Origin of the sequence: Flavivirga amylovorans, from assembly GCF_030540875.1 — a bacterium.
Classification (GTDB): Bacteria; Bacteroidota; Bacteroidia; order Flavobacteriales; family Flavobacteriaceae; genus Flavivirga; species Flavivirga amylovorans.
Map to the genome: position 1 here is coordinate 505,282 of NZ_JAUOEM010000002.1, position 57,671 is coordinate 562,952.

General features: G+C 32.3%; 52 protein-coding genes (2 of these 52 only partly in view). 42 read left to right on the forward strand and 10 right to left on the reverse strand.

Annotation, left to right across the window (positions count from 1 at the left end; all coding sequences use genetic code 11):
• A protein-coding gene (thiL, locus tag Q4Q39_RS07455) for a thiamine-phosphate kinase (RefSeq protein WP_303281776.1) crosses the window boundary here: on the reverse strand, positions 1 to 851 show its 5' portion. 196 nt of this gene lie to the left of the window's left edge; only the first 851 of its 1,047 coding nucleotides appear in the window; it begins with the start codon at positions 849 to 851; its stop codon lies off the left edge, out of view.
• 281 nt (positions 852 to 1,132) lie between these two features.
• Between thiL and Q4Q39_RS07460 the strand changes: the two genes are divergently transcribed.
• The 22 genes from Q4Q39_RS07460 (at position 1,133) to Q4Q39_RS07565 (ending at position 23,802) form a co-directional block, all read left to right on the forward strand.
• The gene (locus Q4Q39_RS07460; protein WP_303281777.1) at positions 1,133 to 2,410 is read left to right on the forward strand and encodes a choice-of-anchor B family protein; all 1,278 of its coding nucleotides are present in this window, start codon (positions 1,133 to 1,135) and stop codon (positions 2,408 to 2,410) included.
• Between the two features lie 12 nt (positions 2,411 to 2,422).
• Positions 2,423 to 3,769, forward strand: coding sequence for a hypothetical protein (locus Q4Q39_RS07465; protein WP_303281778.1), 1,347 nt, complete (start codon positions 2,423 to 2,425; stop codon positions 3,767 to 3,769).
• Between the two features lie 4 nt (positions 3,770 to 3,773).
• Positions 3,774 to 4,544: an MbnP family protein gene (locus Q4Q39_RS07470; protein WP_303281779.1), complete on the forward strand. Its 771-nt coding sequence runs from the start codon at positions 3,774 to 3,776 to the stop codon at positions 4,542 to 4,544.
• A 46-nt stretch (positions 4,545 to 4,590) separates the two neighbouring features.
• Entirely contained in the window at positions 4,591 to 5,610 is a 1,020-nt protein-coding gene (locus Q4Q39_RS07475) for a cytochrome-c peroxidase (protein ID WP_303281780.1), read from the forward strand.
• Between the two features lie 836 nt (positions 5,611 to 6,446).
• Positions 6,447 to 6,776 (forward strand): HesB/IscA family protein, encoded by a 330-nt coding sequence (locus Q4Q39_RS07480; RefSeq protein WP_303281781.1) that lies wholly within the window; start codon positions 6,447 to 6,449, stop codon positions 6,774 to 6,776.
• A 48-nt stretch (positions 6,777 to 6,824) separates the two neighbouring features.
• Positions 6,825 to 8,276, forward strand: coding sequence for a Fe-S cluster assembly protein SufB (gene sufB, locus Q4Q39_RS07485; protein ID WP_303281782.1), 1,452 nt, complete (start codon positions 6,825 to 6,827; stop codon positions 8,274 to 8,276).
• 170 nt (positions 8,277 to 8,446) lie between these two features.
• Complete coding sequence (locus Q4Q39_RS07490; RefSeq protein ID WP_303281783.1) at positions 8,447 to 8,791, forward strand: hypothetical protein; 345 nt, start codon at positions 8,447 to 8,449, stop codon at positions 8,789 to 8,791.
• A gap of 9 nt (positions 8,792 to 8,800) precedes the next feature.
• Positions 8,801 to 9,553 (forward strand): Fe-S cluster assembly ATPase SufC, encoded by a 753-nt coding sequence (gene sufC, locus Q4Q39_RS07495; protein WP_303281784.1) that lies wholly within the window; start codon positions 8,801 to 8,803, stop codon positions 9,551 to 9,553.
• A 154-nt stretch (positions 9,554 to 9,707) separates the two neighbouring features.
• Positions 9,708 to 11,021, forward strand: coding sequence for a Fe-S cluster assembly protein SufD (gene sufD, locus Q4Q39_RS07500; protein WP_303281785.1), 1,314 nt, complete (start codon positions 9,708 to 9,710; stop codon positions 11,019 to 11,021).
• Positions 11,022 to 11,103: 82 nt separating this feature from the next.
• Positions 11,104 to 12,318: an aminotransferase class V-fold PLP-dependent enzyme gene (locus Q4Q39_RS07505; RefSeq protein ID WP_303281786.1), complete on the forward strand. Its 1,215-nt coding sequence runs from the start codon at positions 11,104 to 11,106 to the stop codon at positions 12,316 to 12,318.
• Between the two features lie 43 nt (positions 12,319 to 12,361).
• Entirely contained in the window at positions 12,362 to 12,790 is a 429-nt protein-coding gene (locus tag Q4Q39_RS07510; RefSeq protein WP_303281787.1) for a hypothetical protein, read from the forward strand.
• Positions 12,791 to 12,828: 38 nt separating this feature from the next.
• Complete coding sequence (locus tag Q4Q39_RS07515) at positions 12,829 to 13,251, forward strand: SufE family protein (protein ID WP_303281788.1); 423 nt, start codon at positions 12,829 to 12,831, stop codon at positions 13,249 to 13,251.
• 99 nt (positions 13,252 to 13,350) lie between these two features.
• A complete protein-coding gene (locus Q4Q39_RS07520) occupies positions 13,351 to 13,677 on the forward strand; it encodes an SUF system Fe-S cluster assembly protein (protein WP_102756453.1) in 327 nt (108 codons plus the stop codon).
• A gap of 80 nt (positions 13,678 to 13,757) precedes the next feature.
• Positions 13,758 to 14,264: a DUF2480 family protein gene (locus Q4Q39_RS07525; protein ID WP_303281789.1), complete on the forward strand. Its 507-nt coding sequence runs from the start codon at positions 13,758 to 13,760 to the stop codon at positions 14,262 to 14,264.
• Between the two features lie 64 nt (positions 14,265 to 14,328).
• A complete protein-coding gene (locus Q4Q39_RS07530) occupies positions 14,329 to 15,258 on the forward strand; it encodes a DUF3078 domain-containing protein (protein WP_303281790.1) in 930 nt (309 codons plus the stop codon).
• A gap of 787 nt (positions 15,259 to 16,045) precedes the next feature.
• Entirely contained in the window at positions 16,046 to 16,411 is a 366-nt protein-coding gene (locus tag Q4Q39_RS07535) for an Hpt domain-containing protein (RefSeq protein ID WP_303281791.1), read from the forward strand.
• Positions 16,408 to 16,773: a response regulator transcription factor gene (locus tag Q4Q39_RS07540; RefSeq protein WP_303281792.1), complete on the forward strand. Its 366-nt coding sequence runs from the start codon at positions 16,408 to 16,410 to the stop codon at positions 16,771 to 16,773. The genes Q4Q39_RS07535 and Q4Q39_RS07540 overlap by 4 nt, the downstream gene beginning before the upstream one ends.
• A 16-nt stretch (positions 16,774 to 16,789) precedes the next feature.
• Complete coding sequence (locus tag Q4Q39_RS07545) at positions 16,790 to 17,893, forward strand: HEAT repeat domain-containing protein (protein WP_303281793.1); 1,104 nt, start codon at positions 16,790 to 16,792, stop codon at positions 17,891 to 17,893.
• A gap of 2 nt (positions 17,894 to 17,895) precedes the next feature.
• Positions 17,896 to 19,326 carry a glycosyltransferase family 2 protein gene (locus Q4Q39_RS07550; RefSeq protein ID WP_303281794.1) on the forward strand — a complete coding sequence of 477 codons (1,431 nt, stop codon included), beginning with the start codon at positions 17,896 to 17,898 and terminating at the stop codon, positions 19,324 to 19,326.
• Positions 19,327 to 19,346: 20 nt separating this feature from the next.
• Positions 19,347 to 21,776 carry a sulfatase-like hydrolase/transferase gene (locus Q4Q39_RS07555; protein WP_303281795.1) on the forward strand — a complete coding sequence of 810 codons (2,430 nt, stop codon included), beginning with the start codon at positions 19,347 to 19,349 and terminating at the stop codon, positions 21,774 to 21,776.
• Positions 21,777 to 21,968: 192 nt separating this feature from the next.
• Positions 21,969 to 23,219: a YaiO family outer membrane beta-barrel protein gene (locus Q4Q39_RS07560; RefSeq protein WP_303281796.1), complete on the forward strand. Its 1,251-nt coding sequence runs from the start codon at positions 21,969 to 21,971 to the stop codon at positions 23,217 to 23,219.
• A gap of 31 nt (positions 23,220 to 23,250) precedes the next feature.
• Entirely contained in the window at positions 23,251 to 23,802 is a 552-nt protein-coding gene (locus Q4Q39_RS07565) for a class I SAM-dependent methyltransferase (RefSeq protein ID WP_303281797.1), read from the forward strand.
• A 189-nt stretch (positions 23,803 to 23,991) separates the two neighbouring features.
• Here the strand turns inward: Q4Q39_RS07565 and nadB are convergent, their stop codons facing one another.
• The 3 genes from nadB to Q4Q39_RS07580 all read right to left on the reverse strand — a co-directional run bounded on the left by nadB (position 23,992) and on the right by Q4Q39_RS07580 (position 28,533).
• Positions 23,992 to 25,563, reverse strand: coding sequence for an L-aspartate oxidase (nadB, locus tag Q4Q39_RS07570; protein ID WP_303281798.1), 1,572 nt, complete (start codon positions 25,561 to 25,563; stop codon positions 23,992 to 23,994).
• 2 nt (positions 25,564 to 25,565) lie between these two features.
• Positions 25,566 to 26,492, reverse strand: coding sequence for a quinolinate synthase NadA (gene nadA, locus Q4Q39_RS07575; protein WP_303281800.1), 927 nt, complete (start codon positions 26,490 to 26,492; stop codon positions 25,566 to 25,568).
• Between the two features lie 217 nt (positions 26,493 to 26,709).
• Entirely contained in the window at positions 26,710 to 28,533 is a 1,824-nt protein-coding gene (locus Q4Q39_RS07580) for a hypothetical protein (RefSeq protein WP_303281801.1), read from the reverse strand.
• 413 nt (positions 28,534 to 28,946) lie between these two features.
• Between Q4Q39_RS07580 and Q4Q39_RS07585 the strand changes: the two genes are divergently transcribed.
• Positions 28,947 to 31,535 carry a phosphoenolpyruvate carboxylase gene (locus Q4Q39_RS07585; protein ID WP_303281802.1) on the forward strand — a complete coding sequence of 863 codons (2,589 nt, stop codon included), beginning with the start codon at positions 28,947 to 28,949 and terminating at the stop codon, positions 31,533 to 31,535.
• A 315-nt stretch (positions 31,536 to 31,850) separates the two neighbouring features.
• A complete protein-coding gene (locus Q4Q39_RS07590; protein ID WP_303281803.1) occupies positions 31,851 to 32,804 on the forward strand; it encodes a carboxylesterase family protein in 954 nt (317 codons plus the stop codon).
• Between the two features lie 562 nt (positions 32,805 to 33,366).
• On the opposite strand, the gene ahcY is transcribed toward Q4Q39_RS07590, so the two are convergent.
• Positions 33,367 to 34,683, reverse strand: coding sequence for an adenosylhomocysteinase (gene ahcY / locus Q4Q39_RS07595; RefSeq protein WP_303281804.1), 1,317 nt, complete (start codon positions 34,681 to 34,683; stop codon positions 33,367 to 33,369).
• Between the two features lie 136 nt (positions 34,684 to 34,819).
• Between ahcY and Q4Q39_RS07600 the strand changes: the two genes are divergently transcribed.
• The 8 genes from Q4Q39_RS07600 to Q4Q39_RS07635 all read left to right on the forward strand — a co-directional run bounded on the left by Q4Q39_RS07600 (position 34,820) and on the right by Q4Q39_RS07635 (position 42,276).
• The gene (locus Q4Q39_RS07600) at positions 34,820 to 35,446 is read left to right on the forward strand and encodes a 4'-phosphopantetheinyl transferase family protein (RefSeq protein WP_303281805.1); all 627 of its coding nucleotides are present in this window, start codon (positions 34,820 to 34,822) and stop codon (positions 35,444 to 35,446) included.
• Positions 35,447 to 36,208 carry a geranylgeranylglyceryl/heptaprenylglyceryl phosphate synthase gene (locus Q4Q39_RS07605; RefSeq protein WP_303281806.1) on the forward strand — a complete coding sequence of 254 codons (762 nt, stop codon included), beginning with the start codon at positions 35,447 to 35,449 and terminating at the stop codon, positions 36,206 to 36,208.
• Positions 36,209 to 36,280: 72 nt separating this feature from the next.
• Positions 36,281 to 36,541 (forward strand): thiamine-binding protein, encoded by a 261-nt coding sequence (locus tag Q4Q39_RS07610; RefSeq protein ID WP_303281807.1) that lies wholly within the window; start codon positions 36,281 to 36,283, stop codon positions 36,539 to 36,541.
• A complete protein-coding gene (pnuC, locus tag Q4Q39_RS07615) occupies positions 36,525 to 37,157 on the forward strand; it encodes a nicotinamide riboside transporter PnuC (RefSeq protein WP_303281808.1) in 633 nt (210 codons plus the stop codon). The genes Q4Q39_RS07610 and pnuC overlap by 17 nt, the downstream gene beginning before the upstream one ends.
• Positions 37,118 to 37,681, forward strand: a complete 564-nt coding sequence (locus Q4Q39_RS07620; RefSeq protein ID WP_303281809.1) for an AAA family ATPase — start codon at positions 37,118 to 37,120, stop codon at positions 37,679 to 37,681. Before pnuC ends, Q4Q39_RS07620 begins: the two co-directional genes overlap by 40 nt.
• A 3-nt stretch (positions 37,682 to 37,684) precedes the next feature.
• Positions 37,685 to 39,232 (forward strand): DUF4301 family protein, encoded by a 1,548-nt coding sequence (locus tag Q4Q39_RS07625; protein ID WP_303281810.1) that lies wholly within the window; start codon positions 37,685 to 37,687, stop codon positions 39,230 to 39,232.
• A 2-nt stretch (positions 39,233 to 39,234) separates the two neighbouring features.
• Positions 39,235 to 39,642 (forward strand): alternative ribosome rescue aminoacyl-tRNA hydrolase ArfB, encoded by a 408-nt coding sequence (arfB, locus tag Q4Q39_RS07630; protein WP_303281811.1) that lies wholly within the window; start codon positions 39,235 to 39,237, stop codon positions 39,640 to 39,642.
• 282 nt (positions 39,643 to 39,924) lie between these two features.
• Positions 39,925 to 42,276, forward strand: a complete 2,352-nt coding sequence (locus tag Q4Q39_RS07635) for a TonB-dependent receptor (protein WP_303281812.1) — start codon at positions 39,925 to 39,927, stop codon at positions 42,274 to 42,276.
• Between the two features lie 183 nt (positions 42,277 to 42,459).
• Here the strand turns inward: Q4Q39_RS07635 and Q4Q39_RS07640 are convergent, their stop codons facing one another.
• A complete protein-coding gene (locus tag Q4Q39_RS07640; RefSeq protein WP_303281813.1) occupies positions 42,460 to 42,888 on the reverse strand; it encodes a Rieske (2Fe-2S) protein in 429 nt (142 codons plus the stop codon).
• 150 nt (positions 42,889 to 43,038) lie between these two features.
• On the opposite strand from Q4Q39_RS07640, the gene greA reads away from it, so the two are divergent.
• Positions 43,039 to 43,512, forward strand: coding sequence for a transcription elongation factor GreA (gene greA / locus Q4Q39_RS07645; RefSeq protein WP_303281814.1), 474 nt, complete (start codon positions 43,039 to 43,041; stop codon positions 43,510 to 43,512).
• 89 nt (positions 43,513 to 43,601) lie between these two features.
• Positions 43,602 to 43,991 (forward strand): HIT family protein, encoded by a 390-nt coding sequence (locus Q4Q39_RS07650; RefSeq protein ID WP_303281815.1) that lies wholly within the window; start codon positions 43,602 to 43,604, stop codon positions 43,989 to 43,991.
• On the opposite strand, the gene Q4Q39_RS07655 is transcribed toward Q4Q39_RS07650, so the two are convergent.
• Both Q4Q39_RS07655 and Q4Q39_RS07660 read right to left on the reverse strand, forming a co-directional pair.
• Positions 43,986 to 44,336 (reverse strand): hypothetical protein, encoded by a 351-nt coding sequence (locus Q4Q39_RS07655; protein WP_303281816.1) that lies wholly within the window; start codon positions 44,334 to 44,336, stop codon positions 43,986 to 43,988. The two genes, Q4Q39_RS07650 and Q4Q39_RS07655, sit on opposite strands and share 6 nt — an antisense overlap.
• On the reverse strand, positions 44,311 to 45,489 hold the full coding sequence (locus tag Q4Q39_RS07660) for a sensor histidine kinase (protein ID WP_303281817.1): 1,179 nt from the start codon (positions 45,487 to 45,489) through the stop codon (positions 44,311 to 44,313). The genes Q4Q39_RS07655 and Q4Q39_RS07660 overlap by 26 nt, the downstream gene beginning before the upstream one ends.
• A gap of 120 nt (positions 45,490 to 45,609) precedes the next feature.
• On the opposite strand from Q4Q39_RS07660, the gene Q4Q39_RS07665 reads away from it, so the two are divergent.
• From Q4Q39_RS07665 to Q4Q39_RS07700, 8 genes are all read left to right on the forward strand, one after another.
• Positions 45,610 to 46,479, forward strand: a complete 870-nt coding sequence (locus tag Q4Q39_RS07665; RefSeq protein ID WP_303281818.1) for a flavin reductase family protein — start codon at positions 45,610 to 45,612, stop codon at positions 46,477 to 46,479.
• A gap of 21 nt (positions 46,480 to 46,500) precedes the next feature.
• A complete protein-coding gene (locus Q4Q39_RS07670) occupies positions 46,501 to 46,878 on the forward strand; it encodes a DUF3127 domain-containing protein (RefSeq protein WP_303281819.1) in 378 nt (125 codons plus the stop codon).
• Between the two features lie 126 nt (positions 46,879 to 47,004).
• Positions 47,005 to 47,628 carry a leucyl/phenylalanyl-tRNA--protein transferase gene (gene aat / locus Q4Q39_RS07675; RefSeq protein WP_303281820.1) on the forward strand — a complete coding sequence of 208 codons (624 nt, stop codon included), beginning with the start codon at positions 47,005 to 47,007 and terminating at the stop codon, positions 47,626 to 47,628.
• A gap of 255 nt (positions 47,629 to 47,883) precedes the next feature.
• Positions 47,884 to 48,429, forward strand: a complete 546-nt coding sequence (locus tag Q4Q39_RS07680) for an MOSC domain-containing protein (protein ID WP_303281821.1) — start codon at positions 47,884 to 47,886, stop codon at positions 48,427 to 48,429.
• Between the two features lie 136 nt (positions 48,430 to 48,565).
• Positions 48,566 to 48,793 carry a CBU_0592 family membrane protein gene (locus Q4Q39_RS07685; protein WP_303281822.1) on the forward strand — a complete coding sequence of 76 codons (228 nt, stop codon included), beginning with the start codon at positions 48,566 to 48,568 and terminating at the stop codon, positions 48,791 to 48,793.
• Positions 48,794 to 48,799: 6 nt separating this feature from the next.
• Positions 48,800 to 48,985: an ACT domain-containing protein gene (locus Q4Q39_RS07690; protein ID WP_303281824.1), complete on the forward strand. Its 186-nt coding sequence runs from the start codon at positions 48,800 to 48,802 to the stop codon at positions 48,983 to 48,985.
• A 383-nt stretch (positions 48,986 to 49,368) separates the two neighbouring features.
• Complete coding sequence (locus Q4Q39_RS07695; RefSeq protein WP_303281825.1) at positions 49,369 to 50,613, forward strand: glycosyltransferase; 1,245 nt, start codon at positions 49,369 to 49,371, stop codon at positions 50,611 to 50,613.
• A gap of 11 nt (positions 50,614 to 50,624) precedes the next feature.
• On the forward strand, positions 50,625 to 54,809 hold the full coding sequence (locus Q4Q39_RS07700) for a phosphodiester glycosidase family protein (RefSeq protein WP_303281826.1): 4,185 nt from the start codon (positions 50,625 to 50,627) through the stop codon (positions 54,807 to 54,809).
• A gap of 287 nt (positions 54,810 to 55,096) precedes the next feature.
• Here Q4Q39_RS07700 and Q4Q39_RS07705 read toward each other — a convergent pair whose 3' ends face one another.
• Both Q4Q39_RS07705 and Q4Q39_RS07710 read right to left on the reverse strand, forming a co-directional pair.
• Complete coding sequence (locus Q4Q39_RS07705; protein ID WP_303281827.1) at positions 55,097 to 55,663, reverse strand: DNA-3-methyladenine glycosylase I; 567 nt, start codon at positions 55,661 to 55,663, stop codon at positions 55,097 to 55,099.
• Positions 55,663 to 57,671, reverse strand: partial view of a PQQ-dependent sugar dehydrogenase gene (locus tag Q4Q39_RS07710; protein ID WP_303281828.1) — the 3' portion only. Its footprint extends 517 nt past the window's final position; only the last 2,009 of its 2,526 coding nucleotides appear in the window; its start codon lies off the right edge, out of view; it ends in the stop codon at positions 55,663 to 55,665. Before Q4Q39_RS07710 ends, Q4Q39_RS07705 begins: the two co-directional genes overlap by 1 nt.

Below are 57,671 nucleotides of genomic sequence, written 5' to 3' on the forward strand. Positions count from 1 at the left end.
GTCGTACTATCAATATTGAACTCCTCACATGTAGAAATTACTTGAGGGTCTAAAGGAATCTTGTCTTCATATAAATCACAACCCACTTTACTATGTTTACATAAATGTATAATTTCTGAAGACAAGCCATCACTAATATCAATCATTGAAGATGGTTTTACTTCTAAGTCCTTCAATAATTTAATAATATCTTTTCGCGCTTCAGGTTTTAATTGGCGTTCTATAATATAAGAATAAGTCTCTAAATCTGGTTGATTATTAGGGTTTACTTTATACACTTCCTTTTCGCGTTCTAGAACTTGTAAGCCCATATAAGCAGCGCCAAGATCTCCAGTAACTACTAGTAAATCACTAGATTTAGCACCTTCTCTATACACTTCATCATCATCTTCAACTTCTCCAATGGCTGTTACAGAAATCAACAAACCTTTATTAGAAGATGTAGTATCACCACCAACTACATCAATATTATAAATCTTTGCAGCAGTTTCTATTCCAGCATATAAATCTTCAAGAGCCTCTAATGGAAACCTATTTGATACCGCTATTGAAACTGTAATTTGTGTAGCCTTTGCATTCATAGCATACACATCGGACAAATTAACGATAACCGACTTGTATCCCAAATGCTTTAAAGGCATGTAACTTAAATCGAAATGGACCCCTTCTACAAGTAAATCGGTTGTAACTACAATTTTTTTATTTTTAAAATTTAAAACAGCTGCATCATCTCCAATACTTTTAACGGTCGATTTATGGTTAATTTTAAAATTCTTAGTTAGGTGATCTATAAGTCCAAACTCCCCTAAATCACTTAATTGAGTTCTCTGTTGATTTTTATCTTCTATCATAATGCAAAAATAAGAAGCTTAAATATATAAACAGATAAACTTTAATATTAAATAACCTCAAATTAATCGACTAATATTTTTTTTTAACCTAAAACCCAGAAGCCAGAACACTTTTTGATCGTTAATTAAACTAAATTTATTACTTTACACTGCTAACCATATTGTAATACATGCAAATACAGTAAACAATATGTTCATTATAGAATTCGTTTTAATTTAAAGACTATGAAATCCTTACAAATTCTATACTTCGAAAAAGATTAATTAAAAAAATTGCAAATATGAACTACTTAAAAAAAAGTATTCGTTTTATTAAGCTATTTGGTTTTGGTTTTCTATTATTTTTAGCTTCACAATCTTGTGAAAGAGATAATAATGTACCTATTGGAAATGAAACAGAAACACCAAATACAAATACACCTAATGAAAATACATCTGTTCCATGTGAAAATGGTTTTGCAGGGATATATCCTTGTAGTGACTATGATTTAATGGCACAAATGCCTATAAGTACTTTTGGAGCCAAAGAAGGAAATGACTCTTGGGGCTGGGTAGATCCTGTTACCGATAAGGAATATGCATTAATGGCCACAGATACAAATGTGTCTTTTGTTGATATCTCTGATACAAATAATCCAATATACTTAGGAAATGTTCCAACCGCTACGGTAAGTAGTCCGTGGCGCGATGTAAAAGTTTATAATGACCATGCCTTTATTGTAGCAGATAATGCAGGAAACCATGGCATGCAGGTATTTGATTTAACACGTTTGAGAAACGTTGCCAATCCACCTGAAACATTTACTCCCGATACTCATTTTACCGAATTTGGAAGTGCGCATAATATCGTAATTAATGATGTTAGTGGGTACGCCTATATCGTAGGTACTAATAGAAGTGGGACATTTGCTGGAGGCCCATTATTTATAAATATTCAAAATCCTACGTCTCCAGTTTCTGAAGATGGTTTTGGTGAAGGAGGCTATTCTCATGATGCTCAAGTTATCACCTATAATGGACCAGACACAGATTATACGGGACGCGAAATATTAATAGGTAGTAATGAAAATGAAGTTGTTATTGCCGATGTAACCGACAAATCCAATCCAATAAAAATTTCTGATATAAGTTACTCAAACGTAGGATACACACATCAAGGCTGGTTTACAGAAGACTTAAATTATTTCATTTTGGGAGATGAAACAGACGAAAGGGATATTGGCACCAACACACGTACCATTGTTTTTAACTTCTCTGATTTAGATGCACCAAGCTACCACATGGATTATCTAGGTGCATCAACAGCAATCGATCATAACGGATACGTAAAAGGCAATACATTCTATCAAGCTAGCTATAGAGCTGGCGTGCGCATGATAGATATTTCGGGAATTGCAAGCAGTACTATGACAGAAATAGGATTCTTTGACACCCATCCAGAAAATGATAATACAGGTTTTAATGGAGCGTGGAATGTTTACCCGTATTTACCAAGCGGCAATATTATTGTAAGTGATATTGAAAGAGGTTTATTTATTATTAAAAAAAGTGGCTCTTAATAAAAGATCTCTATGCAAGCTTCAAAAACAAACGCGCTACTAGTAATTGCTATTGCTTTTTTTTGCAGCTGTTCTAATAATGATGACTCATCTAATGAAACAGACAATGCGACAAAAAAGGAACTAGCTTTTGTAAAAACTATTGGAGGCTCAAAAAACGAAAGTGCACAATCCATAACCAAAACCTCAGATGGTGGTTATGCCATTTTAGGATACGTACAAAGTTCCGATGGTGATGTTTCAAATAAACTGAATGACTCTTTTGATTATTGGTTGTTAAAATATGATCAAAACAACACGTTACAATGGCAAAAAACCTATGGCGGTAGTGATGATGACCGAGGTAGTGATATTATTCAAACATTAGATGGTGGATTTGCCGTTTTGGGATATAGTAAAAGTAATGATGGTGATGTTATCGAAAATAGTGGTTTTAATGATTTTTGGGTTTCAAAACTAGATGCTTCTGGATCTGTTTCCTGGGAAAAATCTTTTGGCTTTTCGGGAGCGGATAATGGTATTTCAATCATTCAAACTAATGATGGCGGTTATCTTTTAACTGGTGTCTTAGATGTTTCGGCTTCAAATGGAGAAGGAAACAGTAAATCTATTTCATCAAGTAAACATGACGGTGGTGATTACTGGGCAATTAAGTTAAATACTTCTGGCGAAAAGCAATGGAGTCAATTTTTTGGAGGCTCGTTTACAGATACACCTTACGATGCTATCCAAACAGACGATAATGGCTATATTATTGTAGGTTCATCAGACAGTGACGACGTTGATATAAATGGAAACAAAGGATCATACGATTTTTGGGTTATTAAAATATCCAATACGGGCAGTTTAGTTTGGGAAAAGTCTTTTGGAGGATCTCAAACCGATGAAGCCAGAGCCATCACAAAATCATCTGATGGTAATTATATTATTGTTGGAGATACCAGAAGTGATGATACTGACATTTCAACTAATAGAGGCGGCGCCGATTTATGGGTTATTAAAATATCACCAACAGGAAATTTAATCTGGGAGAAAACGTTTGGTGGTAGCAATTTTGATGTTGGTCGTTCCATTTCTAAAACTCAAGACAATGGGTTTATAATTTCTGGTAGCTCTAGAAGTTCTAACGGAGACCTTTCAAATAATAATGGACAAAATGATGCCTGGATTGCAAAAATTGATGATAATGCAAATTTAAAATGGCAAAAGACTGTTGGAGGTTCCGACATTGATCTTGCTAATGATGCTATAGAGTTTAACGACGGAAGCGTTATCGTTGTTGGAGAATCTAATAGCGCAAACATCGACATTCCAAACAATAAAGGGTTCACAGATTTATTAATTTTCAAAATAAAATAAAAAGATGAGAAAAACACGCTTCATATTCATTTTAAGTTTAATCACATTATCGTCCTGTGGTAAAGACAATGATGATGAAGTGTCTCAAGCAAATGTTACATTCAATTTCAGTCATAATTGGGATGCAACAGATGTTACTAATACTAATTTTAATACCATTCAATACACCAATGCTAATGGTGAGGAATTAAGTATAACAAAGCTACGATACATTATTTCAAACATAACATTTCAAAAATCTGATGGAGAAATAGTCGTTCTTGACGGTTATAATTTAGTAGATGTTACTAATAGCACAAACCTTTCTTTTTCACCAGTTACAACTATTCCAACGGGAGATTATAGCAACGTATTTTTTACTTTTGGTTTTAATAATGAGGCTAATTATAATAACAATTATCCTGATTTAAACTCTGCAACCTGGAACGTTCCAGCTATGTTAGGAGGCGGCTATCATTACATGCAATTAGAAGGTAAATTTATTGACAATACAACTACAGAAACAGGCTATGCATATCATGCTATAAGAGCTGTAGACAATAGTGGCGCAACACAAGTTTTTGAAAATACTTTTTTTGAAGTTGATTTGGGAGAAGTTACAATCAATAACAATGCAATTTTTGAAATCGATATGAATATTGCTGAATGGTTTAAAACTCCAAACACTTGGGATTTGAATGTTTTAAACAATATGCTGATGCCTAATTTTAATGCGCAAGTGATGATGTTTCAAAACGGACAAAATGTATTTAGCTTAAACACTGTTAATCAATAAAATGTTTAAATGGATTTTATATTATATTCTGCTTTTTTTCATTTGTATGTCATGTTCAAATGAAAGCGTAAATGAATATGTACCCGTCCCAAGTCCATTAGAAATCCCTCCGTTTTTTCAAGACAATATACTTGCACCTGTTATTCCCACTGACAATCCTCAAACTGTTGAAGGAATCGCTCTGGGTAAAAAACTATTTTTCGACCCCATATTATCAGCAGATAATACACAGGCATGTGCAGACTGCCACGCCCCAGAAAATGCATTTTCTGATGCCGACAGATTTAGCGATGGTATAGATGGTCTTTTAGGCAATCGTAACTCCATGCCTTTATTTAATTTAGCTTGGAATTACGATGAAAAATTCTTTTGGGATGGTCGCGTGTTTGGGATAGAACACCAAGCATTTCAGCCAGTAACAGATCCTTTAGAAATGAATAATACTTGGATGCAAGTAGAACAGAAATTACAACAACATTCAGAGTATCCTAATTTATTCGAACAGGCATTTGGAACCACAACTATAGATTCCACATTAGTTACTAAAGCCATTGCTCAATTTGAACGTACTTTAATTTCTTCCAATTCAAAATTTGACAAGTTCCTTTTAAACGAGGCAACTTTAACACCAGAAGAACTTAATGGTTTTAATGTGTTTATGGATGAAACAAAAGGAGATTGCTTTCATTGTCATGGAAGTGATAAAAACCCTTTGTGGACAGATAATATTTTTCATAATAATGGTCTAGATGCTACTTTTACTGATTTAGGTTTAGGTAAAGTTACCGGAGACCCTGCTGACAATGGAAAATTTAAATCCCCTTCATTACGAAATCTAGTATTTACAGCGCCATACATGCATGATGGTCGATTTGAAACACTAGACGAGGTTATAAATCATTATAGTGAAGGTTTGCAGAACTCTCCGACTATTGATCCATTAATGAAAAAAGTAGCACAAGGCGGTGCACAGCTTTCAACTCAAGATAAGACAGACTTGAAAGCCTTTTTACTATCTCTATCTGATTTTGAATTTATAAATAATCCTGCCTTTTCAAATGAATAAACGCTCCATTAGGGTATAAAACCATCTTTTAAATGATCATTAAAAATTAATCAGTTTTCACAGATTTTTTATGACATTTTCAGCCCTAAATTTCGCATATCATGATCTATAAAAAACGTATAGTATAGATTCTGTTCCATATTTGGGCATAACTATTTACATGTAGATAGAATAAATGAATTCTATGTTAAATACTATATGAACCTCAAACTTTTAAAAGCTGAGAGATACTAATTTTTGATTAAAGTTATACTAAATTAAAAACTTTTTACTTTTTTTTAATAATTATCCTTTCATCGACAAAAGCTTATTTTAACAGGTTAAAGCCCACAAAATTCATTATTATTAGTTAAAAAATTAGAATTTTTCTTTCATATAAGTAAGATTTTACTTAATTTAAAATTCTAAAAAATGTCAGGCTTATGAAAACCAATGTAACTTCAGCCCTATTTTGCTCTACTTTTGGACACAATTATTTTCGTCTGAATAAAACAAATACTAACACTCCTAAATTGATTTGTAAGTGTTGCAAAAACTATTTTAAGTTTAACAAAAATGGAGATATTGTAAAGGTAAAACAGAAACAGAACACTTTGTTTATTGCAAAAGTAAAAAGAATGGTTTAATAAATTAAACCCTAGAATCCCTAAACACAATAAAGAGCTTTGAATTAAGCTCTTTATTTTTTGATAAGAAAAACCTATAAACCTATATACTAATATAATGTTAGGTTATATGGTAATCCATGACTTATATTGTATATTTGTACTTTATTTAGAAACTGTCTTAATTAAATCATGTATGAGCACATTTCTAAATCTAAACTAAAAAATAATATGATAAAAGTTTCTGATACAGCTAAGAAGAAAGTTATTGAATTAATGACAGATGATGGCTATGATCCTTCTACAGACTACGTACGTGTAGGTGTTAAGAGTGGTGGTTGTTCTGGGCTATCTTACGATCTAAAGTTCGACAAAGAAAATCAAGAAAATGATAAAATGTTTGAAGATAATGATGTGAAAATTATCGTTGATAAAAAAAGTTTTTTATACCTAATCGGAACAACACTTGAATATTCCGGAGGATTAAATGGAACAGGGTTCGTATTTAACAATCCTAACGCAAACCGCACTTGTGGTTGTGGAGAATCATTTTCACTTTAAAAAGCCCATCTAAATCTTCCCAAAGGGAAGGCATAACCAAAAAGAACAATGAGTAACAAATACACAGAGGACGATTTAAGGGAAGAACTTAAAACCAAAGAATACGAATATGGTTTTTATACTGATATAGAATCAGATACGTTCCCTAATGGTTTAAATGAGGATATTGTACGTGCTATTTCTCAAAAGAAAGAAGAGCCACAATGGATGACCGATTGGAGATTAGAGGCTTTTCGTGTTTGGAAAGAAATGGACGAACCAGAATGGGCAAATGTACATTATAAAAAACCAGACTTTCAAGGTATCTCATATTATTCCGCACCAAACAGCAAACCTAAATATGATAGTTTGGATGAAGTAGACCCAGAGTTATTGGCAACTTTTGAAAAACTGGGTATCTCTTTAGATGAGCAAAAAAAACTTGCTGGTGTCGCTATGGATGTCGTTGTAGATTCCGTTTCAGTAGCAACAACATTCAAGAAAACCTTAGGAGAAAAAGGCATTATATTTATGAGTATTTCTGAAGCTATAAAAGAGCACCCAGAATTAGTCAAAAAATATTTAGGTACAGTTGTGCCTCAAAAAGACAACTTTTATGCTGCTTTAAACAGTGCTGTATTTAGTGATGGTTCTTTCTGTTACATCCCTAAAGGAGTAAAATGCCCAATGGAATTATCAACATATTTTAGGATCAACCAAGCGGGTACTGGGCAATTTGAAAGAACATTAGTCATTGCAGACGAAGGGAGTTATGTAAGTTATCTAGAAGGTTGTACCGCACCAAGTAGAGACGAAAATCAATTACACGCAGCTGTAGTAGAGCTTATTGCTTTAGACGATGCTGAAATCAAATACTCAACAGTACAAAATTGGTACCCTGGAAATGCCGAAGGCAAAGGTGGTGTTTACAATTTTGTAACCAAACGTGGTTTGTGCGAAAAAAATGCGAAAATCTCTTGGACACAGGTTGAAACAGGATCGGCAGTTACATGGAAATACCCATCATGTATATTAAAAGGTGATAATTCTGTTGGAGAGTTTTATTCAATTGCAGTAACTAATAATTATCAACAAGCAGATACTGGAACAAAAATGATTCATTTGGGAAAAAACACCAAATCGACTATCATTTCAAAAGGAATTTCAGCAGGTAAATCACAAAATAGCTATCGTGGTTTAGTACAAATAAATTCCAGAGCAGAAAACGCACGTAATTTTTCGCAATGTGATAGCTTGTTAATGGGGAACGAATGTGGAGCACACACGTTTCCATATATAGAAGCAAAAAATAAATCGGCTAAAATAGAACACGAAGCAACCACTAGTAAAATTGGTGAAGATCAAATTTTCTACTGTAATCAACGAGGTATTGATACAGAAAAAGCCATTGCTTTGATTGTAAACGGATTTAGTAAAGAAGTATTAAATAAACTTCCTATGGAATTCGCAGTAGAAGCTCAAAAATTATTGGAAATAAGTTTAGAAGGAAGTGTTGGGTAAAAGTAGTTTGCAGTATTCAGTCACAGTTTGCAGTTCGCTCACCTTAACTGAATATTCCAAAACCTTAAAAAATAATAAATAAGCTCTTGTTAAGTACTAAGATAAATTTTAACGAAATGTCACACTGAGCGCAGTCGAAGTGTCTCATCAAATTAAAACCAAATTTTATAATGAAAAAAGCATTTTTTATCGCAATACTTCTGGCAGTATTTATAAGCTGTGAAAAAGGTGAAATAATAAAAGGCGAATTTGTTTACTATGATGGCGCTGCTGTATTACAAACACAGGATGAGATTTATGGTGTTTTAGTTACAGATAAAATGCACGAACTAAACAAAAAAGCAGAGGCCTTTAAATCAGAACCCACAGATATGGTTCCTGTAGAAATTAGAGGACGGATTACAAATAAAAAAGACGAAAAAATACTTTGGGAAAATAAGGTTGAAATTGTTGAAATTTTAAACGTAACAGCACCGAAGAAAGAAGATAACAACGTTGTAAAACTAGTGAAGTAAATAAAAACTATGTTAAAAATTGATGATTTACACGCAAGTGTTGAAGATAAAACCATTTTACAAGGCATCAACCTTGAAGTAAAAGCAGGTGAAGTACATGCCATTATGGGACCTAATGGTTCTGGAAAAAGTACATTGGCTTCTGTTATTGCAGGAAAAGAAGAATATGAAGTAACTAAAGGTAATATTGAATTTAACGGTGAAGATATTGATGAGTTAGCTGCTGAAGAACGCGCCCACAAAGGCGTGTTTTTATCGTTTCAATATCCAGTTGAAATCCCTGGTGTCTCTGTTACCAATTTCATGAAAACGGCTATTAACGAATCTAGAAAAGCTAAAGGATTAGAAGACATGCCTGCAAAAGATATGCTTAAATTAATTCGTGAAAAGTCTGAACTTTTAGAGATTGATAGAAAATTTTTATCACGTTCTTTAAATGAAGGATTTTCTGGAGGAGAGAAAAAACGTAACGAAATTTTTCAAATGGCTATGCTAGAACCAAAACTAGCGATCCTTGATGAAACAGATTCTGGTCTTGATATAGATGCTTTGCGCATTGTTGCAAATGGTGTAAATAAGCTTAAAAATAAAGACAACGCGGTGGTTGTTATTACGCATTACCAACGTTTACTGGACTATATCGTACCAGATTTTGTACACGTATTATACAATGGCAAAATTGTAAAATCTGGAACTAAAGAACTTGCTCATGAGCTTGAAGAAAAAGGTTATGACTGGATTAAAGAAGAAGTGAACGCATAGCTAGTCCGCAGTATTCAGTTAGCAGTTGGCAGTTTTGCTTACTCAAACCCTGATTACTCTTACTATTCTATTCAAAATAAAACAGCAATAAATTACACAGATTTGGTAACGCTTATGACTGCTTACTGAAGACTGATCACTGAAGACTGAGAAAATGGATTTAAAAGAAAAATTATTATCATCCTTTTTAGTATTTGAAAATCAAGTAGACATTGATAGCTATGTGCACGATGTAAGAAATGATGCTATCAAAATATTTGAAGAAAAAGGCTTTCCCTCAAAAAAAGAAGAAGCCTGGAAATATACCTCTTTAAATAAAATATTGAAAGAAGATTATAGTGTATTCCCTCAACAGGAAAATGCTATAGAATATAAAGACATTAAAAAATATTTTATCCACGATATAGATACCTATAAAATTGTATTTATTGACGGTAAATATTCGTCTCATTTATCGCAAACAACTCACGACGGAATAGATGTTTGCTTAATGTCATCAGCACTTACAAAACCTAAGTACCGCATTTTAATTGAAAACTATTTCAATAAGGCAGCAACAAAAGATAGCCTATCATCACTAAACACGGCATTTTCAAGTGAGGGTGCTTACATTCATATTCCTAAGAACAAATTGGTAGAAAAACCAATTCAGATTCTCCATTTTTCAACAGGAAATGAATCGGCAACTATGTTACAACCTCGAAATTTGATTGTAGTTGATGAGAATTCACATGTTCAAATTATAGAACGACACCAAAGTTTAAACGATAACCCTGTACTTACAAATAGTGTTACCGAAATTTTCACAAATAAACGTGCTATTGTTGATTATTATAAAATTCAAAACGATAATTCGAACGCATCTTTAATAGATAATACCTTTATAAAACAAAAGAAAGAAAGTGTTGCATCAGTTCATACCTTTGCTTTTGGTGGAAAACTAACACGTAACAACTTAAACTTCTTTCAAGAAGGAGAACGCATTGATTCTATCTTAAAAGGCGTGACTATTATTGGTGAAAAACAACACGTAGATCACAATACATTAGTGCATCATATAGAACCAAATTGCGAAAGTCATCAAGATTACAAAGGTATTTTTGGAGAGAATTCAACGGGTGTTTTCAATGGTAAAATTATTGTTGAAAAAGAAGCACAAAAGACCAATGCATTTCAAGCAAACAACAATATTTTAATAAGCGATAAAGCAACTATTAATACCAAGCCACAACTTGAAATTTTTGCAGACGACGTTAAATGCTCGCATGGTTGTACCATTGGACAATTAGACGAAAGTGCTATGTTTTATATGCGTTCGCGTGGAATTCCAGAAAAAGAAGCCAAAGCACTTTTAATGTATGCCTTTAGTAATAACGTATTAAGCTCGGTTAAAATTCCCGAAATGAAACAACGTATTACAAAGATTATTGCGAATAAATTAGGTGTTAATCTTGGTTTCGACTTATAAAATTATTTGTCATTCCCCGCTACCCGCTGCATCTTCTTGAGCGAAATCAAAAGACTACACTATCCAGACTAAACAAAAAGCCATGTTCAACGTACAAGACATAAGAAAAGACTTCCCCATTCTTTCACGTAAAGTAAATGGTAAACCCCTAGTATATTTCGATAATGCTGCAACATCACAAACACCACAACAAGTTATTGATGCTATTGTAGATTATTATTCCAACTACAATGCTAACATTCATCGTGGTGTACATACTTTAAGTCAGGAAGCAACCGATTTATACGAACAAGCACGTCATAAAATACAAGCACACTTTAATGCTAAGTTTTCGCATGAAATCATACTAACATCCGGAACAACACATAGCATCAATTTAGTAGCAAATGGTTTTTCTGCCCTTTTAAAAAAAGGGGATGAGATTATTGTTTCAGCTTTAGAGCATCATAGTAATATTGTACCGTGGCAAATGTTATGTGAACGCACTGGAGGCGTCCTCAAAGTCATTCCAATGAATGACCATGGTGAATTAGTGATGAGCGACTTCGATAACTTATTATCTGAAAACACAAAACTTGTTTTTGTAAATCATATATCAAATGCTTTAGGAACTATCAACCCTATTGAATATATTATAGAAAAAGCACATCAAGTTGGTGCAGCCGTTTTAATTGATGGCGCTCAGTCTTGCCCACATATAAAACCAGATGTTCAAGCATTAGACGTTGATTTTTATGTAGCATCAGCTCATAAAATGTGTGGTCCAACAGGAGTTGGCATGCTTTACGGAAAAGAATCTTGGTTAAATAAATTACCACCTTATCAAGGAGGAGGTGAAATGATTGCCGAAGTAACGTTTGAAAAAACCACCTATGCAGATTTACCACATAAGTTTGAAGCTGGTACTCCAAATATTGCCGGAGGTATTGTTTTTGGAGCTGCTATCGATTATATGAACAGTATTGGCTTTGATGCTATAGCTGCTTACGAAAACGACTTGCTAAATTATGCTACAGAAAAGTTACTGGAAATAGATGGTTTAAAAATATATGGAACCTCCAAGAACAAAACATCGGTTATCTCTTTTAATTTAGAGAATATACACCCTTACGATGTTGGAACTATTTTAGATAAATTAGGAATCGCTGTTCGTACAGGGCATCATTGTGCACAACCTATTATGGATTTTTACTGCATCCCTGGAACTGTTAGAGCCTCTTTTTCATTTTACAATACAAAGGAAGAGATTGATGCTTTAGTTGAAGGCGTAAAAAAAGCAAAAATGATGCTATTATAAATTTTGGCTTCTTTTTTGTAATGTCCATATAAAATCAAATCCTATGAAATACGTTTTTATATTATTAACTCTGGTTTTTGTAGATAATCGCTGTTCAGAATTAAATATAGACCAAGAAGCTATTTCATTTGAATATTCGACACAATCAAGAGGTCAATATAAAAATATTAAAATCAATAAAAAGACTATTTCTGTTGTTGATAAAAGAGGTAAAACACCACAAGTTGAAACATGTAGTGAAGCACATTGGAAGACCCTTTTAAAAGCCGTCAAACTCATTGATGTTGAAAATATACCGAATCTAAAAGCACCTTCAGAAAATCGCTTTTTCGATGGGGCTGCTATCGCAAGATTAAAAATAATTTACAATGGCACAACATATGAAACACAAGCTTTCGACCATGGAAATCCGCCAAAAGAAATAAAGGAACTTGTTAAAGAAATACGATCTATTTCAGAAAACATTGAATAGGAAACTTTCTTGTTGTATTTTTGTATAAAATTGTTATTGTGACTATTGAAGACATACAAAACGAAATTATAGACGAATTCTCAATGTTCGATGATTGGGAAGAACGTTATCAATATATGATTGATTTAGGTAAAGATTTACCTTTAATAGACGACCAATACAAAACGGACAGCAACATTATTAAGGGTTGCCAAAGTAAAGTTTGGGTACATGCCGAAATGAAAGACAATAAAATAGCCTTTACAGCAGATAGCGATGCTATTATCACTAAAGGTATCATAGCTATTTTAATACGTACTTTTTCAGATCAGCACCCAAAAGATATTATTGATGCCGACACAGATTTTATAGATAAAATTGGTTTAAAAGAACACTTGTCTCCCACAAGAGCCAATGGTTTAGTAAGCATGGTAAAACAACTTAAAATGTACGCCATAGCATACCAAACACAACTTAATTGATTTCCCGTATGTCATACTGAGCGCAGCCGAAGTATCTCAAGTAAGAGTAAGAATTAAAATAAGATTTCCGTTTTCACGGAAATGAAAAAAAGTATAATTATGAGCGAAACAACAATAGATACAAACGCCTTAGGCGAAAAAATAGTAAACGTTTTAAAAACTATTTACGATCCGGAAATACCAGTTGATATTTACGAATTGGGTTTAATTTATGACGTATTTGTTAACGAAGATTACGATGTGAAAATACTAATGACCTTAACAACTCCAAACTGCCCAGTTGCAGAAACGTTGCCATTAGAAGTTGAAGAAAAAGTAAAATCTTTGAACGATGTTAAAAGTGCCGAAGTTGAAATCACCTTCGACCCACCTTGGACGCAGGAATTAATGAGCGAGGAAGCTAAATTGGAACTAGGAATGCTTTAAGCACAGTTAGCAGTAATCAGTCTCAGTGTCCAGTCGTATTTTCTGGTAGACATATCAAAATAATTTAACAACTTATATTTTTGAAAGACGAAATTATAAATCGCGTAGCGAATAGCAAACTAGTCACTATAGACCTAGAAGATTACTATCCTGAAGGACAACGGGTTCTTTTCGATATTAAAAACTGGTTGTATGAAGGCTTTGTGTTACGTGAAAAAGATTTTAGAAATCAAGCTTCAGAATTTGATTGGACTCAATATCAAGATTGCTATGTAGCCTTAACATGTAGTAGCGATGCCATCATTCCAGGATGGGCTTATATGCTTCTTAGCATTCATTTACAACCATACGCAAAAAAGATCGTCATAGGCGATTTAGAAACACTGGAAACTTCCATATACCAAGACATTTTGAATCAACTGGATATTACCGAATTCAATAACAAACCTATCATTATAAAAGGCTGTTCTAAAAAACCAGTACCACAAAATGCCTATATTATACTTGCGAATAAACTAAGACCCTACGCAAAATCTATTATGTATGGAGAGGCTTGTTCTTCCGTTCCTCTTTACAAAAATAAATAATTTTCCCTGTGACCTAATTGTAAAAAAGTGTCTAACTATTAATTCAAATTTTAACAAACTAAACATGAAAAGATTATTTTTATTACTCACCTTTTTTATTGGAATTACTTCAACACATTCACAAGAAACTTTAGAAGAATTAAAAGCCATTCAAGGTCCTAAAAAAGATTCCATTGCAGCAATTCAAGGGCGCGTGGATGCCATTCAGGCAAAAATAGATGCGTTACCAGGATGGAAAATAGGTGCTTTTGGTATTATTGGAGGTAGCATATCTAGCTTTGAAAATTGGTATGCACAAGCGAAACCAAATAATAATTCAGGAAATATTGGTTTCACTGTTAATGCTTTTGCTAATTTAAATAAAGAAAAATTCTTCTGGAGAAATGCTGCTAATGTAAACTTATCTTGGGTTAAATTAGATGACAAAGATGACCCAACTGATAGTGACTCATTTCAAGAAGCAACAGACGTTTTTAACATCTCCTCTTTATATGGACATAAACTAAGTGACAAATTAGCACTTTCTGGATTGGGTGAATACAGAACAACTGTATTAAGTAATTTTAACGATCCTGGATATTTAGATTTAGGTGTTGGTGTCACCTGGACACCAATAAAAGATCTTATTGTAGTAGTACACCCTGGAAACTACAACTTTGTTTTTAGTAAAGAAGATACCGTTTTTGAATCTTCTTTAGGAGCAAAAGTTCTTATAGACTATACAAAACAAATAAAAGCCATTAGCTTTAAAACAAACTTTTCAATGTTTCAAAGTTATGAGAGTTCTAACTTATCAAACTGGACCTGGACAAACTCTTTCGGATATACTATATGGAAGATGATTGGTGTTGGTTTTGATTTTGGATTAAGAAGCAATAAACAAGAAGCACTTAATTATGCTTTGGCTCAAACGCCACCTACAGCAACTTCTTTCGAAGATGTTGATAATGAATTACAAAGTTATTGGATGTTTGGACTAAACTATAAGTTCTAAACATACTTATACCATTTCTGCATTGAAATTACTGTAAAAGAAAATGATGATTTTTTTCTTTATACAAAATAGAAAGATAAAGCATAGCCTTAGTTACGGTTTCTTTTTATGTTGAAGTAGAAAGGAGAAAAGAGCGTTTTATTACGGTCATTTGGATGTAGAAATGGTATTAAATAAATATAGCATATAAATAAAATCGCTTCAAAAGTACGCTTTTGTCCGTTCGAGACCTTAGAAAAAAAATTTATCAGGCGTATGAAATGACGTTATCGGATGTCATTCAGAAGGAGGAACGACTGAAGAATCTCTAGAAATTTATCCAAAGATTCTTCGCTTTAGCCTGTCTTGAGCGAAGTCGAAAGGCTCTGACAAATAGCTTTAAATTAACCACTTATAAAATAACGTCAATGGTAGCATTACTGAGTTATAAAATATATTTTGTAGCGAAAGTAGCAAGTGTAGCTTGTCGAGAACTAAAACAGCTCATTAAACATGAAGGTTTTGACTGCGCTCCGGACATTCAATTTTTATTTATCTTTTTTGACCTCTTTATTGTATTAAGGAATTAAAGAGACATCCTTTTTTATAAAAAAATAGCATAAATCTTATAAATTAAGGTCATTTTTCTTAAAAAACAAACCTTCCAACAGCACTATAAAGACTACATTTACAACATACATTTCTTACTTTTTAAATCCATTTGTCGTATTTTATTGCGTTTAATCGATATAATTTCATATATTGCAATCGTATTTGAAAGAAAATTCTAATTATTTAAGGGGAAATTATGGTTAAATCGAGTTATGAATACATAGATTTAGATGTATTAAAAGAAAGCACGTTTGATGATGTTTCCATTATTAAAGAAATAATGGAACTATTTCTCGAACTTATAGATGAGTACTTAGACGTTTTAACGCTTCAGTTTCCCAATAAAAACTGGTATTTGCTTTTTCAAGCGACCCACAAGATAAAACCAAACATAAGTATGTTTGGTATTTTTAAATTAGAATCCATAATACTTCAATTAGAGTCTAATTTTAAAAACAAACAAAACTTAGAAACTACTGGTCCAATTGTTACAGAGTGTTTAACTCTTTTTAAAGAAGTAAAAAGAGAAATACTAATCGAACTTAAATCAATCAAAGAATGACTAGAAAGAAAATTGTTTTAGCAGAAGACAACTCGACGCTTTCATTGTTATTGAAGTTTAGATTAGAGAAAGAGGGCTACGAATTGTTTATGGCACAAGACGGCAGAGAGGCTTTAGACTTAATTGAAAAAGAAAGCCCTGATTTAATTTTAACAGACATTATGATGCCGTTTGTTAGCGGATTGGAAGTAATAAGTCACGTCCGATTAAAATTAGATTCAGACACACCAGTTATTGTATTCTCATCTGCTGGTCAGGAAGAAATGGTTATTAAAGCATTTAATTTGGGGGCGAACGATTTTATGGGCAAACCATTTAGTCCTAATGAATTAATAATTAGAGTAAAAAGGCTTTTAAACTAAAAACACAGTGTTTAACATGGCAACTTATCAATACCTTATTGATTATTTTAATGAAGCCCCGCTCTTAATACAACTAGCTTGGGCAGTTAGTTGCATTTTATTTACAGCCATTGTTATTCTTACATTATACTTAAAGTTAATACGAGCAACACTTAGAAAAAAAGATATAGAAACCGCCAGATTTAGAAAAGATTACGAATCGACATTAATTGAGTATTTATATTCTAGTTCTGAAGATGGAAACATTAACGACCAACAAATAGCAATAATAGAAAAACTAAACGTTTCAGTACATATAAAATCGAAACGTAAAATAATTATTTCCATTTTATACAATTTAATGAATGAAGTGTCCGGAGAAATGTCCGACTCCATTAAAACACTTTATTTTAAAACAGGTCTTTACGATTATGCTTTAGCTCGTTTAGAAAATAAAAACTGGTATATCATAGCAAAGGGTATTGGTGAACTAACACGCTTTAAAATTGAAGAAGCACATGATCTTGTAGAGCCTTTTATTAAACACCCAAGACATGAAGTTAGAAAAGAAACGCAACTATACATGGTAAATATGTTTAGATTTAAAGGACTCTCTTTTTTAGATGAACTTAAAACGCCATTATCTGAATGGGCACAAGTACAATTACTGGAAACACTTCAAAAATTTGACGATCAACAAATTTGTGATATTAAACCCTGGTTAAAATCTTCAAACGAAACAGTCATCTTATTTGCCCTAAAACTAGCCAAGATGTATAATCAATTTGAGGTTAAAGACACTCTAATGGAATTACTATCGCATCCAATAAAAAAGATTAGAGTTAGAGTTATTGAAGTACTAACAAGCCTTTATGGTATAGAAGCAAAAGAAATGCTAAAAGCTAATTTTAATGATCTAAGCTTAGAAGAACAAATTAGTTTCTTTGGTTTACTAGAAAAATTAGTAGTCCCTTCTGATGAACCCTTTATCGAAAAACATCTTTTTCATAAAAATTTCGAAATACAATTATTAGCCCTTAAAATATTAAAATCTATCAACATAGATAAATTTATGGGGCTTAGTAAATCCACAAAAAGTAGAGGTAATAAAAAAATCATACAATTTGTAACTAATACATAATTATGGATACTAGTACCGTTAAAATAATTTTGCAAATACTGCATTACCTCTTTTTTGGTTATGCATTTACTGCAATTACATCATATATCATTCTATCGGTAATCTCTGGTAAAGAAACTATAGAGTATCTTAAAAAAAACAGTTTCGTTAACTATAAAGATATCCTGTCTTCTACCATGTCGCCTTCAATAACCATTATTGCCCCTGCTTATAACGAGAGTTTAAATGTTGTTGAAAATGTAAGATCGTTATTATCTAATCATTACGTTAATTACAATGTCATTATTATTAACGATGGTAGTACAGATAGCAGTTTAGAAAAACTTATTGAGGCTTACGATTTAGAAAAAATTGATTTTATAATTAACCACAAAATCAAAACACAATCCTTACGCGCTGGTGTCTTTAAATCTAAAAACCCTGCCTTTGAAAAATTAATGGTAGTCGACAAAAAAAATGGCGGGAAAGCTGACGCTTTAAATATGGGCTTAAACATTAGTAAAAGTAAATATGTGGCCTGTATCGACGTTGATTGTTTGCTATTAGAGAATGCGCTTCAAAAAATGATCAAACCATTTTTAGAGGAAACCAGTGCCAAAGTCATCGCAACAGGAGGTGTTATACGTATTGCAAATTCCTGTATTATTAGAGGTGGTAAATTAATTGATGTTAATCTACCAAAAGCTCTTTTAGTACAATCTCAAATATTAGAATATTTAAGAGCTTTTTTATTAGGCAGAATGGCGTGGAGCCGATTAAATGGTCTATTAGTAATATCTGGTGCTTTTGGCATATTTGATAAAGAAATAGCCATTGCTGTGGGAGGTTACGATACCCAAACCGTAGGAGAAGACATGGAAATTATTGTGCGCATGCGCCGGTATATGGAAGAGAAAAACGAAAAATATAGAGTCTCATATATTCCCGATCCCTTGTGTTGGACTGAGGCTCCAGATAATTATAAAATATTCATTTCCCAACGTAATAGATGGACACGTGGTACCATAGAAACGTTAAAAAAACATCGAAAAATTGGTTTTAATAGAAACTACGGCTCCTTCGGCATGTTAAGTTATCCATATTGGTTAATATTTGAACGCTTAGCTCCAATAATTGAAGTAGTAGGTATTATTTATTTTGCCATTTTAGTCATTCTAAAAGAAGTTAGATGGGAATACGCCCTATCATTTCTTATGCTTGCCTATATCTTTTCTGTACTGTTTTCAATAATAGCGCTTTATTCTGAAGAGTTAACATTTCATCAATATAAAAAGAAAGGTACTGGCTATAAATTAGTTTTATTAACAGCGTTAGAGCCCTTTGTTTTACATCCATTTATACTATATGCAGCGATAAAAGGGAATTATGATTACTATTTTAATAAGAAAAAGAAATGGGGTGTCATGCAACGAAAAGGCTTAACCTCATCATAGTTTAAAAAACACAAGTACTAATGAAACTTAATATCGAAAAAGAAGCTATAAAAACATATTCGTATTTAACGATATCCTTAATTGGCGCACTATGGTTTGTTAGTTTATTTGAGCTTTTTGCTACAAAAACATCAGAGACTAATATTTTTCTAGGAGCTATATATAAACTTGTCAATGATTTTTGGAGTGGTCTAATTATAGGCATCATACTACTTCCCTTTTTTTTACTATTAAATTCATTGATAAAAAAACGGGCCTTAATCATTACAAAAGCATTGTTTATTTTATTCGTAATTATTCAGTTTGCACTTGTAAAATATAGCTTAACAACCAATTCAAATCTGGGAGTCGATATATTAGGATATTCATTTGATGATGCCTATAGTACTGTCTCAGTATCAGAATCAATCTCTATCACTTATTTTTTTCCATTTATAATATTCCCGTTACTATTCTTATTATTATATAAATATATTGACAAGTCTTTATCTGGGAGAAAACTAATAGGGTTAGGCATTCTATCTATTGTATTATTAGGGTGTTTAAAATTGATTATCCCTGGAGCATCCAGTAAATCACACCAAAATAAAATATCCTTTTTAGTAAATGATATTATAAAATTTCAGCGCGAAAAGAGCAAATTAAATACATCTAGTTTTGTAAACAGAACCGATTACCCGCTATTAAAATCATCTCATAATTCCGAAGATGTATTATCGCCGTTCTTAACATATAAAAAGGACAAACCAAATATTGTTTTTATTGTTGTAGAAGGTTTAGGAAGTGAGTTTGTACGTGGAAACCAATACAGCGGTTTTACGCCATATATAGATTCATTAATATCAAAATCGCTGTATTGGGAAAATTTTGTAAGCACAACAGGGCGATCATTTGGTATATTACCTTCTTTATTTGGCTCGTTACCATACGGCGAAACAGGTTTTTTAGATGTAACAAAAACGCCTTCACATATATCACTTATTAGTATTTTAAAAGCCAATGGTTACAAAACCTCATATTATTCTGGCGGTCCATCAAGTTTTGATAGAAAAATTAATTTTTTAGAGTATAACGGTATTGAAACCCTAGTTGATGAAAACAAATACGGTCCAGCCTTCAAAAAAACAAAGGGTAACGATGGTGGCTTTTCCTGGGGATATCCAGATAGTGAAATTTTTAGAAAAGCATTGACTTCTTTTGAAGCAGAAAAGCAACCTCGTTTAGATATTGTTATGACGCTTTCCACACATGAACCTTTTGAATTTCCTAAAAAAGAAGAATATATAGCTGAAGTCGATAAACTATTAGCGGCTTCTCGAGAATTGGAACCCATAAAAAAACAGGTCAATGATCATAAAGACATTTTTGGATGCCTACTTTATACCGATAAGGCCATAAAGGAATTTATGCATGGCTATGAACAACGTCCAGATTACTCAAATACCATCTTTATAATAACAGGAGATCACAGGATCATCCCAATCACTCAAAAAGACAAACTTTGCAGGTTTCATGTCCCTTTATTAATATATAGTCCTTTATTAAAAAAAGCCGATACATTTAAATCTATTTCATCACACTGGGATGTAACGCCTAGTGTTCTAAATAGCTTGATGAAAAACTTTAAATTCAAACCATTAGATGAAACTCCTTGGATTGGAAACGGATTAGATACCACCAGACATTTTAGAAATATTCATAAAATACCTTTAATGCGCTATAAAGGAAGTATCAATGATTTTATATACAAAGACTATTTCTATTCTGATGGGGAACTGTTCAAAATAAATGAAGATTTTGGAATCTATAAAGTAAATGAAGAAGTGATAGCTAAAACCATGGCAGATTCTTTATTAGCTTTTAAAAGGATGAATGCTTATGTAACACAACAGAATAAAATTTTCCCAGAATCACTTAACATTTATGTGACACCAAAAATAGAATTCTCTCCAGAGCAATTAGTGGAAATTAATGCACATACAAAAGGAAAAACATACGATGAAATTCTGTTTATAGCCAGAGATTTATCATTTAAAAAACAATATAAAATAGCCCGTTTACTATGCGATTTTATACTAAATGAATATCCTAATTACACGGATGCCATAATAATAAAAGGGAGGTCTTTAGCCTGGGAAAGAAACTACGAAAAATCTGAAAAAGTATTATTAAATGCTATTAAAAGATCTCCTTATTATGATGATGCTTATTTAGCAATTCTGGATATGTATTGGTGGTCTGGACAAGACGATAAATCGGTACAGATATTCAACCAAGCCATGAAAAATGATGTCTTAAACCCAGATATTTCCTTTAAAATGGCTAAAGCTTACAGTCGATTAGATCGCACAGAGTATGCCATTAAACTTATGGATAGTATTATTAAAATTCATCCTAATAATTCTGATTATCTAACATTTAAAAAAGGCTTAAGCCCTGAATTTAATTAATATGTTATAATCTATTTGTCTCCTCGAGCGCAGTCGAGAGGTTGTTAGTTTTAATACATTAAAAATAGGTCTCGACTTTAGTTTATGCTGAGCATAGCCGAAGTACTCGACCTGACATAAATACAATTAGTATTTTGAATTTGAGAAAAAGAACAATCGAACTCATATTTAAAATAAAGATCAATTCAAGTTATGAGTAAGTATGTTTTTATCATATTAATGTCTATACACTTTTGTTCTTTCGGGCAACAAAAAGCCTTTAAGGGAGATCCAGACTACGCGTTTAAGGTAGCAAGAGATTTGGCCTTTAACAAACAGAGGACTCAGGCACAAGACACCCTGCTTCATATTTTAACAAAATACCCAGACTATCATGATATCCGTTCGTTTTTAGCAAGTACATATTCTTGGGATGGCCATTATAAAAAAGCCAAAAAGGAATTTGATTATGTATTAAATAAAGCTCCAGATAGGTTAGACACCTGGGAAGCTGCTATAAAAAATGAACAATGGAGCGGGGCACCATTTAGTGCTTTAGAAATGATAAAAAAAGCCTTAAAATATTTCCCCGAAAACTCAGAGATTTTATACTTAAAAGCAAGTGCAGAAGATGCATCAAACAATCCTGAAGAAGCACTAGCAACAATAGAAACCATTTTAAAAAAGGACTCCAAACACGAAAAAGCATTAGCCTATAAAGCTAGTTTAACCACTAAACTGAGTTTAAATACTATTGGATTAAGAGCTTCTATAGATTTATATTCTCAAGTCTTTGACCCCATGCAGTATTATCTAATAAAATACGCCAGAGCAACTAAATACGGAAGTATTCATGCCAAAATAAATATTAACAGACGATTTCAATCGAATGGAGCACAATTTGAAATTGATATGTATCCTAGAATAGTAAACGGGTTATATGCTTACTTGAATTTTGGTATAGCTAACTCATTTTTATTTCCAGATATAAGATATGGGGCAGAGTTATATAAATCGTTGCCTAAGGCTTTTGAAGCTTCATTAGGTTTTAGAGCTTTAAAGTTTAGTGCTACAACCACTATATATACGGGTTCTATTGGTTGGTATCAAAAAAACAATTATTGGGCATTTAGAGCATATGTAACCCCTGGCGAACCTAAAGCAAGTAAATCTGGAACCCTAAGTTTTAGAAAATATAGGAAAGATGCTAACAACTATTTTAGTGTCGATGTCGGTGCAGGTTTTTCTCCTGAAGAAAACAGGTTTAATTTTGGAGGCAATGAAGATTCCATTATCAACTTGCAGTCTCAAAAATTTAATTTAGGGTATTATTTTTCTTCAAAAAACAACAAGAATCTATGGGGAGCTCAGGCTGGCATAGCGCATCAGGAAATCAGCTTTAATCCAGGAACTTATTTCTGGATTTATTCATTTTCATTATCTTGGGACTTATTATTTAAGTAATAAATTTCAATCAAAAATCAAAAAATATTAGATGAATCAGAAACTTAAAACATCTTTAGCATTTGCAAAAAACTTACTCGTTACTGGTGCCATATCTGAAACCAGCAGACAGGTTGAAATTGATATTTGCAAGCACGTTTCTAAAGAAGACCATAAAGTTATTGTAGAGTTTGGAATGGGGCATGGTAATATTACTCAAGAGATATTGAACACGATATCACCAACATCAAAACTATATGCTTTTGAGGTAAAAGAAAGCTTCTGTGATCATGTAAGAAAACATATTATAGATGATAGATTAGTTATTGTTAACGACGGCGCTCAAAACTTAAAAAAACATATAAAAGAGAATGTAAATACTGTCATTTCATCCATTCCATTTTCCTTTTTTAGTAAAGAAAAAGGCTTAGCTATTATACAAGATGCTTACGATCTTTTGGAAAATAATGCCTACTATAGTCAAGTGTTATATACAAAATTCAACTTCAAGAAATTTCAGCAAATATTTGAGGCATGCGAAATGACTTCAAACAAAAACTTTATAACAGAATATATTTATCACTGTAGAAAGGTTAGAAATTAAAGTACAATACAAATGTCATCCAGAGCGTAGCGAACCTGTCTGGCCGAAGGTAGAGGATCTCACTATATTTAAGAACTACCAGTAGTAAAGTAAAAACAAAATTAGATTCTTCAATCGTAAGCTTCGCTTATATCTTCAAACAAATAGTTGTTTGATAATTTTCAATATATTTGGTGAGATACAACCTTTTTAAACACCCTCATTATTTTTTACATTATCAACATTATAATAGCCCCCTTTATTTTCTTTTCTATCTAAAGATTGCCTGATGATTAAGTGAGATACATTAACCATATTTCGCAACTCACAAAGCGATGTGGTTATCTTAGATTCTTTATAAAGGTCTTCAACTTCATTATATATTAAATCTAAATGTTTGATCGCCCTTTTTAATCGTTTGTTACTTCTTACAATCCCGACATAGTTTCTCATCAGGGCTTGTAGTTGTTTCAGGTTATGTTGTATTAAAATATGTTCTTCTGGAATAGTGGTTCCTTCATCGTTCCAATCTGGAATTATTAAATCTGTTGATTTATACTCCTTTTTACTATGATGCTTAAAAATATTATGAGCATATACCAAAGCTTCCAATAATGAATTTGACGCTAATCTATTGGCACCGTGCAAGCCTGTTCTCGTGCATTCACCGCATGCAAACAAATTATCTATAGTCGTTTTTCCTTTTTTACTAACTTTTATTCCTCCACACAAATAATGCGATGCTGGGATAACAGGAATCCAATCGGTTTCAATATTTATATGATGCTCTAAACATTTTTTATAAATGTTAGGAAAATGATCTTTGAACGCATCAATATCTAAATGTGTGCAGTCTAAATATACGTGAGGCTCTCCAGATTTTTTTAATTCACTATCTATACTTTGAGATACGATATCTCTAGACGCCAATTCTGCACGTTTATCATAATCCGGCATAAAACGATAGCCTTTTTTATTTCGAAGATAGGCACCAAACCCTCTAACTGCCTCAGATATTAAAAATGAAGACTCCCCCTTTTCTTCGTATAACGCTGTTGGGTGAAACTGAACAAACTCCATGTCTTTAATTCGTGCCTTAGCCCTGTAAGCCATTGCAATACCATCTCCAGTTGCAATAACCGGATTTGTTGTATGTCCGTACACACAACCTATACCACCAGAAGCCAGTAGCGTACTATTTGCCTTTATAGTAAAAATATCACCCGTTTTTTGATTAAAAACATAAGCTCCAAAACATGTTAAGTTTTCAGACTCATGGTCTTTAATATGATGATTTGTAACCAAATCTATAGCAAAATGGTGCGCTAAAATGGTGATATTTGGTAATTGATGTACGCGTTTTAAAAGAGCTCGTTCTATCTCGTAACCTGTAATATCTTTGTGATGAACCACTCGGTATTCCGAATGCCCGCCTTCTTTTCCTAAATCGAATTCTCCACTAGAATTAACATCAAAATTAGCGCCCCAAAGCAGTAATTCTTCCAATCGTTCAGGTCCTTCTTTAACAACAAGCTTAACAACATCTTCTTTACACAGACCATCACCCGCAATTAAAGTGTCTTTTATATGCTTCTTAAAAGAATCTTGCACTTTATCTAAAACCACAGCAACACCGCCTTGGGCATATTTAGTATTAGACTCATCTTCGTTAGCTTTCGTAACAACAACAATCTTTCTTTCTGGGAATTTTTCTGCAATTTTAACTGAAAATGTTAACCCTGCTATTCCTGAGCCAATTACTAAATAGTCTGTAGTAATCATTTTTATTTAGATAATTCTAACATACGTTCTATAGGTAGTAACGCTTTTTCTCTAATCGGTTCTGGCACTTCAATTTGTGGAGATTCGTTTAATAAACAATCATACAATTTCTGCATGGTATTCATTTTCATAAAATGACACTCACTACAAGCGCAAGTATTATCCTCTACAGCAGGTGCAGGAACAAGTTCAGTATTGGGCATCTCCTGCTGCATTTTATGTAAAATACCTGCTTCTGTTGCTACTATAAATTTCTCTTCCTGATGCTCTTTTACATAATTTATCATACCCGAAGTAGATCCAACATAAGTTGCTGTATTTAAGATATGCTCTTCAGATTCTGGGTGTGCTATAATTTTATAGTCTGGATATTTTTTATGTAATTCAATTAATTTATCCATTGAAAAGGCCTCATGCACAATGCAGCTACCATCCCAAAGCAACATATCTCTTCCTGTTTCTTTAATAACATATTTTCCAAGATTTTTATCTGGTGCAAAAATAATAGGTGTGTCTTTTGGTACCGATTCAACAATCTTTAAAGCATTTGAAGAGGTACATACAATGTCACTTAGCGCTTTAATTTCTGCCGAGCAGTTTACATAAGTAATCACAATATGATCTGGATGTTGCTTTGTGAATTTTTCAAAACTATCTGGCGGACAAGAATCAGCCAAAGAGCAACCAGCATTTAAATCTGGCAATACCACCGTTTTTGTTGGATTTAATATTTTGGCGGTTTCTGCCATAAAATGTACACCTGCAAAAACAATAACATCTGCATCTGTTTCAGCTGCCTTTTGTGACAAGCCTAAACTATCTCCTACATAATCTGCTATATCTTGTATCTCTGCTATTTGGTAATAATGCGCTAAAATAACAGCATTCTTTTCTTTTTTAAGGCGCTTTATTTCTTTTACTAAATCCATTTTACTAATCTTCAACACATTACACAACAAATCAATGTTTTTGTAATATCATTATTTCTGCAAATATCTTAATTAAAACTGTATTGAAAATCACATTACGGTAAAAATTTATGAAGAAATTAAGCATCTTCAAAAAAACATTGGATAAAGTAGTCTAACTTAAATAAACACTTTAATATTTCATAAAAATAGAATTAAATTATATTTAAAAACGCTATCAAGCAATAGCAGGTTGGCTTTTCATTGATAAACCTTCAATTTCAACTTTAATTAAACTTAAAGCCGTTTCACTTTTATCTAACTCATTTAAAACAACTTCTTTGATATCTTCAAAAGTATGTTTCAATTCACAAAACATGGTTTTGTAATAAGACACGCCTTCTTTCATATTGTTTGCAAAAGTAAGCAGGTATTTCTCTTCTTTTTTAGTAATTGATCGTCTCGCCTCTTCCAATTTATTCCTTAAAAAATCCATATAAATGTGTAATTCCTTAATAAAGAAATTAGGTCTATCTTGCCTTGTAACCATATTATCTCTTCCATAAATATGGTCAGTAATATTTTTCAAACTCATAACATCAGAATAATATGCCATGTTAGGGCCAGGACAAATAGACACGCCTTCCCCTTCTACTTTTGTATCTAAATTGTATGCTAAAAGAGCAGAAGTTCCTAAGCCTACACAGGTGCAAGATTTCTCTATTATTTTATTAAACTCAACTTGATAGGCTTCTAATGACAGCCCTTGTTCGTCTAATGCTTTTATTTTTAAATGTTGATATTCTCTGGAAGCAGTACAAATACCTTTTTCTTTAAACTCTTTATTTAAAGCAACAAATTTCTTTGGACAGGCACTACCTGGTCTTCCTTTATTAATGTACCCCTCCTTTTCAAGGTCTTTAGTATTATCTCTAAGATTATTAAATGGAATCCCTAATGGTGAAATATCGCTTAAATATAAATCTTCCTCTTTTGCTTTAGTTAACTTATCTAATGTTTTCTCATCTACAGTTGTCGCTTCTGGAACTAGTAAAAAAGGGGTTCCCCAACCTACTGAATCTAATTGATATTGGTTTATTAAAAACTCGTGCTCTTCCTGAGTTCCAACACCGCCTTGAGCCGTTATTTTAATATCTAACAACGCCTTTGGAATAACACGTTCTTGATTTAAAAGTTCTTGGTTTAATAACTGTTGTATAGAGGCTCTTAATTCATCTCGTTTTTCTTTAAACTCAGCTAAAACCGGTCCTAAAAGATACCCATCTGTGGCAAAAGCATGTCCGCCACAGTTTAGTCCAGATTCTATTCTATATTCTGAAACCCACAAGCCTTTTTTTGCTAAAAATTTCCCTTGAATTAAAGCCGATCTATAATCACTTACTTTTAGAATAATCCTTTTTTCAAACCCTCCTTTTTTATCTGGAAAAAAACCATCAAACTGCGACATGTAGCTATACAATCTTGGGTTCATACCCGCAGAAAGTACCACAGAAGAGTTTAGCTTACTATTGGCAAACCCTCTTAAAGCAGCATGCGCATCATTATATTCAACCGATAATTTTTCATTTTTCTTATAGTTATCTTTATCTACTTTAGTCATGATGTTAACATCAATAGATCCCATAGATAAATTGCCTGTTGCCCATTTTTTAACCTCAGAAAGGTTAAACTCCTTCGAGGTTAGTTTTTTAAATTCGTCCTTTATTTTAGAACCGTCAGGCAACATATTAATATAGGCACGGAGCTCATCACTTTTCTCTGTAGTTATATTCTTTAACGATTCAAATTTTTTATCAGCTAAATCACTTATTAAATTCAAATACGATGTGATTCTTTTCGCCCTAAAATCATCTATCTTATCTGTAATTTCTTTGTAAGGAACCTCAAATTTCTCACTGTACATTTTTCTTAATTTCTCTAGTAAAATATCATCAACTAAAGAAATCACAGAATCCATTCCGTATTGTGCTACTTTTAATGGTGTGTCTATTGTAAAACCTATGCCCATTACAGGAATGTGAAACGAATGTGTCTTTTTCATATTTGTTGTTATGTTAATCTACAAATATATAATCTCTAATAGGTATAGAACATGACATATATCATGCTTTAAATAACCAAACCCTTAATAAAATTGACAATGAAGCAGTTAAAAACACTAATTTTCACTAAAAAAATTAACGCTTTAAATCACGTATTTAGCAGATTTAAGACGTTTAAACATACGTTTTGTATTAAAAAAGCAATAGAAATCGATCTTTAATTTTCCTTAAGTTTTTAATATCTTTTTAAAATGGTATTTTCATTGTAAAGAAAAAGGGTTAGCCCCCTTTTTTTTTAATTATTCACAATTAGAATTCATCAAACTAAAAAAATCGATAAATCTCAATCGAGCCTTCGTGCTTTAATGAAAGCTTCACTATTTTTACAGTTAATTTTCAATAGAACGAGATTATGTCTGTAGAACCTAAGCTAACGCGATTTAATCAAACAGTATTGTCAAAATATCAGATATACAATAGTATATTTATGACATTACCTTTTGATTCTATAACAAAAACAGGAGTCTTACTCCCTTTATTTCATGAAACCTGTAAAAAAGGATTTAAACATGGTGATGATCCAACTACCATTGTTGAAACATTTTTTGAAAAATACCAAGCTCGTAGAAATAAGGAAAGTCAGATAAACTTATTATTTAGATTTATACAATACATTGAAAGACAAGTGGTTTTATTTGACGCCATCGAAGATGCCGCTTATTCAGTGGTAAACAATATGGATGGTATTGGCACTCTTAGAAACCTAAAAGGATCTGCAAGGTCTGAAGGAAATTTAGAAGAATTAAAAAACTTTCTGGAAGAGTTTAAAGTTCGTATTGTCTTAACAGCACACCCTACACAATTTTATCCAGGTTCTGTTTTAGGGATTATCACAAACTTAACAAAGGCTATCGAGGAAGATAACCTTTCTGAAATTCAGAACTTGTTTGCTCAATTAGGTAAAACACCTTTTTTCAAGCACAAAAAACCGACACCATACGACGAGGCAAAAAGTTTAATTTGGTATTTAGAAAACGTATTCTACCAGTCTTTTGGAGATATCTATAACTATATTCAAACTAATATTTATGCTGATGGGAAGAAGCATAATGATATTATAAATATTGGATTCTGGCCAGGTGGTGATAGAGATGGAAACCCTTTTGTAAAACCAGAAACCACTTTAAAAGTTGCTAAAAAACTTAAACGATCTATCCTTAAAAAATATTACCAAGATCTTAAAGATCTAAGACGCAAACTTACGTTTAGAGGTGTTGAGGATCGCATTATAAAACTTGAAACGATACTTTATAAATATAGCATCGATTTAAACTACAAAAAGGCTATTACAGAAAAAGAGTTTATTATTGAGTTAATAAGTATAAGAAATCTGGTTGTTAAAGAGCACCAATCTCTTTATGTAAATGAGTTAAACCACATTATAAACAGAGTACATCTTTTTGGTTATAGATTTGCAACTCTTGATATTAGACAAGATAGTAGAATTCATCATTCTGTTTTCACAACAGTAATAGATCATTTAATAAAAAATGGGGATAGCTCATTTCCAGAAAATTATCATGATTTATCTGAAAAAGAGCAGATTGAAATCCTATCTGAAGCATCAAGTCCTTCTATAGACATAAGTGTTTTTGAAGATGAAATGGTTTTTAATACCTTAAAAACTATTGAAGCCATTAAAGAAATCCAAGAGCTTAATGGCGAACGTGGTGCTAATAGATACATTATTAGTAACAATCAAACCGCTTTAAATATGATGCAGCTTTTTGCTATGCTTAAACTGGTTGCTTTTAAAGATAATTTAACGGTTGATGTGGTGCCGCTTTTTGAAACTATTACAGATTTAGAAAACGCCCCTGCTGTTATGGAGCAATTGTATACGAATCCTGCGTACAAAGCACACTTAGAAAAGAGAGGCAACAAACAACCTATTATGTTAGGTTTTTCAGACGGAACAAAAGATGGTGGTTATTTAATGGCGAATTGGGGTATTTACAAAGCCAAAGAATTACTAACAGAAATGTCTAGAAAATATGATATTACAGCTATTTTCTTTGATGGTCGTGGTGGACCGCCAGCTAGAGGTGGTGGTAAAACACATAATTTCTACTCTTCATTAGGCCCAACTATTGAAGATAAAGAAGTACAGCTTACCATTCAAGGACAAACCGTAAGTTCCAATTTCGGAACTTTAGATTCATCACAGTATAATTTAGAACAGCTAATCAGTTCTGGTATTAAAAACCGAATAGACGGAGAGAAAAATAAAATGTCTGATGCCGACAGAACCGTAATGAATGACCTTGCTGAAACTAGCTACCAGACTTATAAGGATTTTAAAAGTCATGCTATGTTTATTCCTTATTTGGAACGTATGAGTACTTTAAAATACTATGCTAAAACAAATATTGGTAGTAGACCATCTAAACGTTCTAATTCTAACGAGTTAGTGTTTTCAGACTTAAGAGCGATTCCGTTTGTAGGCTCTTGGAGTCAACTAAAACAGAATGTACCTGGATTCTTTGGTGTTGGTACTGCTATGAAAAAGTATGAAGATAGTGGCGAGTTTAATAAGGTAGAGCAGCTTTATAATAATTCGAAATTCTTTAAAACACTGTTAGAAAACAGTATGATGTCTTTATCTAAATCATTTTTTGATTTAACCAAGTACATGGCTAAAGATGAAGAGTTTGGCGAGTTTTGGAATATTATTTATGACGAATACCTAACAACCAAAAGACTCCTACTAAAACTAACGGGTTATGACGAGTTAATGGAAAACGAACCCGCAGGAAAAGCGTCTATTGAAGTTAGAGAATCTATTGTATTACCGTTGTTAACCATACAGCAGTATGCACTTAAAAAGATTCAGGAATTGCAAAAGGCAGATGTAAAAGATGAAGAACAAATAAAAATCTTTGAGAAGATAGTAACGCGTTCTTTATTTGGTAACATTAATGCTAGTAGAAACTCAGCTTAAACATATCGCAAATATTTAATAAAGTAAAGCCTTCGATTAATAATCGAAGGCTTTACTTTTTTTCATCGGATTTCAACCATCCTGATAGAATTTGAAAATCAATAGATTAAATAATTTAAAACCATACAAAATTCAACTTTAGTTTGTCAATTCTACTCCAAACTCTGAGAGTTGCTTGGCCTTTAATTTACAGGAGTTATTAAAAAAGGAAAGTTTGTAACTAATGCTATAAAGTTACAGAAGTAAAAACCTGTTTTTTTGTTAAAAATACGCAACCTAAATCCAATCTTAGCATCTACTTAAAAATGGAAAATTATGAGAATTTGGATTTTTAAACTAGTAGTATGTTTTAGTCTATTTAGTTGCAACTCTAACGACAATGAAATTGACAATATTAAATCTATCGACAACAACAAACCTTTTGAATATAGCTTTACAAAGTATCAATTTAACCATGAATTAACCAAAACAACAATACCTTATCACTTATTTGAACCTGAACAATCAATTAATACTGATGAGAAATTTCCTTTAATTGTTGCTTTACATGGTTCTGAATTTTTTGCTTCAAAAGAAGAAGACTTTTTATTTAGTGAAAAATTTGGATATTATGCACTTGCTTGGATTAAAGAAAGTAATCAGAAGAAGTACCCAGCTTACGTTCTTGCTCCTCATATACATGAAAATCTGTGGAAAGAAAATTTGTACGATACATGGGGTGCACTAAATTCTATTGATTTTATAGATAAATTAACAGATTACATCATTTCTAATAAAAACATTGATATTGACCGAATTTATTTAACAGGACACTCTATGGGAGGTGCAGGTACTTGGATTATTGGTGCCAAACTTAAAGATAAATTCGCGGCATTAGTTCCATTAAGTTCTGCATTAACAACTGGTAATAATTTATTTAAAGAGTTAAAGGAAAAAGTTGACAAGGGCATCTTTAAAGATCTTCCTGTTTGGAGTTTTATTCATAAAAAAGATGCCGATAACGGAGATAGAAGTCATAGTGGGCACGGATGTAGAGTTTTATTTGAAATATTTAAGAATAAGAACTATAAACCAGTAATTACTCATGGCTTTAGAGAAGAAGTAACAAATTTAAGCAAAGAAGAAATTGAACAAAAAATTTCTAAATGTTATATCCATTTTTATACAGAGTATAATTATGCTGATTGTACAGGAATATGTCACTATTCTATGACTAGAGCACTAAAAGAGCCTTTACTTTTTAAATGGCTTTTTCAACAAAAAAAATGATTAATACCCGAATAGTTTTGAAGTGTTCTATAAATAATTTGAATTATTTTTTATTCAGATAAAATACAAAATATAATCATAGCATTAGTTGATGTTTATTGTTCGAGGGAATTCAAAATTTGAAAAATAATTATCTGTTAAAAACAAAAGTGCTTTTTTAAGTGACTGAAAAATACCGCCGAATTAAACGAAAAAAACGCAATGAATTTTCTTGTAAAATATTTCCAAATGCTGAAAATTTTTGAATTTTAAAATATAAAACGAACTCTTTGTTGGCTATTTTTGACCTTTTATGAATCTGGAACAAACTTTTCCCAATTTCCATGTTTGCTAATTAACTCATCATCTTGCTTACAACTAAGACCATTTCCTGATATGTAATCATTCTCTGTTGATTCAATTATCATATCCTCCTCATCACACACCTGCTGTTTCCTAGAATGCGCTACCGCTATGTGCTTAGTGGCGGTAAGAGTAAGAAAAAGAAGAAGATAAACCCCAACCAAGTTGGGGTTAAACTATATTAAATCAGAAATAGAAATAAATTCAGTTTTATTTCAATCTAGTATCTGTAATGTTCAGGTTTATATGGGCCTTCAACAGTAACACCAATATAACTGGCTTGTTCTTCTCTAAGCTCTGTTAGTTCAACACCAATTTTTGCTAAGTGTAATTTAGCTACTTTTTCATCCAATGCTTTTGGTAGCATATAAACGTCATTTTTGTAAGCATCTGCATTATTCCAAAGCTCTATTTGCGCTAAAGTTTGGTTAGTAAATGAGTTACTCATTACAAAACTTGGATGCCCTGTAGCACAACCTAAGTTTACTAAACGGCCTTCAGCTAGGATAATAATATCTTTTCCATTTACTGTGTATTTATCTACCTGAGGCTTAATCGTATTCTTGGTATGACCATGATTATCGTTTAACCAAGCCATATCAATTTCATTATCAAAATGTCCAATGTTACAAACAATAGCCTTGTCTTTTAAAGCTTCGAAATGACGACCTTGAACGATATCCTTATTTCCAGTTGTAGTAATTACAATATCGGTATTACCAATAACAGTTTCCAGTTTTTTAACTTCAAAACCATCCATAGCAGCTTGTAAAGCACAAATAGGATCTATTTCTGTAACAGTTACAATACTTCCAGCACCTTTAAAAGAGGCAGCAGTTCCTTTACCAACATCACCATAACCACAAACAGTGGCACGTTTTCCAGCTAACATAATATCTGTAGCACGACGAATAGCATCTACAGCACTTTCTTTACAACCGTATTTGTTATCGAATTTCGATTTTGTAACCGAGTCATTAACATTAATTGCAGGCATTGGTAAAGTCCCATTCTTTACACGTTCGTAAAGTCTGTGAACCCCCGTTGTAGTTTCTTCAGACAAACCGTTAATTCCTACTGCTAATTCTGGATATTTGTCTAAAACCATATTAGTTAAATCACCACCATCGTCAAGTATCATATTAAGAGGTTGTCTATCCTCACCAAAGAAAAGAGTTTGTTCTATACACCAATCAAACTCTTCTTCTGTCATATCTTTCCATGCATAAACAGCAGTCCCAGCAGCAGCAATTGCAGCAGCAGCTTGATCTTGAGTAGAGAAAATGTTACAAGAACTCCAAGTAACTTCTGCTCCTAAAGCCTGTAAAGTTTCAATTAAAACCGCCGTTTGAATAGTCATATGTAAACAACCAGCAATTCTAGCTCCCTTAAGAGGTTGTGAGTTTTTATATTCTTCACGTAAACTCATAAGCCCTGGCATTTCTGCTTCAGCTAATTCTATTTCTTTTCGACCCCAATCAGCAAGTGAAATGTCTTTTACTTTGCTGGCAACATAAGGAATTGTTTTTGTACTCATATTATTAATGTTTTCTTTTGTTTTTAATTCTAAACAAGATTGTGATTAGCACTTAAATAGTTAAATTCGCTTATCAAAAAATTACAATCCTATTATTAGGAGATGCAAAGATAACCAATAACTTTAAGAATAATAAATGCCTCTTTATAAAAGCATAAGTCCAAATTCACAAACTACTGTTAAAATCTGGAAGATTGATGAGTCTTATGATGATTTAATGCAATCAATAGACCTAAAACCTGAAAGCTTAGAGCGTGTTTTAAAGATGAAAAGTGAACTGCACCAACGCGGATTTTTAAGTGTTCGTTGTTTATTGGCAGAATTTGGATATCAAGATTCAGACTTGTTTTACGATGACCATGGGAAGCCGCATTTAAAAGATGGAAAACAAATTTCTATAACGCATTCATTTAATTTTTCGGGAGTCATTATTAGTGACTTAACTATTGGGATAGATATTGAAAAACAGCGTGATAAAATTACTATTATCGCTCATAAATTTATTGATTATGAAAGTGATTATTTAAATGAAGAAGACGATAGCTATATAGAAAAACTAACTGCTATTTGGTGTGTCAAAGAATCATTATACAAATTATTTGCGACTCCTGGATTAAGTTTTCAAAAACACTGTTTGGTCATTCCGTTTTCTATTAATGATTGTGAAACAGTTGCCTGGATTGATTATAAAACAAAAAAGCGTCGTTACAATATTCACTTTTTAACGTTTGAAGGGTTTACCTGTGCTTACGCCATTTCTTAGATGAAGCATATTTATAACGATATATTAGCATCAATTTCTAAAGGAGAAAAACTACTAGCTGTTTTAATAGATCCAGATAAAATAAAGATTGATAACGTATCAGGTTTTATTGAAAAAGTGAATACATCTATAGCAACTCACATTTTAGTTGGAGGAAGTACTGTGGATGAGAATATTACAAGTCTTTTAGTTGAAAAAATAAAGAAGTACACAACGTGTCCTGTTGTTTTATTTCCTGGGGATGTTACTCAAATTACGAGTAAAGCAGATGCTATTTTATTTCTCTCTTTAATTTCAGGAAGAAACCCAGAGTATTTAATTGGCAAGCATATAAAGTCTATTTCGAAATTAAAAGAAACAAATCTTGATGTCATTTCAACAGGTTATATTCTAATTGAAAGTGGAAAAGAAACAGCTGTTGAAAGAGTGACAGAAACGGAGCCTCTATTAAGGACTAATATTCAACATATCGTAGATACAGCAAAAGCAGGAGAATTACTTGGAATGAAACTCATTTATCTTGAAGCAGGAAGTGGCGCCAAGGTTTCGATCTCAAAAGAAATTATGTTAAATGTAAAGAAAGCTATAAATATTCCGTTAATTGTTGGAGGCGGTATTAGAAGTAAAAAACAATTAGAAACTGCTTACGATTTTGGAGCCGATTTAGTGGTGATTGGCACAGCTTTTGAGGAAGATGAATCTTTTTTTGACGAATTAAAACCCCCATGGTCCGTTGGACATTTCTCCAAAAGGGGAAAATAAAAATGAGGATATAACAAATTATAAATTAAGTTTAACATAACAATGTCGACCCTAAGGGAGATTAAGAGGGGAATGAAAATATCAGTAGAATTAACGATAACACCTTTGCAGAATGATTTTGAACCTGCAATTATTCATTTTATTAAAAAATTAAGAGCTTCAAACCTTAAGGTTATGGAGAATCCTTTAAGTACACAAGTTTATGGCGATTATAACGAGGTCATGGAACTTCTTACTACAGAAATTAAAGAAGCTTTCGAACTTATGGAAAGTGGCTTATTATATATGAAAATTGTAAAATCGGATAGACACGATTATGAGCCCCATTTTTGATTTTTTTTTCGGACAGTATTCAGAATATGAAACGATTGATATTTTATTAGAAGTCGTAGCAATTATTTTTGGGTTTCTGTCTGTCTGGTATTCAAAACAAAATAAAATTTGGGTGTTTCCAACAGGTATGATAAGTACAATAATATTTGTGTATTTATTATTCAAGTGGGAGCTTTTGGGAGATATGATGATAAATGGGTATTACTTTATAATGAGTGTTTACGGATGGTACATTTGGACAAGAAAAATAGATAATACGCATGTAACTCCAATTTCAAGGACCACGGTTAAAGAGAAAGGAATTAGTACATTTATATTTTTGAGCACTTTGCTATTTGTGTTTTTGGTATACAATACTTTTGAGAAATGGACAAGTTGGGTTGCTTATATTGACACAGTTACTACAGCAATATTTTTTGTAGGCATGTGGTTAATGGCAAGAAGAAAATTAGAACATTGGATTTTTTGGATTATAGGGGATTTAATATCAATACCTCTATATTTTTATAAAGGATTTACATTTACGAGTTTTCAGTATTTAGGGTTTACATTAATAGCGGTATTTGGTTATTTATCATGGAAGAAAAGTATAAACAGCAATCTGCAAACTGTATAAAAGTAGTTTTGTTTGGTCCCGAATCTACAGGGAAAACAACATTGTCAAGACAATTGGCAAGACACTACAATTCAGTTTGGGTACCAGAATATGCACGAGACTATCTCCAGAATAAATGGAATAATGAACGAAAAACTTGCGAGGAATATGATTTATTGCCCATAGCAGAAGGACAAATGAAACTTGAAAATGAATTGGCAAAAAAAACAGATTCGGTTTTAATTTGTGATACCGATTTATTAGAAACCAAGGTGTATTCTGAAGTCTATTACTCAGGGAATTGTGATCCAATGCTTGAAAAATATGCATTAGAAAACACTTACAATTTATATTTTTTAACTTATATTGACACACCCTGGGAAGCGGATGATTTGCGTGATAAACCAGAAGATAGAGAAGGGATGTTTAAAGCTTTTCAAAATGAATTGATAAGAAGTAAGAAACCATATGTATTGTTAAAAGGCGATAAAAAACAACGCCTGGAAACAGCTATTAAACATATAGACAAACTACTAAAAAAATAATTGATGTTTATCGAAAAAGACATTCAACAAATAGAAAATAAAGGGATTACAGTAAAACAGGTTAATGATCAAGTGTCTCGTATAAAAAATGGGATGTCTTATTCTAACTTAGTAGCAGCTGCAACCATAGGAGAAGGCATTGAAAGTTATAACGAACAAGAGAAAAAAGATTTTATTAAACTGTATGAATCAAAACAAAATTCTTTATCCTCTTTAAAATTTGTACCAGCATCTGGAGCAGCAACTAGAATGTTTAAATTTTTATTTCAGTTTCTGAAAAATTTCAATCCTTCAAAAGAAAGCATTGAGGATTATGCTAAAAAATATAATGATACATTGATTAAAACGTTTGTTTCTAATTTGGAAAAGTTTCCATTTTATGATAAAGTCGTATTAGAAGTTAAACAAGAACATTCAAATTTTGATAATTTACCGCAAGGAGAAAAATATCTACAATTTGTAAAAACTATATTGGACGTAAACAACCTTAATTATAGCTTTTTTCCTAAAGGATTGCTTCCTTTTCATAAATATAACGATGCTGTAATAACCGCTTTTCAAGAACATTTATTTGAGTCAACGCTGTATGCGTCATCAAACAATAAAGCAAATCTTCATTTTACAGTTTCAGAAAAGCACCATGCTTATTTTATTGAAGAGTTAAATCGTTTAAAAGAAGATCTGGAACAAAAAAGAGACACCACTTTTAATGTGTCGTTTTCATATCAGCAAGAAGCAACAGAAACGGTTGCATTAACAACCGAAGGACAGGTTTTTAGAAACGAAGATGGTTCTATTTTATTTAGACCTGCTGGGCATGGTGCCTTACTAGAAAATTTAAATGATTTAAACAACGATATTATTTTTATTAAAAATGTTGACAATATTGTAGTTTCTGATAAAAATATAGAGGTTTCTGAGTATAAAAAATTACTTGCAGGCATACTAATAAAAATTCAAGAGCAGATTTTTACGTTTTTGCATAAACTTGATGAAGCCTTAGTTTTAGAAGAACAACTTCTTGAAATTGTTGCCTTTCTATCAAGTAAAATGCATGTTTCTATTGATGAAGACTTTGAAGATTTTACTTTAGAAGAAAAAAAAGAATATTTAAAAGATAAATTAAACCGTCCAATTCGTGTATGTGGTATGGTTAAAAATGAAGGTGAACCAGGAGGAGGGCCTTTTTGGGTGAAAGATAAAAACGGAGTCATATCATTACAAATAGTTGAATTTGCTCAAATTGATATTCAAGATAGTACACAACAAGACATCGTAAAAAATGCAACTCATTTTAATCCAACAGATTTAGTTTGTGGTGTTAAAAACTATAAAGGAGAAAAATTCAATCTTAAAGAATTTGTAGATCCTGAAGCGGCCTTTATAACCTTAAAAACCCAAAATGGTATAGATATAAAGGCATTAGAACTTCCTGGTTTATGGAATGGTAGCATGGCATATTGGAATTCTATTTTTGTTGAAGTTCCTTTAAGTACTTTCAATCCTGTAAAAACGGTTAACGATTTACTTAAGCCAGCACACCAGATATAGTAATGTTTAATAAAGAAACCTTAATACAGGAGTTAAACTTTAAAGCAATTAGAAGCTCAGGAAGTGGTGGCCAACATGTAAATAAAGTGTCCTCGAAAATTGAATTAACTTTTAATTTAGTTGAATCGCTGGTTTTTAATGAAGAACAAAAAATACGTCTTCAAAATAAGCTAAAACAGCGATTGACTAAAGATGGCTGTTTAATTTTACAATGTGATGAAAGCAGAAGCCAACATAAAAACAAAGAACTTGCTATAAAACGTTTTCTAGAATTAATCCGTGTGGGTCTAATTATTCCAAAAAAACGCATTCCTACTAAAATCCCTAAAGCAGTTATTAGAAAGCGATTAAAAAATAAACGTAATCTTTCTGATAAAAAAACAAATAGAAAGAAACCAGATATTGACTAAAATAATTGTCAATTAGTATCTTAACAATTATTAATTGTTAGTATCTTTGCGGCGTTCTCAAAAAAGGGGTGCCTTTGAAGTTAACAATCATCAGTTTTTCAGTTAGCAGTCTAAAATATATCGACTTTTATAACTTTAAACTTTTAATTTAACTGTCATAGAGCTGAGATCATACCCAATGAACCTGGAACAGGTAATGCTGTTTAGGGATTTTAAAAATTAACTTTAACTAACAATAAAGAATAATTACCTCTTTTTATTCGATTATAAAATATAATCGTAATGAAATCGACTTCTAAAAAGTTATTCTTAAACTCAAAGAATGATAATTTTTTTAAACAAAGATTCAATTTTGACTTTCAAAATAACACCTTCAAAATTAAAAATTCAGTTCTTTTTTTAATACTATTAGTGTTATCGGTTAGTGCGAGAGCACAAGACAATCAAAAACAACAAGATTCTACTAAAACAGAAAAACTAGATGAAGTTCTTCTCTCTGCAACTAGAGCGAAAGACAAAACACCAGTAGCTTTTACTAACATTACAAAGGAGACATTAGAATCCATTAATTTAGGTCAGGATTTACCTATTTTATTAGATCAGTTACCATCGGTAGTTACCACAAGTGATGCTGGTGCGGGAGTTGGTTATACAGGTATTAGAGTACGTGGTAGTGATGCTACCAGAGTAAATGTAACCATTAATGGAATCCCTTATAATGATGCGGAAAGCCAAGGAACATTCTGGGTTAATATGCCAGATTTTGTGTCTTCAGTAGAAGATATACAATTACAACGAGGTGTGGGGACATCAACAAATGGCGCAAGTGCTTTTGGGGCAAGTTTGAATTTAAAAACCTTAAACCCTTCAACCCAAGGATATGCTAGAACGACTAATGCTGTTGGTAGTTTTGGAACTAGAAAACATAATATTAGCATTGGTTCAGGACTTAAAAATAACTTTTATGCAGAAGGAAGATTGTCTAATATTCAAAGTGATGGTTATATAGATAGAGCAAGAGCCGATTTAAATTCGTACTATTTAGAAGCAGGGTTTTTAAATAAAAAAACAGCAGTAAAAGCTATTGTTTTTGGAGGAAAAGAAGAGACTTATCAGTCATGGTATGGTACACCGGAAGCTGTTGTAAATAACGATAGAGACGGAATACAGGCATTTATTGATAGAAACTTTCCCTCTGATGAAGAAGCTCAGAATCTATTAAATTCAGGAAGAACGTATAATTTTTATACTTACGATAATGAGGTAGATAACTATCAGCAAACACATTATCAGTTGCATGTTTCTCATCAGTTTAATAATCATTTTTCTGCAAACATTTCAGGGAATTACACCAGAGGAAAAGGGTATTTTGAGCAGTACAAAGATGACGAAGAATTAGGTGATTATTTTCCTAATAGTGTAAATGCATCAGACGAAGGTGATGTTATTAGAAGGCGTTGGTTAGATAACGATTTTTATGCATTTGTATATTCCTTAAACTATAAAAAAGAAAATCTAAACTTATATTTAGGTGGTGGTTATAATACTTATAAAGGCGATCATTTTGGAGAAGTTATTTGGGATTCATTTGCGTCTTCAATCCCTATTAGAAGCAATTACTATTTTAGTTATGGAGACAAAAAAGATTATAGTACTTATGTAAAAGCAGAATACACTATTAGTAGTAATTTATTTGCCTTGTTGGATTTACAATATAGATGGGTAGATTATGAATCTGTAGGAACAAGTTCAGATTTGTTAAATATTAATGTAAATGAATCGTATGATTTTTTTAATCCTAAATTCGGATTAACATATACACTAGATAACTATAATAGTATTTACGGATCTTTTGCTATAGCAAATAGAGAGCCGAATAGAGATGATTTGACTAAAAACCCAGTGCGTCCAAAATCGGAACAACTTCATGATTTTGAGTTTGGTTACAAACTAAGAAAAGAAAAATTTTATGCTACTGCTAATTTATACTACATGAATTATAAAGATCAGCTAGTTTTAACAGGAGATCTGGATGATGTAGGAGACCCTATCAGACAAAATGTAGACAAAAGTTATAGAGCAGGAATAGAATTGCAAACAGGTTATAAAGTATCTGATCAATTTAGAGTGGATGCCAATGCGACATTTAGTCAAAATAAAATAAAAGCTTTTGATTATGTAATTTATGATACTCAATATGACCCAAATACGTTTGATAGTGTTTCTTATGAACCTGTCGTTACGCAATTTGAAGACACAGATATATCCTTTTCTCCAAATGTTATTTTTGGAAGCACTCTAACCTATTCTCCAATTAAAAACGGAAGTATAGCTTTACTGTCTAAGTATGTTGGAAAGCAGTACTTGGATAATACGTCTAGTAATGATAAAAGTATGGATGCTTATTTTGTGAATAATTTAAATGTATCCTACAAGATCAAACCAAAATGGATTAAGGAGATAGGGATTAATTTGTTGGTGAATAACTTATTTGATTCGGAGTATGTTTCCAATGGTTATACCTATAGTTATTTTTATAGACCAGTAGGCTCGTCTGATGCCCCTATAACTGAGAATTTTTACTATCCCCAAGCAACGACTAACTTTTTGTTAGGACTTACATTAAAATTTTAAAAACTAAGTGCATTGTTTTGATGTTGTATTGAGTTTGTCGGAGGCATCTTGTCATGATGAGATGTCTCGCCACTCATGCTTCGCTCCGTCGATGACAAACAGTTCTATTTAATTGGATTATATAAGATGTTTTTAGTAAAGTTTACATCGACTCAGGTTAAATTATAAAGCTTTTTAGGCCTCTTAATTAAATATTAAGAGGTTGTTCCCGTTTTTTTCTACTCTATAATTTTTCAAACTACATGGCAAATTTTTATTTCCTAATGATTGACCAGTAACTAAGCTGTATTCGTTTTTATCGTCACAGCCACAAGTAGCGTTTAATCCAGAAGGAACAAGAGAAGAACAAGCACTGGGTACATGATTTGGATCACTGGCATCCCATGCAAAAAAATCGGCACCTGTACTAGCAACAATAATCCCACCATTTCCTGCATTTTCTATATATACAGAATTTCCTGCAAAAGGTAATTGACTATATTGAGGTAAGCTAAGATTGATATTAACATTAACACCTAGATCTAATAAAAATTTACAATTTTCATTATCAACAGAATTTTTACTGCAAGATGATAAAATAACGAGGAAAATAAGGTAGTAAACAGGCTTCATAATAATTTTAAAAATTAAAAATGCAATTTACAACAAAAAGCAAATTGAGTTAAATATTTTGTATATTTGTTATACAATCTCGTGTTAGCGAGATTTATATATGCTGAACCTGTGTGTTCGGCATCTTTTATTAAGTAAAACGATGAAGTTATGAGTAAAGTATCGTACTATACACCTGAGGGGTTAAAAAAATTAAGAGACGAGCTACAGCAATTAAAAGATGTAGAGCGAGTAAAAGCTTCTAGAGCCATAGCTGAAGCTAGAGATAAAGGGGATTTAAGTGAAAATGCTGAATATGATGCTGCTAAAGAAGCACAGGGGATGTTGGAAATGCGCATTTCTAAATTAGAAGATGCATTAGCAGGAGCTAGGGTTATTGATGAATCTCAATTAGACAATTCTAAGGTATTGGTATTATCTAAAGTTAAAATAAAGAATCAGACCAATGGTATGGAAATGAATTATACTTTGGTAGCAGATGGGGAAGCTGATTTAGCTTCAGGCAAAATTTCTGTGAATTCGCCTATAGGTAAAGGTTTACTTGGAAAATCTGTAGGTGATGTTGCTGAAATTCAAGTGCCTAATGGTGTTATGAAGTTTGACATTATAGAAATTTCCAGGTAAAAAAGATATTTTTATTTATATCTTTCGACCAATACTTCAGATGAATTCTAACCAAAAGCATTTCTGAGTAATATACGCTCTCAATTAATATGGCTTCAATTTTCACAAAAATAGTTAACGGAGAAATCCCTTGTTATAAAGTAGCAGAAACAGACGATTTTTTAGCATTTTTAGATGTAAACCCAAATAGTGAAGGACATACACTCTGTATTCCTAAACAAGAGGTTGATAAAATTTTTGACTTAGATGAAGCAACTTATAATGGGTTAATGAGTTTTTCAAGACATGTTGCGCTGGCAATAGAAAAAGCAATACCTTGCGAGCGAGTAGGAATGTCTGTTATAGGTTTAGAAGTGCCACATGCTCATGTACACTTAATCCCATTACATACGATGGAAGATGCTCGTTTTATTAAAAAGGCAAAGCTGTCAACAGAAGCATTCCAAAACTTAGCAAAAGCGATTAAAGCGCAATTATAAGTTAGGATACATTGCAATTATTACTGCTATAGCTATGAAGCCAGTTAAAATAATAGCCACCCACCACAATGTTTTCTTTAAGTAGGTTGATGCCTTTTTGGGAATAAATGCTTTTTTCTGATACTCGAAAACACGCTCAATATCATCAGTCCATTTTACTGGATAAATAATCGTATTACACGTTTTGCAGACAATTTCATGACTAATTTTAGAAGTAATAGACTTGTAAAATTTAGTATCAATTACTTTCTGTTTAAAATACAAGCGTAAGCCTTCTTTGCTATAACACTCTGGGCAGTTGTTTGTCAATACAACTTCTTTAATGGTAACTAGTTTTTTGGACATAATTTGGGGCACGTTTTAAACTAATTTGTATAGTGGTTCCTTTTTCTTTTTGAGATTGTAAAACCTTTATTTTACCGTTATGGAAATCTTCTATAATGCGTCTGGTGAGTGATAATCCTAAACCCCAACCGCGTTTTTTTGTAGTGTATCCAGGAGTAAAAATTTTATTAAAGTCTTTTTTAGGGATTCCTTTTCCTGTATCAGTAATACTAACTTTCACATTGTTTTCTAATTGAGAAATTTCAACGATAAGTTTACCTCTGCCCTTCATAGCATCTATAGCATTTTTTACCAGATTTTCAATAGTCCAACTATATAATTGTTTATTGAGATTTACTGGGATGCCGCCTTCAGGAGTTATGATTTTAAAGTCTATAAGGTTTGAGGATCTCGCTTTTAAATAATCGTAAGAGTCAATGGTTTCTTTAATAATATCGGTTACTTCTAAAGTAGGCAAAGAACCAATTTTACTAAAACGTTCGGTGATGGTTTGTAATCGGTCTACGTCTTTTTCAATTTCAGCAATATAATCTGGATTTACATGTTCGCTTTTTAAAATTTCTGTCCAACCTATTAAAGAAGATAACGGAGTTCCTATTTGATGTGCAGTTTCTTTAGCCATACCAGACCACAGCTTATTTTGGGTAGCATTCTTATTACTGCTATAAAAAAAGAAAATAACGGCGCCAAATAACACAACAATAAGTAAAAGCGCTAATGGGTAATATTTTAATTTATTTAGTAATGGAGAATTTCCATAGTAAATGGTACTGGCGATACTGTTTCCAATTTTTATAGGGATGGGGTTATTCTCTTTTTCGAATTTTAAAATTAATTTATTAACATATACAGAATCAGTAATTTTATTGTCGTCTATATTATTGTATGTTCCTAAACTACCATCTTCATTTATAACAATCATTGGAGTTGTTTTGTTACTAGTTAAGATTTGTAGAGTTAGCTCCATATCGGAATTCACATTAGAATTCACAAATTCATTTTGAGCCAATGACCAATTTTCCATTTTGGTACGCTCTTCCTCCTTAAAATGCTGAAAAAATTCATAGGTTTTCCACAAAATAAGAGAGACTATAAAAAAAGACGCAATTATAATAATCCAACGAAACGCGTTACCATACTTTGTAAAAATCATTGATTAATTAAATTTAACTTGTAATATAATGCAAATCTGTTAATATTATTGTTTAAGATGTTAGTAAATTGGTTTTTAGTTAAACAACATAATAGTTACATTTGTTAAAACTAAAAGCTAATGACATCGTTTGAGCCAAAAAGCTTATCTACCAGTAAATTACATGGTTATTTGTTAAGCGCAGTAGCACCAAGACCAATTGCTTTTGCTAGTACAATAGATACGGATGGGAATCCGAATTTATCGCCGTTTAGTTTTTTTAATGTATTTAGTGCGAATCCACCCATTATGATATTTTCACCTGCACGGCGTGTTAGAGATAATACAACTAAGCATACGTTAGAAAATGTTGAAGTAACCAAAGAAGTAGTTATTAATGTGGTGAATTATGATATGGTACATCAAATGTCGTTAAGTAGTACAGAGTATCCCGAAGGAATAAACGAGTTTGATAAGTCGGGATTAACCATGTTGAAATCTGATATTGTTAAACCATTTCGCGTAGCAGAAGCGCCAGTACAATTTGAATGCAAGGTGAATGATATTATTAAGTTAGGTACAGAAGGTGGTGCAGGGAATCTAATTATATGTGAAGTTGTTAAACTTCATATAGATGAAGATGTATTGGATGAAAACGGTGTGATAAACCAACAAAAATTAGATTTAGTTGCCAGGGCAGGCGGTAGTTATTATACGCGTGCTAAAAAAGGCTTTTTTGAAATCCCTAAGCCTTTATCAACACTAGGAATTGGTGTAGATAACTTTCCAGAGCATGTTAAAAATAGCATGGTTTTAACTGGAAATGATTTAGGAATGTTAGCTAATATAGAAGCGTTACCCACAGAAGAAAGTGTGAAGTCTTTTGTTGAAGATTTAGGGGAACGATATTCGAATATTAAAACAGCTACGCACAGACAAAAACATAAACTAGCACGTAATTACCTGAGTTTTGGTGATGTTGAAAGTGCTTGGAAAATATTGTTAAGTTAAATAAGTAATAAATAATAATTAATGGAAGTTCAAGGTAGAATTAAAATGGTAGGAGAAACTCAAACTTTTGGGAGTAATGGGTTTAGAAAAAGAGAGATTGTAGTAACAACAGAAGAGCAGTATCCGCAACATATTATGGTGGAATTTGTTCAAGATAAAACAGATTTGTTAAACAGTTATCAAGTAGGACAACAAGTAAAAATTAGTATTAATTTAAGAGGAAGAGAGTGGGTAAATCCACAAGGAGAGACTAAATATTTTAACTCTATTCAAGGTTGGAGAATAGAAGCCTTACAAGCTGACGCTTCAGGTGAAAATTTACCACCAGTACCACCAGCAGATGCTTTTGAGCCTGCAGGAGATTTAAAAGAAGAGGATCATGATGACCTTCCTTTTTAATTAGAATGATTTTTCATCTTTAGTCTATACTACGTGTAGCCGAAGTAAAGACAGGAATCTTATAAAAAGCAACCTCAATGTTTATTTTAACGTTGAGGTTGTTTATTTTTATATAAATAATTTTAAATGCAATACCTAACGGAAGATATTTGGTTTCCAGATGTAAATAAAGCTACTAAAGATGGTTTATTAGCTATAGGAGGCGACTTGTCTGTAGAGCGCTTACTGCGAGCCTACAAATTGGGTATTTTTCCATGGTTTGAAACAGATGAACCTATTTTATGGTGGTCACCAGATCCACGTTTTGTACTTTTTCCAGAGAAACTAAAAGTTTCAAAAAGTATGAAACAAATATTACGTAATAAGAATTATATAGTTACTGTAAATAAAGCTTTTAAAGAAGTAATTACTGCATGTTCCGAAATAAAGCGTGACGGACAAGCGAGCACTTGGATTACAGGTAGTATGACCGATGCCTATATAAAACTTCATGAATTAGGTTATGCAAAATCTGTTGAAGTCTGGAAAGACAATGTTTTAGTTGGGGGGCTTTATGGGATCGATTTAGGAAATGATGTGTTTTGTGGAGAAAGCATGTTTGCTAGAGAGAGTAATGCTAGTAAGGTAGGTTTTATAACGTTTATTCAGAATACGAACTATAAACTCATAGATTGTCAAGTGTACACAAATCATCTGGAAAGTTTGGGAGCCAAAGAAATTTCAAGAGATGATTTTTTGAGTTATTTATAAAGAACCTCTTAAATTTGTAGGTAATATATGAAAGGAATGAACGAAATTGTGTTTATATTATAGTTAGCTGTAATTCCGAAATGATAACATGGGAAGAAGAATTCTTATTCAATTCATTCTTGTTTTAATATTTACAAACTGTAATTGTAATAATATACTCGTGCTAAATTCTGAAAACACTAAATCGTTTCATCTTTAGTCATTTAAAATTATAAATAAAAAAACCAACGAACTCATAGGAGAAACAGTTAAAAAATGAAAGAAGGTATCGTAAAATCTGTAAGCAAAAGTAGAACACATACTTTTAGTAAAAATATCTGTGATAAAATTATTTTAATCAAAGGATTAGGCGTAGAGGGAGATGCTCATATGGGAGAAAAAGTAAAACATCGTTCAAGAGTTGCAAAAGATCCTAATCAGCCAAATCTGAGGCAAATTCATCTCATTCATTCTGAACTGTTCAAAGAACTAAAAAATAAAGGGTTTAAAGTACTGGATGGAGAATTGGGCGAGAATATAACCACAGAAGGAATAGATTTACTAAACCTACCTAAGAATACCATACTAACTATAGGCGATACCTCAAAAATAAAAATAACTGGATTAAGAAATCCTTGTAAACAAATTGATTTAATACAAAAAGGCTTAATGAAAGCTGTTCTAGATAAAGACAAAGAAGGAAACTTAATTAGGAAAGCTGGAATAATGGGAGTCGTTTTGGAAGGAGGAGAAATAAAAGTTGGAGACAAAATTATTATTGAATTACCTCAAAAGCCTTATGTTAAATTAGAAAGAGTGTAATAAAATCAGTAGCTAAGAATAGATGCTATAAGTAATTGCTAATGCAAGGATACTTGCGAAATTTTCTATGCATAAATTATGCTTAAACGACGTAACTTAACTTATATTGAATTAGGAATAAGTCGAAAAAGAACAGATGAATAATATAGATTGGATTGGTTTTATAGGAGTTTTCCAAATTTTATTAGCGTATATATTAAATGTAATCGGTAGACTAAAAAGCAAAGACCTAACTTTTATTTTATTAAATTTAATTGGTGCTAGCATGGCTTGTTTAGCATCCATACTTATGGAGTATCTTCCCTTTATTATATTAGAGGGAGATATGGACTATTGTATCACTAATTGCGCTTTTAAAATATAAAAAACATTGAATGACTGGGGAACTAATTTATCTGAATTAATAAAGGGAATGACTCCAAAACTGAACGATGGAGACTATGTGTTTTCTACAGTAAATGATGTAAGTGAAATTGATAGAAAAGATACCATTTGTGAATTCAAAGAGAAGGGAGGAACGACTATAGTAATTAAGAAAAATAAAGCTAGTTGTTAAAACCTTAAAATAAAAGAAAAACCAAAAGGTTACTATGAGTTTTTAAATTACAAGTTTTACTTTGATGATAGAAAACTTAAAATTTTAGTGTGAAACTTATAGATTATCTGTCAATCCAGAACAAAAGGATTTTTAACGACCCATATCTTCTTGTCTTAGTGGTTAAAATTGTATTTGAAAGAGCTTAAAAAGAACGATTTCTTCATTAAAAGAAATTTTTGAGTTATCGATTTGACAAAATAATCACTGTAAATTCCATAACTCATTTTTAAATATTATTAAAATTTTTGAAGTGGTAATTTATTATACATAACCTTTCAAAACCTTCCAGCTTTTTTTATAAAAATGTATCTTTAGTATATACGAACTTTTATTTTATTTACATGCGAATAGGTATTATTATTGGTAGAATTGGAGGAGTAGATGGCGTAGCACTTGAAACCGAGAAATGGATAGAAGTGTTAAAAAAGTTAGGTCATGAAGTGTTTATCATGTCTGGAGAATTCGAATCTTGGGATATGGATTATGAGCACGATTATCTCTTTCCAGCCTTATCCTTTTTTTCGGTTGAAGCTGAATGGGGACAACGTAAAGCATTTTATGAACCCGATAAAGATCCAGACCCATTACTAGATCATGTTGAAAACGCGTCTAACATGGTTTATGAAGCCATGCTTCAATGGGTTGCAGATAAAAAAATAGACGCTATACTTTCAGAAAATGCTTCAGCGCTTCCATGCCATTTATCTATGGGAGTTGCTATTAAAAAACTGATTAAAGATACTGGATTACCTATTGTAACCCACGATCATGATTTTCATTGGGAACGTGGTCAACGTTATGTCTCATCTCATTCTGAAATTAACCAATATGTAGATGATAACTTTCCGTTGTTACTACCTAATGTTAAACACGCAGTCATTAATACCTTCGGAGTAGAAACTTTTAAAAACAGATTTAACATCGATGCTACATTGGTACCCAATGTGATGGATTTTAATCGTGTTTACGGTGTTCCAACTCCAGAAAACCAGTTTTTCCTTAAAGATATAGGCATTACAGAAGATGAAATTGCATTATTGCAAGTGACGCGTATTGTAAGGCGTAAAGGTATTGAAACTGCTATTTCATTAATTGATAAGCTAGATGATAAAAAGCTGAAACTTGTTATTACTGGAAATAACAATGATGACGAAAACAAAGAATATTATAATGAATTAATCGATCAGATTCATGAATTGAATCTATCTAATCAAATCATATTTGCAGCACATAAGGTATTAGATCATAAAGACTTATCTAATGTTTATGCACACGGTAGAGCCTGTACTTATTTTAGTACTTATGAAGGTTTTGGAAATGCTTTTGTTGAAACCGTACTTGCAAAAAAACCCATATTTGTAAACAACTACAAACCTGTATATATGCAAGATATTGGCAATAAGGGGTTTGAAACAGTAATGATAGAAGACGGAAATCTTACTCCTAAAAGTGTTCAACAAATGTCAGACATCATATACAATCCAAAACGATGTTTAGAAATTGGCGAATATAACTTTAACCTTGGTAAAAAATATTTCTCATTTGATGTCCTTGAAGAAAAATTAAATAGCCTATTTACATTTTAAGAAACGAACAAATGACAAAGACTGCGAAAATCACTAATATCTTAAATGAACTTAAAAGTGAAAAAATAAATACCTGGTTTGATTTAGGGTTATTTATTGATAGATTTAAAGAACAAAATTCAAAGTCGGCCTTTAAAGGAGATGCGTCATCATTTGATACTCACATTGAAAAAGGAGGTATTGCTTTTTTAACATTTTACTTCACCATAGATGGTATTACGGTAGAAACAGAAAAATACGCCAAGACTTTTAAGACCATTTACCCAAATATTCCCATTCATTTTGTAGCAGGAGATATTAAACAAGAGGCCGACGAGTTAATTCCAAAAGATGCCTTTAAAAAAGTATTTCCAGAAATGGAAGCTTTTGATGCGTGGCCGTTATACGATGATTTCTTTAGAATAAAAATGGAACGTGGTAGTGACGCTTACAATAATCTTATTGGTAAGTTTTGGAAAGAGGTTTTAGTTCTTGTAGAAAAGTTGGGAAGTTATATTGAAGAACATGATATTTCACTGTTGTATTTAATCAATGTATGCTCTAATCCTGGTAATGTTCCTTTGGCCTTGGCTACGGTTTTGATTTCAGAATATTTAGGGATTCCAGTTATTAATAATAATCATGATTTTTATTGGGAAGGTGGTAATAGAAAAGTAGAAATTAAAAAGAAAGGCCTGAAAAAAGGTCCAAGAGATTTCTTTTTTCATAATGCACATGTTGGAGAATTTTTCTCAATTATAGAAATGATATATCCATGGGAAAGTCGCTCTTGGATGAATGTAAATATTAATAAAATTCAGCAAAACCATCTTATAGACATCAATGGTCATAATCCCGCTAATGTGGCTTTATTAGGAACAGCGGTAGATACTAAAATGCACCAAATGAGTAAGCGCGATATTATTAAAGCGTTTATGCAGGTGTCTACTATTTTTGCTAATAAAAAAGATACGATAACGGTTCATACAGCTGCGCACCATACGGATAGTGAGCGGTCATTAAAACCCATATTATTGGGTCACAAAACCATTCGTAAATTTGATTTTGTAAATAATAACATTGTATTCTTACAGCCTACACGGGTAATTAGTAGAAAATCTATAGAGCTTAATTTTAAACTTATTAAGCGCTTATTTTCTTATGATTCATTTGCCGAAAAATTTATCACGAATCCACAATTAAAATTGTCTTTAATTGTGTCAGGACCTATACCCCATGGACAACAGAATTATTATCACGATTTAAAAAAAGACTTTAAAAATTTTCTTAAAGAACTTCCAAAACAATTCAAATCAAGAGTACTTCTTGGGTTTTTATTTAGTGAATTTGATAAAAATGAATTCAAGAAAAAATATAAAAAGCCATTAGATATTGAACAATTGTATGATGTTGCCTCCTTAATTTTATTACCTAGTCAAACCGAAGGTAGAGGCTTACCAATTATTGAAGCTGCAGCTTGTGGCACACCAATATTTTGTAGACAATATGAGCCAAGAGAAGTTTATGACGAGGTTATTGGTCGTCATTTAGATGAGTCTTTACGTCTAAATGTTTTTGAATTCAAAGGCTCTAAAGTCCCTAAGCAATTGGCTGAAAAAATATGTGATCACGTGTTTTATCCTCAAAACAGAATGGTTGATGTGACACATAATAGAAACGTTATTAATAAACGTTATAGTTTGGAATCACTTCAAAAAAATATGCAATATATTCTAGGGCGACTACATTTGCAGTTAGGTGCTATTTCTAATGAAGTTAACTCGCAAGTGGTTAATTTATTAGAAGAGTATAAAGACATGATAAGTTTTGAGAATGAAGATCTTCATGCTATTCTTAATAAAAAAACCAGACATTATTTACCTGGTTACGGCAGATTGTCGTTTATGACTTATTTGAAATCGTTAATTGATCCTAGTTTTTTTAGAGTAGAAGAGCAGCTCATAAAAGGAAAAGTAATGAGTTATGCTAGAATGATGGAAAATGATATTCCAGATTTAGTGAATACCAATCTTGAGTTAATTCATAAATACTATAATGCTATTGATGATATTTTTAAATATGTTGATGGAGAACTAACTATAAGACACGACCATGCCCTGGCATACAGACATAGAAATAAAAAGAAGTTTGCTTATCAAGCATTTACGTATCATGAGGTAACAGGTTTGGTTAATATGATTTATAGCGACGTTTTTAAACCAAAACATCTACCAGATTTAACCTTGGCACCACAATTTTTTGCCGATTGGGAATTGGCTTTATTTCAGCTAACCAATAGTAGGTTTTTAGGTATTGATGACCGAAAAATTTTAACAGAAAAACTAAAAAACAATGTGCCAAAAGGGTATTTTCCAGGACGCTACATTAAACATGAATTAGAATATTTTGTATTGCAACCTATTCGTGCGCAACTTAATCTTAAAATAGAAGAAGAACTTACTGCTGAAGTCCTTAAAGAAAGAGGTCAAGAATTAGAAAAGGTCTACATTTTTATACACGAACCAAGAATAACAAAATGGTTTTCAAATGCCAATATTAAGGAGTATTTAGAAAGTGAAAAGGAGCCCGAACTAGGACTGTTATTTAAAACAGGCATTGTTCAAACAATAGAAACAAAACAATGGTCTGAAGGCGTACATTTTCCACAAATGGGAGCCAAAGCTATTAAGATTTTACGAGACATCAAAGAATCGAATGGCTTTATAATTACCAATGGCGAGTATGCAGCGATGATGACCGATATTATAGAAATTGATCATTTCCATATCGGGAAAGTACAGCATAACATGACCGCTAAAATTATGGGAATTCCAAAGGATAGTGGTTTTATTCAATTTGTGCCAGCTGCCGTACGAACTACTTTAGCATTTCCTACACCCATACAAACAGCAAAAGATTTTGATATTGTTTTAAAAAGTGATCTATATAAAACACTTAAAAACACCCTTGGTGAAAAGGAATTGTTGCAACTTATTTCTAAAGATGCCATTGAAAATGGAACTCCTATTGCGAAGCTATTAGAACAAATAAATGAGAATTTAAAAAACACTAAAACCGTTGAAAAAGTAAAGTCATCATTTACGGGAGGTGTTTATGAAGACGGTTTACCTTGGAGTGGCGTATTAGCTGAAATTGACACCAAACAACATAATTGGAAGTTCGCAGCACATATTGCCAACAAAGAACCTAAAAATGTACCTGCGCTCATTAATGAGTATAAGAAGATAAGTAAAAACCAGAATAAAATAGAATTAGCTTGGAATGGTGGTTACATTTTAAATCCTGAATTGGTTGGAAAACTAGGCTTGCCAGAAACCTATATTGGCTCGCCTTTGGGTCTGTTGATTATGAACAATAACGTATTTTGTCCACCACTTTTTAACAAACCAGCATTTATTATTTATAAAAATGGTGATGTGGATATACGAAAGGTAAACAGTAAAGCAGGCTTTATTGTAAAAGGAAAGCAAAATATAGTATTTGCACCAAGCCATTATAATACACATAGCAATACAGAACCTTGTTTTTACGATTTGTCTTATACAGAAGATACTATACAAGGCCATGGTCATGTTATTTTAAGAATAGCTGGCCATACGATAAAGCAAATTATTAAGACTAAAGGCAATGAACTTGTACCCGTTATTCCTGTTGGTATTACGCTGTCTATACCTGCAGAGGTATTTGCTAAGACTGATTTTAAAGAAGGTATGCTATTAGATATTCAGTTATTAGAACCAGAAACCAATCCTTACAAATGGGATGAGATATCCTATGCTATTGAAGCTGGACCCATGTTAATAGATGACGGAAAGCAAATTTTAAATATGGAAGATGAAGGTTGGAAAACATCTAATTCTATAAAAACACAAGCCGCTAGATTAGATTTTACAGATATGCGTGGTCCGAAAATTGCCGTAGGTATTACCAAAGCGGGCAAACTTATGGTGCTTATGGTAAATGGTAGAATTAGAGAATCTGTAGGCGCAACCCATTTTGATATGGTAGATATTCTTTTAAAATATGGTATGGATAAAGCGATGGGCTTTGATCCTGGAGGAAGCAGCACCTTGGTAGTTGATAATAACATTATGAATATTTCGCCATACAACAAAAATTATGAGGAAGATATTTATTCATTACCACCAGAACCACGATTTGTTGCCAATGCAATTATGGGTTGGATTGAAGGATAAGTTTCTTAACTTCATTCTGAAACAAAAAAATGTTATATCTAAGAACGTATTTGAATAAGATAAAAGAGTTACTCCAAAGTTTCTATTATTTCCAGAGTATTAGCTGTTGTTGTTTTTATGGGATTTTTAACCTCTAATGTTGTTTGGGATCGTCGCAAAAGTTGGATAAGTACCATGTTTTTTAGTATCATGGTTGTTTTGCAAATCTGTTTTTTTAAATAAAGTTTGGAAACAACGGGTTAAAAAAATTGAAAATCAGATTAATATTTTAGAGGAATCAGAAAAAGCTAAACCTGATTATATCTAAAACAATCCACCACATGGTCGTTTACCATGCCAGTGGCCTGCATATGAGCATAAACAACTGTAGTGCCTACAAATTTAAACCCTCGTTTTTTTAGGTCTTTACTAATAGTATCACTTAAAGGCGTGTTCGCAGGAACATCTTTTAGCATTTTAAAACTATTTCTTATAGGTTTACCGTTTACAAAGCCCCAAATATATTTACTAAAACTTCCGAATTCTTCCTGAACTTTCATGAAAGCTTGTGCATTGCTAACTGTAGCATTTACTTTTAGTTTATTTCTAATAATACCAGTATCCTGAAGTAGAGAATCAATCTTATCCTGCTTATAGTTAGCAATTTTTTTATAATCAAAGTGATCAAAGGCTTTTCTGAAATTTTCACGCTTTCGTAAAACAGTAATCCAGCTTAAACCAGCTTGAAACGTTTCTAAAATTAAAAATTCAAAAAGAGTATCATCGTCATAAACAGGATTGCCCCATTCTTGATCGTGGTAAGCTTCATATAGTTCGTCACCAACACACCAGTTACATTTATGTTCTGTAGTCATTATTTTTTAATAATTTTTAAAGTTGAACCATGTTTTATTTTTAGAAAATATATTCCAGAAGGATACAAAGCTACTGAGAATTCTTTGTTTTTACCTGTTTTAATAATTTTTCCTATAGTATTAAAAAGTGCCCATTCGCATTCAGTATTTAAATTTACCAATCCAGTTGTTGGATTTGGATATAAATAGAAATTAATAGTATCTGAATAATTTGAAACATTCAATAAATTGCCTGACAACCATTGTGCTGTATTGTTAACGCTTATAGATCCTGCATTAGAGAAGTTTCCGCCAACGAATATTTTATCTATTCCATCTGTATCTTGAGCAAACTTTATAGTATTAATTTTTATGTCTACACCTACATCTTCATTTGTGCCCAATGTTTTCCAACCATTAGTTTCACTCCATTGCGAAATATTGTTTACTATAATACTATTGCTAGCATCAACATTCGCAATATTGAAAGCTCCAGCTGCATATAAATTAGTACCATCGTGTATTAAACTGTTCACAATGTTATTTACACCATTACCTAAGGCCGACCAATTTGTACTTGCTTTATTCCATTTGGCAATTCTGTTTACGTTATTTCCGCCAGCAATTGCAAAGTTTCCACCAATATAAATATCAGTGTCTGTAGTTGCAATAGCTTCTACAAAACCACTGGTTCCAGAGCCTAATGTTCCCCAATTTGAACCATCCCATGTTGCAATTCTGTTTGCCGTTATACCTCCAGCTTCATCAAAGTTTCCACCTACATATAAAACAGTGTTATCGAATGCAAGAGATCTAATCTCGTTATTAGTCCCAGAAATAGTAGTTGCATTATCTGTTAATGGCGACCAGGAGTTTCCATTCCATAGGGCAATATTTTTTACAGTCATGTTATTTGCCGTTTCAAAAACGCCTCCCACGTATAAGTTGCCCATGGCATCCGTTTCTAATGCTGCTACGGTACCATCTACTCCGGTCCCAAGAGCTGCCCATGAACTGCCATTCCATACAGCAATGTTATTGGCGCTTACGCCTCCAATTTCTGAAAAGGCACCGCCTGCATATAAATTACCATTAGGAGCAATTTTTAAGGCATTTATAGCGCCATTTGATCCACTTCCTAAAGTTTGCCAGCCAGAATTCTTATTCCACAAAGCAATATTGTTGGCATTTATAGTTCCTGCTTGATTAAAAATACCACCATGATAAACATCACCGTTAGAACTTGTAGCAATGGTTTGCACCACACCATTTATGATGCCTTGGTCTAAATTTTGCCATGTGCCAATACCGTTTACAGTACTTGCAGATGAGGTTGTTGTGCCATCAACTAACTTGTATAGTTTCACATTATTACCATAGTCACTAAAATAGAGCTCTCCATTTTTGTCTGTACCAAATGAAGACACAAACTCTCCATTCGTTTTAAATAGAAACGTACTACTAGAACTATTAGTTGTTGGATTATAGTCTAGTGCCCAAACCCGTCCGCTTATATAATCGCCAAAAATATATTTAGAGTTTATATCTGGATTTAGACTGGTTATTTCTGACCCCCGATATACATATCCACCAGTTATAGACCTGTCTCCTTGTAATCTGTCATAAAAAAACACGGGAAATTCGGTGGTTTCAGATATGGTAACTCCGCTATTAGCTACCGATTCTGCTTCAAAACGACTCCATCCATAATTTTTACCGTTTTCAATAATATTTATTTCTTCGTAAGCACCCTGCCCAACGTCTGCACCCCATAATGTTCCAGTGGTATTATCAAATGCGAATTTCCAGGTGTTTCTTATACCGTATGCATAAATTTCATCCAAACCATCAGCATTTACTAAAGGATTATCACTAGGAATTTCATAATTCCCATTCGGAAGTGCCGTATTAGTTTCTATTGGATTACTTCCATCTACATCAACATCAATTCTACAAATACTTCCGAAAACCGTATTTACGTTTTGTCCGTTTCCTTGGGGATCATTTCCACCGCCGCCATCACCAAAAG

Excerpts from the sequence above, each read along its gene's own strand:
- Q4Q39_RS07460 (WP_303281777.1), top strand. The coding sequence starts at position 1,133 with ATGAACTACTTAAAAAAAAGTATTCGTTTTATTAAGCTATTTGGTTTT.
- Q4Q39_RS07465 (WP_303281778.1), top strand. The coding sequence starts at position 2,423 with ATGCAAGCTTCAAAAACAAACGCGCTACTAGTAATTGCTATTGCTTTT.
- Q4Q39_RS07470 (WP_303281779.1), top strand. The coding sequence starts at position 3,774 with ATGAGAAAAACACGCTTCATATTCATTTTAAGTTTAATCACATTATCG.
- Q4Q39_RS07475 (WP_303281780.1), top strand. The coding sequence starts at position 4,591 with ATGTCATGTTCAAATGAAAGCGTAAATGAATATGTACCCGTCCCAAGT.
- Q4Q39_RS07480 (WP_303281781.1), top strand. The coding sequence starts at position 6,447 with ATGATAAAAGTTTCTGATACAGCTAAGAAGAAAGTTATTGAATTAATG.
- sufB (WP_303281782.1), top strand. The coding sequence starts at position 6,825 with ATGAGTAACAAATACACAGAGGACGATTTAAGGGAAGAACTTAAAACC.
- Q4Q39_RS07490 (WP_303281783.1), top strand. The coding sequence starts at position 8,447 with ATGAAAAAAGCATTTTTTATCGCAATACTTCTGGCAGTATTTATAAGC.
- sufC (WP_303281784.1), top strand. The coding sequence starts at position 8,801 with ATGTTAAAAATTGATGATTTACACGCAAGTGTTGAAGATAAAACCATT.
- sufD (WP_303281785.1), top strand. The coding sequence starts at position 9,708 with ATGGATTTAAAAGAAAAATTATTATCATCCTTTTTAGTATTTGAAAAT.
- Q4Q39_RS07505 (WP_303281786.1), top strand. The coding sequence starts at position 11,104 with ATGTTCAACGTACAAGACATAAGAAAAGACTTCCCCATTCTTTCACGT.
- Q4Q39_RS07510 (WP_303281787.1), top strand. The coding sequence starts at position 12,362 with ATGAAATACGTTTTTATATTATTAACTCTGGTTTTTGTAGATAATCGC.
- Q4Q39_RS07520 (WP_102756453.1), top strand. The coding sequence starts at position 13,351 with ATGAGCGAAACAACAATAGATACAAACGCCTTAGGCGAAAAAATAGTA.
- Q4Q39_RS07530 (WP_303281790.1), top strand. The coding sequence starts at position 14,329 with ATGAAAAGATTATTTTTATTACTCACCTTTTTTATTGGAATTACTTCA.
- Q4Q39_RS07535 (WP_303281791.1), top strand. The coding sequence starts at position 16,046 with ATGGTTAAATCGAGTTATGAATACATAGATTTAGATGTATTAAAAGAA.
- Q4Q39_RS07540 (WP_303281792.1), top strand. The coding sequence starts at position 16,408 with ATGACTAGAAAGAAAATTGTTTTAGCAGAAGACAACTCGACGCTTTCA.
- Q4Q39_RS07545 (WP_303281793.1), top strand. The coding sequence starts at position 16,790 with ATGGCAACTTATCAATACCTTATTGATTATTTTAATGAAGCCCCGCTC.
- Q4Q39_RS07550 (WP_303281794.1), top strand. The coding sequence starts at position 17,896 with ATGGATACTAGTACCGTTAAAATAATTTTGCAAATACTGCATTACCTC.
- Q4Q39_RS07555 (WP_303281795.1), top strand. The coding sequence starts at position 19,347 with ATGAAACTTAATATCGAAAAAGAAGCTATAAAAACATATTCGTATTTA.
- Q4Q39_RS07560 (WP_303281796.1), top strand. The coding sequence starts at position 21,969 with ATGAGTAAGTATGTTTTTATCATATTAATGTCTATACACTTTTGTTCT.
- Q4Q39_RS07565 (WP_303281797.1), top strand. The coding sequence starts at position 23,251 with ATGAATCAGAAACTTAAAACATCTTTAGCATTTGCAAAAAACTTACTC.
- nadB (WP_303281798.1), bottom strand. The coding sequence starts at position 25,563 with ATGATTACTACAGACTATTTAGTAATTGGCTCAGGAATAGCAGGGTTA.
- nadA (WP_303281800.1), bottom strand. The coding sequence starts at position 26,492 with ATGGATTTAGTAAAAGAAATAAAGCGCCTTAAAAAAGAAAAGAATGCT.
- Q4Q39_RS07580 (WP_303281801.1), bottom strand. The coding sequence starts at position 28,533 with ATGAAAAAGACACATTCGTTTCACATTCCTGTAATGGGCATAGGTTTT.
- Q4Q39_RS07585 (WP_303281802.1), top strand. The coding sequence starts at position 28,947 with ATGTCTGTAGAACCTAAGCTAACGCGATTTAATCAAACAGTATTGTCA.
- Q4Q39_RS07590 (WP_303281803.1), top strand. The coding sequence starts at position 31,851 with ATGAGAATTTGGATTTTTAAACTAGTAGTATGTTTTAGTCTATTTAGT.
- ahcY (WP_303281804.1), bottom strand. The coding sequence starts at position 34,683 with ATGAGTACAAAAACAATTCCTTATGTTGCCAGCAAAGTAAAAGACATT.
- Q4Q39_RS07600 (WP_303281805.1), top strand. The coding sequence starts at position 34,820 with ATGCCTCTTTATAAAAGCATAAGTCCAAATTCACAAACTACTGTTAAA.
- Q4Q39_RS07605 (WP_303281806.1), top strand. The coding sequence starts at position 35,447 with ATGAAGCATATTTATAACGATATATTAGCATCAATTTCTAAAGGAGAA.
- Q4Q39_RS07610 (WP_303281807.1), top strand. The coding sequence starts at position 36,281 with ATGAAAATATCAGTAGAATTAACGATAACACCTTTGCAGAATGATTTT.
- pnuC (WP_303281808.1), top strand. The coding sequence starts at position 36,525 with ATGAGCCCCATTTTTGATTTTTTTTTCGGACAGTATTCAGAATATGAA.
- Q4Q39_RS07620 (WP_303281809.1), top strand. The coding sequence starts at position 37,118 with ATGGAAGAAAAGTATAAACAGCAATCTGCAAACTGTATAAAAGTAGTT.
- Q4Q39_RS07625 (WP_303281810.1), top strand. The coding sequence starts at position 37,685 with ATGTTTATCGAAAAAGACATTCAACAAATAGAAAATAAAGGGATTACA.
- arfB (WP_303281811.1), top strand. The coding sequence starts at position 39,235 with ATGTTTAATAAAGAAACCTTAATACAGGAGTTAAACTTTAAAGCAATT.
- Q4Q39_RS07635 (WP_303281812.1), top strand. The coding sequence starts at position 39,925 with ATGAAATCGACTTCTAAAAAGTTATTCTTAAACTCAAAGAATGATAAT.
- Q4Q39_RS07640 (WP_303281813.1), bottom strand. The coding sequence starts at position 42,888 with ATGAAGCCTGTTTACTACCTTATTTTCCTCGTTATTTTATCATCTTGC.
- greA (WP_303281814.1), top strand. The coding sequence starts at position 43,039 with ATGAGTAAAGTATCGTACTATACACCTGAGGGGTTAAAAAAATTAAGA.
- Q4Q39_RS07650 (WP_303281815.1), top strand. The coding sequence starts at position 43,602 with ATGGCTTCAATTTTCACAAAAATAGTTAACGGAGAAATCCCTTGTTAT.
- Q4Q39_RS07655 (WP_303281816.1), bottom strand. The coding sequence starts at position 44,336 with ATGTCCAAAAAACTAGTTACCATTAAAGAAGTTGTATTGACAAACAAC.
- Q4Q39_RS07660 (WP_303281817.1), bottom strand. The coding sequence starts at position 45,489 with ATGATTTTTACAAAGTATGGTAACGCGTTTCGTTGGATTATTATAATT.
- Q4Q39_RS07665 (WP_303281818.1), top strand. The coding sequence starts at position 45,610 with ATGACATCGTTTGAGCCAAAAAGCTTATCTACCAGTAAATTACATGGT.
- Q4Q39_RS07670 (WP_303281819.1), top strand. The coding sequence starts at position 46,501 with ATGGAAGTTCAAGGTAGAATTAAAATGGTAGGAGAAACTCAAACTTTT.
- aat (WP_303281820.1), top strand. The coding sequence starts at position 47,005 with ATGCAATACCTAACGGAAGATATTTGGTTTCCAGATGTAAATAAAGCT.
- Q4Q39_RS07680 (WP_303281821.1), top strand. The coding sequence starts at position 47,884 with ATGAAAGAAGGTATCGTAAAATCTGTAAGCAAAAGTAGAACACATACT.
- Q4Q39_RS07685 (WP_303281822.1), top strand. The coding sequence starts at position 48,566 with ATGAATAATATAGATTGGATTGGTTTTATAGGAGTTTTCCAAATTTTA.
- Q4Q39_RS07695 (WP_303281825.1), top strand. The coding sequence starts at position 49,369 with ATGCGAATAGGTATTATTATTGGTAGAATTGGAGGAGTAGATGGCGTA.
- Q4Q39_RS07700 (WP_303281826.1), top strand. The coding sequence starts at position 50,625 with ATGACAAAGACTGCGAAAATCACTAATATCTTAAATGAACTTAAAAGT.
- Q4Q39_RS07705 (WP_303281827.1), bottom strand. The coding sequence starts at position 55,663 with ATGACTACAGAACATAAATGTAACTGGTGTGTTGGTGACGAACTATAT.